This window comes from Streptomyces xingningensis (assembly GCF_054957865.1).
This window is the reverse complement of the sequence record NZ_JBDJPF010000003.1, coordinates 1-55,749: the sequence shown is the minus strand read 5'-3', so window position 1 is coordinate 55,749 and position 55,749 is coordinate 1. Positions and strand designations below refer to the sequence as shown.

Annotated in this window: 52 protein-coding genes and 5 pseudogenes (1 of these 57 only partly in view); 24 read left to right on the top strand and 33 right to left on the bottom strand. The window is 69.2% G+C overall.

Features of this window, described 5'->3' with window-relative positions; genetic code table 11:
- Positions 1 to 381, bottom strand: partial view of a hypothetical protein gene (locus ABCR83_RS02470; RefSeq protein WP_462692820.1) — the 5' portion only. 12 nt of this gene lie to the left of the window's left edge; only the first 381 of its 393 coding nucleotides appear in the window; its start codon is at positions 379 to 381; its stop codon lies off the left edge, out of view.
- Positions 382 to 443: 62 nt separating this feature from the next.
- Between ABCR83_RS02470 and ABCR83_RS02465 the strand changes: the two genes are divergently transcribed.
- Positions 444 to 872, top strand: a complete 429-nt coding sequence (locus ABCR83_RS02465) for a zinc ribbon domain-containing protein (protein ID WP_462692818.1) — start codon at positions 444 to 446, stop codon at positions 870 to 872.
- A 61-nt stretch (positions 873 to 933) separates the two neighbouring features.
- Here the strand turns inward: ABCR83_RS02465 and ABCR83_RS02460 are convergent, their stop codons facing one another.
- Entirely contained in the window at positions 934 to 1,689 is a 756-nt protein-coding gene (locus ABCR83_RS02460; protein WP_462692817.1) for a helix-turn-helix domain-containing protein, read from the bottom strand.
- Positions 1,690 to 1,926: 237 nt separating this feature from the next.
- Here ABCR83_RS02460 and ABCR83_RS02455 point away from each other — a divergent pair, with 237 nt between their 5' ends.
- Entirely contained in the window at positions 1,927 to 2,592 is a 666-nt protein-coding gene (locus ABCR83_RS02455; protein ID WP_462692815.1) for a DUF4097 family beta strand repeat-containing protein, read from the top strand.
- 53 nt (positions 2,593 to 2,645) lie between these two features.
- The gene (locus ABCR83_RS02450) at positions 2,646 to 3,464 is read left to right on the top strand and encodes an alpha/beta fold hydrolase (protein WP_462692813.1); all 819 of its coding nucleotides are present in this window, start codon (positions 2,646 to 2,648) and stop codon (positions 3,462 to 3,464) included.
- 85 nt (positions 3,465 to 3,549) lie between these two features.
- On the opposite strand, the gene ABCR83_RS02445 is transcribed toward ABCR83_RS02450, so the two are convergent.
- Positions 3,550 to 3,945, bottom strand: a complete 396-nt coding sequence (locus tag ABCR83_RS02445) for a hypothetical protein (RefSeq protein ID WP_462692811.1) — start codon at positions 3,943 to 3,945, stop codon at positions 3,550 to 3,552.
- A gap of 53 nt (positions 3,946 to 3,998) precedes the next feature.
- Between ABCR83_RS02445 and ABCR83_RS02440 the strand changes: the two genes are divergently transcribed.
- Positions 3,999 to 4,460 carry an SRPBCC family protein gene (locus ABCR83_RS02440; protein ID WP_462692809.1) on the top strand — a complete coding sequence of 154 codons (462 nt, stop codon included), beginning with the start codon at positions 3,999 to 4,001 and terminating at the stop codon, positions 4,458 to 4,460.
- A 27-nt stretch (positions 4,461 to 4,487) separates the two neighbouring features.
- Here ABCR83_RS02440 and ABCR83_RS02435 read toward each other — a convergent pair whose 3' ends face one another.
- Positions 4,488 to 6,476 (bottom strand): heavy metal translocating P-type ATPase, encoded by a 1,989-nt coding sequence (locus tag ABCR83_RS02435; protein WP_462692807.1) that lies wholly within the window; start codon positions 6,474 to 6,476, stop codon positions 4,488 to 4,490.
- A gap of 101 nt (positions 6,477 to 6,577) precedes the next feature.
- On the opposite strand from ABCR83_RS02435, the gene ABCR83_RS02430 reads away from it, so the two are divergent.
- A complete protein-coding gene (locus tag ABCR83_RS02430; protein WP_462692805.1) occupies positions 6,578 to 6,958 on the top strand; it encodes an ArsR/SmtB family transcription factor in 381 nt (126 codons plus the stop codon).
- Positions 6,959 to 7,000: 42 nt separating this feature from the next.
- Here ABCR83_RS02430 and ABCR83_RS02425 read toward each other — a convergent pair whose 3' ends face one another.
- A complete protein-coding gene (locus ABCR83_RS02425; protein ID WP_462692803.1) occupies positions 7,001 to 8,968 on the bottom strand; it encodes an ABC transporter ATP-binding protein in 1,968 nt (655 codons plus the stop codon).
- Here ABCR83_RS02425 and ABCR83_RS02420 point away from each other — a divergent pair.
- A pseudogene (locus ABCR83_RS02420) lies at positions 8,885 to 9,343 on the top strand (AMP-binding protein); the annotation flags it as partial. The gene ABCR83_RS02425 and the pseudogene ABCR83_RS02420 sit on opposite strands and share 84 nt — an antisense overlap.
- A gap of 147 nt (positions 9,344 to 9,490) precedes the next feature.
- On the opposite strand, the gene ABCR83_RS02415 reads toward ABCR83_RS02420, so the two are convergent.
- Complete coding sequence (locus ABCR83_RS02415; RefSeq protein ID WP_462692801.1) at positions 9,491 to 10,060, bottom strand: rhodanese-like domain-containing protein; 570 nt, start codon at positions 10,058 to 10,060, stop codon at positions 9,491 to 9,493.
- Between the two features lie 75 nt (positions 10,061 to 10,135).
- On the opposite strand from ABCR83_RS02415, the gene ABCR83_RS02410 reads away from it, so the two are divergent.
- Positions 10,136 to 10,417, top strand: a complete 282-nt coding sequence (locus ABCR83_RS02410) for a metal-sensitive transcriptional regulator (RefSeq protein ID WP_462693071.1) — start codon at positions 10,136 to 10,138, stop codon at positions 10,415 to 10,417.
- A 25-nt stretch (positions 10,418 to 10,442) separates the two neighbouring features.
- Here the strand turns inward: ABCR83_RS02410 and ABCR83_RS02405 are convergent, their stop codons facing one another.
- The 7 genes from ABCR83_RS02405 to ABCR83_RS02375 all read right to left on the bottom strand — a co-directional run bounded on the left by ABCR83_RS02405 (position 10,443) and on the right by ABCR83_RS02375 (position 17,494).
- Positions 10,443 to 11,198 carry a sulfite exporter TauE/SafE family protein gene (locus tag ABCR83_RS02405; protein ID WP_462692799.1) on the bottom strand — a complete coding sequence of 252 codons (756 nt, stop codon included), beginning with the start codon at positions 11,196 to 11,198 and terminating at the stop codon, positions 10,443 to 10,445.
- Positions 11,195 to 12,586 carry an MBL fold metallo-hydrolase gene (locus tag ABCR83_RS02400; protein WP_462692797.1) on the bottom strand — a complete coding sequence of 464 codons (1,392 nt, stop codon included), beginning with the start codon at positions 12,584 to 12,586 and terminating at the stop codon, positions 11,195 to 11,197. The genes ABCR83_RS02405 and ABCR83_RS02400 overlap by 4 nt, the downstream gene beginning before the upstream one ends.
- A gap of 77 nt (positions 12,587 to 12,663) precedes the next feature.
- A complete protein-coding gene (locus ABCR83_RS02395) occupies positions 12,664 to 12,882 on the bottom strand; it encodes a hypothetical protein (RefSeq protein ID WP_462692795.1) in 219 nt (72 codons plus the stop codon).
- 72 nt (positions 12,883 to 12,954) lie between these two features.
- The gene (locus ABCR83_RS02390) at positions 12,955 to 13,680 is read right to left on the bottom strand and encodes an SDR family NAD(P)-dependent oxidoreductase (RefSeq protein WP_462692793.1); all 726 of its coding nucleotides are present in this window, start codon (positions 13,678 to 13,680) and stop codon (positions 12,955 to 12,957) included.
- A 20-nt stretch (positions 13,681 to 13,700) separates the two neighbouring features.
- Positions 13,701 to 15,068, bottom strand: coding sequence for an AprD4 family radical SAM diol-dehydratase (locus tag ABCR83_RS02385; protein WP_462692791.1), 1,368 nt, complete (start codon positions 15,066 to 15,068; stop codon positions 13,701 to 13,703).
- Positions 15,050 to 16,306: a glycosyltransferase 87 family protein gene (locus ABCR83_RS02380; protein ID WP_462692789.1), complete on the bottom strand. Its 1,257-nt coding sequence runs from the start codon at positions 16,304 to 16,306 to the stop codon at positions 15,050 to 15,052. Before ABCR83_RS02380 ends, ABCR83_RS02385 begins: the two co-directional genes overlap by 19 nt.
- A 297-nt stretch (positions 16,307 to 16,603) precedes the next feature.
- Positions 16,604 to 17,494 carry an NAD(P)-dependent oxidoreductase gene (locus ABCR83_RS02375; protein WP_462692787.1) on the bottom strand — a complete coding sequence of 297 codons (891 nt, stop codon included), beginning with the start codon at positions 17,492 to 17,494 and terminating at the stop codon, positions 16,604 to 16,606.
- A 401-nt stretch (positions 17,495 to 17,895) separates the two neighbouring features.
- Between ABCR83_RS02375 and ABCR83_RS02370 the strand changes: the two genes are divergently transcribed.
- The 3 genes from ABCR83_RS02370 (at position 17,896) to ABCR83_RS02360 (ending at position 21,446) form a co-directional block, all read left to right on the top strand.
- Entirely contained in the window at positions 17,896 to 19,545 is a 1,650-nt protein-coding gene (locus tag ABCR83_RS02370) for a carboxylesterase/lipase family protein (RefSeq protein WP_462692785.1), read from the top strand.
- Positions 19,546 to 19,782: 237 nt separating this feature from the next.
- Positions 19,783 to 20,319, top strand: a complete 537-nt coding sequence (locus ABCR83_RS02365; protein ID WP_462692783.1) for a hypothetical protein — start codon at positions 19,783 to 19,785, stop codon at positions 20,317 to 20,319.
- A 380-nt stretch (positions 20,320 to 20,699) separates the two neighbouring features.
- Complete coding sequence (locus ABCR83_RS02360; RefSeq protein ID WP_462692781.1) at positions 20,700 to 21,446, top strand: aminoglycoside phosphotransferase family protein; 747 nt, start codon at positions 20,700 to 20,702, stop codon at positions 21,444 to 21,446.
- Positions 21,447 to 21,489: 43 nt separating this feature from the next.
- On the opposite strand, the pseudogene ABCR83_RS02355 reads toward ABCR83_RS02360, so the two are convergent.
- A pseudogene (locus tag ABCR83_RS02355) lies at positions 21,490 to 21,606 on the bottom strand (recombinase family protein); the annotation flags it as partial.
- A gap of 161 nt (positions 21,607 to 21,767) precedes the next feature.
- Here ABCR83_RS02355 and ABCR83_RS02350 point away from each other — a divergent pair.
- The 3 genes and pseudogenes from ABCR83_RS02350 (at position 21,768) to ABCR83_RS02340 (ending at position 24,329) form a co-directional block, all read left to right on the top strand.
- A complete protein-coding gene (locus tag ABCR83_RS02350) occupies positions 21,768 to 22,307 on the top strand; it encodes an ArsR/SmtB family transcription factor (RefSeq protein ID WP_462692779.1) in 540 nt (179 codons plus the stop codon).
- Positions 22,304 to 23,364: pseudogene (locus ABCR83_RS02345) on the top strand (MFS transporter). The gene ABCR83_RS02350 and the pseudogene ABCR83_RS02345 overlap by 4 nt, the downstream one beginning before the upstream one ends.
- Before the next feature lie 149 nt (positions 23,365 to 23,513).
- A complete protein-coding gene (locus ABCR83_RS02340; protein WP_462692777.1) occupies positions 23,514 to 24,329 on the top strand; it encodes a nucleotidyltransferase domain-containing protein in 816 nt (271 codons plus the stop codon).
- Positions 24,330 to 24,405: 76 nt separating this feature from the next.
- Here ABCR83_RS02340 and rbsK read toward each other — a convergent pair whose 3' ends face one another.
- The 6 genes from rbsK to ABCR83_RS02310 form a co-directional block, all read right to left on the bottom strand.
- Positions 24,406 to 25,350 carry a ribokinase gene (gene rbsK, locus ABCR83_RS02335; RefSeq protein ID WP_462692775.1) on the bottom strand — a complete coding sequence of 315 codons (945 nt, stop codon included), beginning with the start codon at positions 25,348 to 25,350 and terminating at the stop codon, positions 24,406 to 24,408.
- Between the two features lie 14 nt (positions 25,351 to 25,364).
- Positions 25,365 to 25,907 carry a GNAT family N-acetyltransferase gene (locus ABCR83_RS02330; RefSeq protein ID WP_462692773.1) on the bottom strand — a complete coding sequence of 181 codons (543 nt, stop codon included), beginning with the start codon at positions 25,905 to 25,907 and terminating at the stop codon, positions 25,365 to 25,367.
- Positions 25,908 to 26,015: 108 nt separating this feature from the next.
- On the bottom strand, positions 26,016 to 26,924 hold the full coding sequence (locus ABCR83_RS02325; protein WP_462692771.1) for an alpha/beta fold hydrolase: 909 nt from the start codon (positions 26,922 to 26,924) through the stop codon (positions 26,016 to 26,018).
- 58 nt (positions 26,925 to 26,982) lie between these two features.
- On the bottom strand, positions 26,983 to 27,354 hold the full coding sequence (locus tag ABCR83_RS02320) for a MerR family transcriptional regulator (RefSeq protein ID WP_462693069.1): 372 nt from the start codon (positions 27,352 to 27,354) through the stop codon (positions 26,983 to 26,985).
- Positions 27,355 to 27,380: 26 nt separating this feature from the next.
- Positions 27,381 to 28,148, bottom strand: a complete 768-nt coding sequence (locus tag ABCR83_RS02315) for an SDR family NAD(P)-dependent oxidoreductase (RefSeq protein WP_462692769.1) — start codon at positions 28,146 to 28,148, stop codon at positions 27,381 to 27,383.
- An 81-nt stretch (positions 28,149 to 28,229) separates the two neighbouring features.
- Positions 28,230 to 29,144, bottom strand: coding sequence for an NmrA/HSCARG family protein (locus tag ABCR83_RS02310; RefSeq protein ID WP_462692767.1), 915 nt, complete (start codon positions 29,142 to 29,144; stop codon positions 28,230 to 28,232).
- Positions 29,145 to 29,321: 177 nt separating this feature from the next.
- Between ABCR83_RS02310 and ABCR83_RS02305 the strand changes: the two genes are divergently transcribed.
- A complete protein-coding gene (locus tag ABCR83_RS02305) occupies positions 29,322 to 29,894 on the top strand; it encodes a TetR/AcrR family transcriptional regulator (protein WP_462692765.1) in 573 nt (190 codons plus the stop codon).
- Positions 29,895 to 29,985: 91 nt separating this feature from the next.
- On the opposite strand, the gene ABCR83_RS02300 is transcribed toward ABCR83_RS02305, so the two are convergent.
- Positions 29,986 to 30,897: an aminoglycoside phosphotransferase family protein gene (locus ABCR83_RS02300; RefSeq protein WP_462692763.1), complete on the bottom strand. Its 912-nt coding sequence runs from the start codon at positions 30,895 to 30,897 to the stop codon at positions 29,986 to 29,988.
- A gap of 292 nt (positions 30,898 to 31,189) precedes the next feature.
- On the opposite strand from ABCR83_RS02300, the gene ABCR83_RS02295 reads away from it, so the two are divergent.
- A complete protein-coding gene (locus tag ABCR83_RS02295; RefSeq protein ID WP_462692761.1) occupies positions 31,190 to 32,236 on the top strand; it encodes an alpha/beta hydrolase in 1,047 nt (348 codons plus the stop codon).
- A 468-nt stretch (positions 32,237 to 32,704) separates the two neighbouring features.
- Positions 32,705 to 34,090, top strand: a complete 1,386-nt coding sequence (locus ABCR83_RS02290) for a cytochrome P450 (protein ID WP_462692759.1) — start codon at positions 32,705 to 32,707, stop codon at positions 34,088 to 34,090.
- A gap of 176 nt (positions 34,091 to 34,266) precedes the next feature.
- On the opposite strand, the gene ABCR83_RS02285 is transcribed toward ABCR83_RS02290, so the two are convergent.
- Positions 34,267 to 35,322 (bottom strand): terpene synthase family protein, encoded by a 1,056-nt coding sequence (locus ABCR83_RS02285; RefSeq protein ID WP_462692757.1) that lies wholly within the window; start codon positions 35,320 to 35,322, stop codon positions 34,267 to 34,269.
- Positions 35,323 to 35,961: 639 nt separating this feature from the next.
- Between ABCR83_RS02285 and ABCR83_RS02280 the strand changes: the two genes are divergently transcribed.
- On the top strand, positions 35,962 to 37,053 hold the full coding sequence (locus ABCR83_RS02280; protein WP_462692755.1) for a polyprenyl synthetase family protein: 1,092 nt from the start codon (positions 35,962 to 35,964) through the stop codon (positions 37,051 to 37,053).
- A 75-nt stretch (positions 37,054 to 37,128) separates the two neighbouring features.
- Here the strand turns inward: ABCR83_RS02280 and ABCR83_RS02275 are convergent, their stop codons facing one another.
- Together ABCR83_RS02275 and ABCR83_RS02270 are read right to left on the bottom strand one after the other, a co-directional pair.
- On the bottom strand, positions 37,129 to 38,229 hold the full coding sequence (locus ABCR83_RS02275; RefSeq protein WP_462692753.1) for a M20 family metallopeptidase: 1,101 nt from the start codon (positions 38,227 to 38,229) through the stop codon (positions 37,129 to 37,131).
- 224 nt (positions 38,230 to 38,453) lie between these two features.
- On the bottom strand, positions 38,454 to 38,591 hold the full coding sequence (locus ABCR83_RS02270; protein ID WP_462692751.1) for a lasso RiPP family leader peptide-containing protein: 138 nt from the start codon (positions 38,589 to 38,591) through the stop codon (positions 38,454 to 38,456).
- A gap of 800 nt (positions 38,592 to 39,391) precedes the next feature.
- Here ABCR83_RS02270 and ABCR83_RS02265 point away from each other — a divergent pair.
- From ABCR83_RS02265 to ABCR83_RS02250, 4 genes are all read left to right on the top strand, one after another.
- Entirely contained in the window at positions 39,392 to 41,278 is a 1,887-nt protein-coding gene (locus tag ABCR83_RS02265; RefSeq protein WP_462692749.1) for an asparagine synthase-related protein, read from the top strand.
- On the top strand, positions 41,275 to 41,712 hold the full coding sequence (locus ABCR83_RS02260) for a lasso peptide biosynthesis B2 protein (protein WP_462692747.1): 438 nt from the start codon (positions 41,275 to 41,277) through the stop codon (positions 41,710 to 41,712). Before ABCR83_RS02265 ends, ABCR83_RS02260 begins: the two co-directional genes overlap by 4 nt.
- A 35-nt stretch (positions 41,713 to 41,747) precedes the next feature.
- Positions 41,748 to 42,008 carry a lasso peptide biosynthesis PqqD family chaperone gene (locus ABCR83_RS02255; RefSeq protein ID WP_462692745.1) on the top strand — a complete coding sequence of 87 codons (261 nt, stop codon included), beginning with the start codon at positions 41,748 to 41,750 and terminating at the stop codon, positions 42,006 to 42,008.
- Positions 42,009 to 42,113: 105 nt separating this feature from the next.
- Positions 42,114 to 43,865 (top strand): ABC transporter ATP-binding protein, encoded by a 1,752-nt coding sequence (locus ABCR83_RS02250; protein WP_462692743.1) that lies wholly within the window; start codon positions 42,114 to 42,116, stop codon positions 43,863 to 43,865.
- Between the two features lie 671 nt (positions 43,866 to 44,536).
- Here ABCR83_RS02250 and ABCR83_RS02245 read toward each other — a convergent pair.
- Positions 44,537 to 45,158 (bottom strand): annotated as a pseudogene (locus ABCR83_RS02245) (nuclease/transposase family protein); the annotation flags it as partial.
- Between the two features lie 123 nt (positions 45,159 to 45,281).
- Entirely contained in the window at positions 45,282 to 45,434 is a 153-nt protein-coding gene (locus ABCR83_RS02240; RefSeq protein ID WP_462692741.1) for an integrase, read from the bottom strand.
- Positions 45,435 to 45,570: 136 nt separating this feature from the next.
- Between ABCR83_RS02240 and ABCR83_RS02235 the strand changes: the two genes are divergently transcribed.
- Positions 45,571 to 46,479, top strand: coding sequence for a helix-turn-helix domain-containing protein (locus ABCR83_RS02235; protein WP_462692739.1), 909 nt, complete (start codon positions 45,571 to 45,573; stop codon positions 46,477 to 46,479).
- A gap of 523 nt (positions 46,480 to 47,002) precedes the next feature.
- On the opposite strand, the pseudogene ABCR83_RS02230 reads toward ABCR83_RS02235, so the two are convergent.
- From ABCR83_RS02230 to ABCR83_RS02220, 3 genes and pseudogenes are all read right to left on the bottom strand, one after another.
- Positions 47,003 to 48,204 (bottom strand): annotated as a pseudogene (locus tag ABCR83_RS02230) (cytochrome P450).
- A gap of 46 nt (positions 48,205 to 48,250) precedes the next feature.
- Positions 48,251 to 49,621 carry an NAD(P)/FAD-dependent oxidoreductase gene (locus ABCR83_RS02225; protein WP_462692737.1) on the bottom strand — a complete coding sequence of 457 codons (1,371 nt, stop codon included), beginning with the start codon at positions 49,619 to 49,621 and terminating at the stop codon, positions 48,251 to 48,253.
- On the bottom strand, positions 49,611 to 49,820 hold the full coding sequence (locus ABCR83_RS02220; RefSeq protein ID WP_462692735.1) for a ferredoxin: 210 nt from the start codon (positions 49,818 to 49,820) through the stop codon (positions 49,611 to 49,613). Before ABCR83_RS02220 ends, ABCR83_RS02225 begins: the two co-directional genes overlap by 11 nt.
- Before the next feature lie 175 nt (positions 49,821 to 49,995).
- Here ABCR83_RS02220 and ABCR83_RS02215 point away from each other — a divergent pair, with 175 nt between their 5' ends.
- Complete coding sequence (locus ABCR83_RS02215; RefSeq protein ID WP_462692733.1) at positions 49,996 to 51,219, top strand: MFS transporter; 1,224 nt, start codon at positions 49,996 to 49,998, stop codon at positions 51,217 to 51,219.
- Positions 51,220 to 51,240: 21 nt separating this feature from the next.
- Here the strand turns inward: ABCR83_RS02215 and ABCR83_RS02210 are convergent, their stop codons facing one another.
- The 4 genes from ABCR83_RS02210 to ABCR83_RS02195 form a co-directional block, all read right to left on the bottom strand.
- Positions 51,241 to 51,468 carry a hypothetical protein gene (locus ABCR83_RS02210; RefSeq protein ID WP_462692731.1) on the bottom strand — a complete coding sequence of 76 codons (228 nt, stop codon included), beginning with the start codon at positions 51,466 to 51,468 and terminating at the stop codon, positions 51,241 to 51,243.
- 211 nt (positions 51,469 to 51,679) lie between these two features.
- Positions 51,680 to 53,143, bottom strand: coding sequence for a hypothetical protein (locus ABCR83_RS02205; protein WP_462692729.1), 1,464 nt, complete (start codon positions 53,141 to 53,143; stop codon positions 51,680 to 51,682).
- Positions 53,140 to 53,466, bottom strand: a complete 327-nt coding sequence (locus tag ABCR83_RS02200; RefSeq protein ID WP_462692727.1) for a helix-turn-helix domain-containing protein — start codon at positions 53,464 to 53,466, stop codon at positions 53,140 to 53,142. Before ABCR83_RS02200 ends, ABCR83_RS02205 begins: the two co-directional genes overlap by 4 nt.
- Positions 53,466 to 54,587, bottom strand: a complete 1,122-nt coding sequence (locus ABCR83_RS02195) for a tyrosine-type recombinase/integrase (RefSeq protein ID WP_462692725.1) — start codon at positions 54,585 to 54,587, stop codon at positions 53,466 to 53,468. Before ABCR83_RS02195 ends, ABCR83_RS02200 begins: the two co-directional genes overlap by 1 nt.
- Before the next feature lie 502 nt (positions 54,588 to 55,089).
- Here ABCR83_RS02195 and ABCR83_RS02190 point away from each other — a divergent pair.
- Positions 55,090 to 55,749: dienelactone hydrolase family protein (locus ABCR83_RS02190; protein WP_462692723.1), on the top strand; the 660-nt coding region annotated here is incomplete at its 3' end.

Sequence of the window (55,749 nt, the reverse complement as noted above, 5' to 3'; positions counted from 1 at the left end):
GCTCTGCTTCCGCCTGTCCCGCGCTCCGGGCGGCACGATCCGTAACGCCACCATCTCCCAGGACGGCAACGGCTGGCATGTGTCCTTCGGTGTCCACACCGCAACCGGGCCCGCCAGGCCGAACGGGAAGCCCGCCTGCGGGGTGGACTTCGGCGTCGCGGCGTCCGCGTACCTCTCCACAGAGACCGCGCCACGCCTGATGCCGCCGTCCCTTACGGACAACGAGAAGGCCCGCCTCAAGTCCTTGGAGCAGAAGAAGGCCCGGCAGGTCACGTACGCGAAGAAGCACCAGGGAGGGAAGTACAGCCACCGGCTGAAGAAGACGATCGGGCAGATCGGCAGGATCAGGACCCGGCAGGCCAACCGCCGCCGGGACTTCACGCAACAAGCTCACCACCACCCTCGCCAAAAACCACGGCATGGTCGGTATCGAGGACTTGCGCGTGAAGAACATGACCGGCTCCGCCAAAGGCACCATCGAGACGCCGGGGAAGAACGTCCGGGCGGAGGCCGGGCTGAACCGGTCGATCCTCGACAACACCCCCGGTGAACGGCGGCGGCAACTGGAGTACAAGACCCGCATGTACGGCTGCGAACTGGTCACGGTGCCGCCGTTCCACACCTCCCGGACCTGCGCCGCCTGTGGCCGGGTCGATCCCGAATCCCGTAAGCGATGCGGCCGGTTGTTCGCCTGTGCGCACTGCGGGCACGAGGACGACGCCGACCACAACGCCTCGATCGAGATCGAGGCCCGAGCCCGCCGGACCGGTGGCTCGGTCATCAACAGCACGCGCAGCACCCCCACGGTGCGAGTCCCGGCCCCGCGCCGGAGGCGGACGCGTGAAGCCCCGAAGCCCGCTCACGCGAACTGAAGGGAATCGCCCTCATATGAGGGCGAGGATGGTCAATCTCTTCGATCGAGACGACGGCTGTCTATCCGTGGTCCGGACTTGGTCGGGCGGTGTCGTTTGAGGTTGTTCCGGGTTTGGTGTGGAGGACTTCACGGGCCTGTTCGGCGGCGCGGGTGATGCTTTCGCTGATGAAGTCGAGGAAGCGGGCGATGTTCTCCAGGCGGTTGGCGGCGAGGGTGTGGGGGCCGAGGATGGCGACGCCCTGGCGTGCGGTTTCGACGAGCTGGTCGTTGGATCGGACGCTGGCGATCGTCGCCTGGTAGAAGAGTTCGTCGTCGACGGCGTAGCGGTCTCGGCGGCGTTCGTCGCGGTCTCGGCGGACGAGGCTCTGGCTCTCCAGGAAGGCGATCGCTTTGGAAATGGACGCCGGGCTGACCTGGAGGTGCCGGGCGAGCTGGGATGCGGTGAGGGTGCCCGCGTCGGTGGTGAACAGGCAGGTCAGTACCCGGGCCGTCATCTTGGGCAGGCCCGAAGCCATCAGGGCAGTGGTCAACGTCTCCTCGTACTCGGCCACGGCCTCGGCGTCGCGTCCGTGCGGCTGGGGGGCTGACTCCGGCCCCCGGGAGGACGCGGGCCTGCGCCGGTGGGCGCGGCGTTCGGTGGCGCGGTGGGCCAGGTCGGCGCGGTAGGCGGTGGGGCCGCCGTTGCGCATCACCTCACGCGTGATCGTCGAGGTCGGACGGCCGAGGCGTCGGGCGATCTCGGCGTAGGGGAGGCTGTCGGCCAGCCCCAGCGCGATCTGCCGGCGATCCTGCTGGGTGAGTCTGCCTCCCGGCATCGCGATCTCCTTGGTGATCCTTCGTGGCGGTCCCTGGTCTCCTCACTGTAGCGTTCACTCCATATACATTGCAACGATCAGGCGGTTGTCGTTGCGTTATCTTCAGGACCGTTGCAACGGTTTACTGGCTTCTACCTGCATAAATGTTGATTTTATGCAACGAATATGTTGCCGGACCATAGAACGCAACGTAGCGTTTCTGGAGTCAGAAACAATGAACGAGCACCGGAGAGCACGATGCAGAATTTCGACACCCCCGCCCCGATCTCCGCCGTCCTGTACATCCCCGCCGGACGTGTCCAGTTCATCGCCGCAGACCGCGCCGACACCACTGTCGAGGTCCTGCCCGCCAACCCCTCCAAGAGCCGTGACACCAAGGCCGCCGAGCAGACCACCGTCGGCTACGCCGACGGCGTCCTGCGGATCACGACCTCGGCTCCCGACAACCAGTTCTTCGGCCCCTCCGGATCCCTGGAGGTCACCGTCCGGCTGCCCGCCGGCTCCCGTATCGAGGCCAAGACCGCCAGCGCCGAGCTCCGCGGTGTCGGACGCCTCGGCGACGTCGCCTTCGAAGGCGCGTACCGCCAGATCAAGATCGACGAGGCCGCGAGCGTCCGCCTCACTGCGGTCGACGGCGATGTCGAGGTCGGCCGGCTCAACGGCCCCGCGGAGATCAGCACCGCAAGGGGCGACATCCGGATCACCGAGGCCGTGCGCGGCACGGTCGTGCTCCGCACCCTGTCCGGCAACATCTCGGTCGCCGCCGCCGTCGGCGTCTCGGCCGTCCTGGATGCCGACACCAACTACGGCCGCGTCAGCAACGCCCTCAAGAACGATGGCGCCGCCGAACTCGACATCCGCGCCACCACCTCCCGCGGTGACATCACCGCCCGCAGCCTCTGAAGAAGCGAAACCGGAACGAACGTGGCCACGCCTCACACGAACAGGTGGAACGCATGACGAAGGACAGCACTTCCTCGGCCGGTTCGCAGTGGACCGGCATGGTGCCGGTCGACGACACGGCCCTGGCCGTCACCGACACCGGCGGTCCCGGCATCCCCGTGGTCTACCTCAATGGCCAGTTCGCCACTCAGGGGTACTGGCGGCGGGCCATCGCCGAACTGGGGACGGGATGGCGGCACATCACCTACGACGAGCGGGCACGCGGCAAGAAATCCAAGCGTTCGGCGGACTATTCCTTCGAGGCCGCCTACCGGGACGTCGATGCCGTTCTCGCGGCCAGGGAGGTGGACCGGGCGCTGCTGGTGGGCTGGTCCTACGGGGCGGTTGTCGGGGCGCACTGGGCCGGCCGGAATCCGGAGCGTGCCCTGGGCGCGGTCCTGGTCGACGGCGCATTCCCGTACGACTGGCTGGACGAGGCCATGGAGCACCGGATCCGGAAGCTGTTCCGGCGGATGAGCTGGCTCCTGCCGCTGCTGCGCCCGACGGGCCTGGTCCCGCGGATGAATGCTGAACAGATGGCGAACAGCAACATCGAGCTCGGCATGCTCTCCCGCGAGAGCGAGCTGGGCCCCGTGCTGGACAACATCACCGTCCCGGTGCGGTACGTGGTCGCTTCGGGGACGTCCTTCGGAAGTCGCGGCGATGAGCAGGAACGGATACGCACCGGCCTCGATGCGGCGACCGCCCGCAACGCGAACATCAAAATCAGTGCGAAGGTCGCCAGCAACCACGGTGCGATCCTCAAGAAGGACTTTCCAGCCATCGCCGAGGCCGTACGCGAGGTCGCCGCCCTCGACTGCGGGGGGCGCTGAAACACGACCGGCGGGCCGGCCACAACTGCCCGTCCTCGCCGTCCTCGCCGTCCGGCTCGGCCGCGTCCGGCTCGTCGGCACCGGATCAGCTTCCGGCCCTCAGGTACCAGCGCAGCCGGTCCGAGGTGTCCCTGCCCAGGGCGGCCGTGGACCGGTCGATCAGCAGGTCCAGGTGGGAACGCTCGATGGGGGAGAGGGCCGCGTAGGCCGAGGCGGCGTCGCCCGGGTTCCATCGCACCACGGCAGAACGGGCGCGGCCACGCAGATCCGGCTCCACGTCGTGCAACAGGGTCAGATGGCAGCGGAGTTGGACCGTGCTGCGGTGGCCGCCATGGCCTGTCGGCCCATGCCGCACCTTCCGGCCCGGGTGAGCGCGGCTCTCGCCGCCCGCCATGTGGCCGTCTATCTGGATGGGTTGCGCCCGGAAGGTGCCCTCCCACTGCCCGGAGCCGCACCGGCGGCCGAGGACCCGGGCCGGCATCTGGCCATGGACCGGTGTGATCCGGAAGAACGGTCCGGCCGTGGAGTTGCCGAATGACCCGCTTCGAAGCGGTCACCCGCATCGCCGCGCCTCCACGGCTCGTCTTCGACATGTCGCTGGACGTGGATGTGCACACCGCGTCGATGGCCGGCTCCGCCGAGCGAGTCGTCGACGGCATCACGGCCGGTCGCATGACGCTCGGGGACACCGTCACCTGGCAGGCCCGGCATTTGGGCCTGCGCCGGCGGATGACTGCACGGATCAGTGCCTACGACCGACCGGGCTTCTTCGTCGACGAGCAGGTGAACGGCCCGTTCAAACTCTGGCGCCACGCCCATCACTTCGAGCCGGACGGGCAGGGCGGCACCCTGATGCGTGACGTGGTCGACTTTGCCGCACCGCTCGGCCTGCTGGGGGCCATCGCGGAGTTCACGGTGCTCGACCGGTATATGCCTCGGCTCATCCGCAGCCGCAACCACCACCTCAAGGCCGCCGCCGAGGCGAGCCCTCACTGACCCACCCGGCCCCTCGGTTGCACCTGCTCACCGGGCACCCTCCGCCCCGGCCCGCCTCCACGCCACATCGCGCAGCAGCCGAAGGCCGTTGAGCCCGACGATGACCGTGGAGCCCTCGTGTCCGAGGACGCCCAGCGGCAGCGGCAGGTTACCGACCAGATCCCAGACGACCAGGCCGGAGATGAACACCGAGGCGATCACCAGGTTCTGCACCACCAGACGCCGGGCCGCGCGGGACAGCGCCACCACCCTGGGGACGGTGGCGAGTTCATCGCGGACGATGACCGCGTCCGCGGTCTCCAGCGCGAGGTCGGAACCGGCCCGGCCCATGGCGATTCCGGTGTGGGCGGCGGCCAGTGCGGGGGCGTCGTTGACACCGTCACCAATGACGAGCACCTTGCGCCCGGCCCTCGCCTGCTCCTGGACAGCCGCGACTTTGTCCTGCGGCAGCAGCCCGGCCCGGACATCCGTGATGCCGGCCTCTGCGGCCAGGCGGGCGGCGGCGCGCGGGTTGTCGCCGGTCACCAGCAGCGGGGTGCAGCCGGTCAGCACCTGGAAGGCGGCGACGGCCGCGGCGGCGTCCGGCCGCAGACGGTCGGCAATACCGAGCACGCCGACCGGGACGCCAGCCCGCTCCACCAGCACTGCGGTACGGCCTCCCTGCTCCAACTCCCCGGCAACGGCCCCGGCCTTGGCGCAGTGCGCGCCCTGGGTGGCATGGAGCAGCCGGGCCGGAGCCCCGACGGCGACCGCGTCACCATGGACCATGGCGGTCACCCCGACGCCCGGGGCGGAGGCGAAGCCCTCGACCAGGGGAACGTCCAGGCCGCGGCCGCGGGCGGCGTCCACGATGGCGCGGGCCAGGGGGTGCTCGCTGGGGTGCTCGGCCGCGGCCGCCAGCGCCAGCAGGGCGTCCTCATCGAGGCCGCTTCCCGCGAGCGGGCGGATGTCGGTGACCCGGGGGGTGCCCTCGGTCAGGGTGCCGGTCTTGTCCAGGGCCACCGCATCGACCTGGCCGAGACGCTCCATGACCACGGCGGACTTCACCAGCACGCCATGGCGCCCGGAGTTGGCGATCGCGGACAGCAGCGGCGGCATGGTGGCCAGCACCACCGCACACGGCGAGGCGACGATCATAAAGGTCATCGCCCGCAGCAGTGAAGGCGTCAGCGCGGCACCGAACCCGAGCGGGACGGCGAACACCGCGAGGGTGGCGAAGACGATGCCGATCGAGTACCGCTGCTCCACCTTCTCGATGAACAACTGGGTCGGCGCCTTGGTCTCGGAAGCCTCCTCGACCATGGCCACGATCCGGGCGATCACGGAGTCGGAGGCGTCTCGCTCGACCTTCACCCGCAGTGCGCCGGAGCCGTTCAGGGTGCCGGCGAACACCTCGTCGCCCGCCTCCTTGGCGACCGGCAGTGGCTCGCCGGTGATGGTGGCCTGGTCGACCTCGCTCGCCCCGCCCAGCACCCGGCCGTCCGCGCCGACCCGGTCGCCGGGCCGGATCAGGATGGTGTCGCCAACCGCGAGATCCCCACTGGCGACCGTCTGTTCGCCACCGTCGTCCAGCAGCCGGGTGGCGGTCGTCGGGGCGAGGTCGAGCAGCCCGCGCACCGAGTCCGCGGTCCGCGCGGTGGCCAGCGCTTCCAGGGCGCCGGACGTGGCGAAGATGACGATCAGCAGGGCGCCGTCCATCAGCTGCCCGATCGAGGCCGCACCGAGTGCGGCGACGATCATCAACAGATCCACGTCCAGGGTCTTCTCGCGCAGCGCCCGCAGCCCGGCCCAGGCCGGCTCCCAGCCGCCGGTGACATAGGCGATCGCGTACAGCGGCACCCACGCCCATGCCGGGGCACCGGTCAGCTGCAAGGGCAGCGCAAGGAGGAACGCGGTGGTGGCGGCAGCAGCCCAGCGGGCCTCGGCCAGCGCGAAGACGCGCGTGCGACGCCGCGGAGCGGCCGCATCACGCGGGGCCGCGACCCGGGCCCGGCGCTCGGTGAGGGTTGAAGACATGGCTGTGGTGTTCCTTCTCGCAGACAGCACGAAGCGACGACCCAACCACCATACAGGAACACATGAACAACTCTTCATCTATTCTCTGTAATATAGAGGCCATGGGTCATGGAGCCGTCACCGCAGCCGAGAAAGCCGTGCCACGCACGCAACTGGACGCGGACAGCGCCGCCAAGGTCGCCGCGACCCTGCAGGCCCTGGCCACCCCCTCCCGGCTGCTGATCCTCGCCCGGCTGCGCGAAGGCCCGCTGCCCGCCACCGAACTGGCCAACGCCGTCGGCATGGAGCAGTCCGCCTGCTCCCACCAGCTCCGGCTGCTGCGCAACCTGGGCCTTGTCGTCGGCGAGCGACATGGCCGGTCCATCGTCTACGCGCTGTACGACAACCACGTCGCCGAACTCCTCGACCAGGCCGTCTACCACGTCGAACACCTCCGGCTCGGCCTGAGCGACGCCACCGAGGGCGCCCGGCCCGGCGAGTGACCGGCAGGCGGTGCCGCAGCGGGCCGGAAACGGCCCCCGCGCTCAGCCGTGTCCCGGCTGGGCGGGCACGCCCGGTCGGCTTGCCGGCGAGGTGTATTGCGCGGCCTGGAGTTCGTACAGCTCGCGATAGTGACCGCCGTCGACGGACATGAGTTCCTGGTGTGTGCCCTGCTCGATGAGCCGGCCGTTGTCGAGCACATAGATGATGTCCGCGGTGGCGGTGGCCGCGAGCCGATGCGTGATGAGCAGCACGGTCGTGCCGTCATCGGTCAAGGACCGCAGCGTCTGGAAGGCTTCGATCTCCGCCTTCGGGTCGAGCGCCGCGGTGGGTTCGTCCACGATCAGCAGCGGTGCGCGCCGGTACCGGGCCCGGGCGGTGGCCAGGCGTTGCCATTGGCCTCCGGAGAGCTGGGTGCTGCGTTCAAAACCCTTGACGACGATGCTGTCCCATTGATGCGGGAGGCCGGTGACCATGTCGAGGGCGTCGGCTTCTGCCGCGGCCTGCTCGATACGGGCCTGGTCGAGATCCTGTGCGGGGCGGCCGATATGGACGTTGGCGCGGGCGGTCATCGACCAGCGGGGGAAGTCCTGGGACAGCAGGGCGACTTGGCCGAAGATGCTGTCCCGGTCGGCTTCGCGCACCTCGACGCCGTTGAAGAGGACCTTGCCGGCGTCCGGCACATAGAGCCCGGCGACGAGCTTCGACAAGGTCGTCTTCCCGGACCCGTTTTCGCCCACCAGGGCGACCACCTTCCCGGCCGGGATGGTCAGGGAGACATCCTCGAGGGCCGTTGTGGCGGCGTCGGGATAGCTGAACGACACATTGTCGAAGCGCACTTCGACGCCGCCGTCGGCGACCGGGGCGCCACCGGCGGGGATGGCGTGCCGGTCCGCGACCACATAGGCGTTCTCCAGGTCGGCGAGGTACATCGACTCCTCGTAGAGGCGGTTGAAGGTCATCACCATGCCCGTCAGGCTCTGGCTCGAGGTCCGCATCGCCAGCACGGCGGTACCGGCGGCCGCGAGCGGCATGCCGCCGGAGACCAGCAGCCACCACAACACCCCGTACGCTCCGATCGACGCCATGCCGGAGAAGGCGGCGGCTGCGAGGTCGGTCGTCGCCTCGGCACGGGCCAGGCGAGCCTTCTCCGCCCCCGCGGTGGCGGCCATGTCCTCGTAGGCGTCCACCAGCAGCTGCCCGGCCCCATGTGCCCTGATCTCCGGGGCGACTTCCGGGCGGGCGAGCGAATACGTGATCATGTCGGTGGCGCGCTGGTGGTCGATCCACACCCGGCGGGAGGCATATGCGCGCCGTACCACCGCCACCGATCCGGCGGCCTTGGGGACGGCGACCAGCAGCAGCACCATGACGAGCACGGGGTGCAGCAGCAGGAGCACTCCGGCCGCGGCGGCGAGAGAGATCACCGTGTCGATCACCTGAACCGACATGCCCAGCATGCGGCGGATCGAGTCGGTTCCATACCGGCCCGAGGACAGCGCCCGTTGGATGTCCTTGTCCTCCAGGGCCGCCAACTCGACCCGGACCATGCCCCGGTAGTAACGGGCCGTACAGGCCCGCTCGATTTTGGGCTCCAGCCGGCCCGAGGCCGCCACCGTCACCGCCGACAACACCGCGGACGCGGAGCTGACGGCCCCGGCGGCCACCAGCGCCGGGAGGGCCTGCCGCAGTCGGCCGGTGGTGGGACCGGAGGCGAACAGGGCGATCAGGACCTGGTTGGTGGCCACCAGCACAAAGGCCCGCATCAGCCCGATCCCCAACTCTGCGCCCAGCAGCGCCACCAGCGCCTTGGGATCCTCCCGCCATGCGACCCGGCCGATCATGCGCATCATGGCGGGGAACTGACGGGCCATCGACCACATGGACAGGCGCAGCAACGGATTCTGATACTGGGCCCAGGGCTTGTCGTGCCGCAACGCACCACTGAACAGCAGTCGTTCGCTGTGGGAGACGGGTGGCTGAGTGGGTGGTTTCCTGCGCCGAACGAACATCACACCTCCGAGGGCCAAAGGGCGTGGGCGTCCGGGTGCCGGACCGGGGGCACCCGATGTTCAACTGGTGCGAACGGGAGAAAGACACGTGCCGGGAGCGAGGGGGCGGGAGATGGGGGAGAACGTCTTCCAGGATGCCAGGCGGGGCGTGACCTACCGGAACCGGAGGAGCGAACCGGACGGCCGACGGGGCATCAGGCATGTCCGGGCGTGCGGTATGGCGACCGGGTGGCGCTCCATCTGGGCAACCGGGCGGAATTGGCGGAGAGTTGCCTCGCGGTTCTCCGGGCGGGAGCCATGGGTGTTCCGCCCGGCCCCGGGGCGGCGGACGCGGAGCCGCCGTATTTCCTCGAGGACAGCGGCGCGGTCGCGATCGTCACCGCGGCGGCGCCGCTGCCTCGGGGTGCTCAACTGGCCGTCGGACGCCCGCGGTCAGGGGGCATGGTGGCACGGATGCCATGCCGGACAGGGCGCCCGCGAGCACGGTGGTGTTCGAGGAACCGGCCGGGACGGGTCGGGGGCTCAGCCGGTCAAGGACGCGAGGGTGGTGGCCAGGTCGGTGGGTCGGGGCCGGTTGTGGGGGAGCTTGGCCAGCACGCGGGCCATGCCGCAGGTGTCGGTGAGGGCGGAGAAGACCAGTCCGCCGGCGATGCCGGCGGACAGCCAGCGGGCGGCGGGCCGGCGCTGTCCGGCCAAGAGCCCGGCCAGCACCAGGGATCCTGCGGCCAGACGGACCTGGCGCTCCATGGCCCAGGTGGTGCGGGCACCGGCGGGGCGGTGGATGTCATGGCCGAGCCGGCTCCAGGCGGTGGTGCCGCCGGTGAGGGCGGCGGCGGCGATGCCGTGTTCGGCGAGCGCGGTGCATGCCTGGGCGGAACGGGCACCGGAGGCGCACACCACGAGGAGGCGGCCGCGGGCGGCGGCCTCCTCCAGGGCGGGCAGGGCCGCATCGAGGTGGTCGAGGGGGATGTTGTGGGCGCCGGGAAGGTGGCCGGAGGCGTATTCGCCGGGGGTGCGCACATCGATGACGGTCAGCTCGTGGAGCCGGGTACGGGCCTGGTCCGGGGTAAGGGCAGGGGCGGTGGCGGTCACGGGGATTCCCTTTCTCTGCGGGGGAGTCTCTCCCTGCGGGTAGGATACCCGCAGGGGTATATCGGAGGAGTGCTTGTGGAACTGGCGATGGCAGCCGAGGAACTGAAGACAGTGGTCAACCGGCTGCGCCGGGCGCAGGGCCAGATCGCCGGAGTGATCAAGATGATCGAGGAGGGGCGGGACTGCGAGGAGGTGGTCACCCAACTCGCGGCAGCCTCCCGGGCGCTGGACAAGGCGGGCTTCGCGATCATTGCCACCGGCCTGCAGCACTGCCTGGCCGACTCGGACCTGGCCGCCAGTGGCGACCGTGAGCAGATGCGGGCCCGTCTGGAGAAGCTGTTCCTGTCCCTGGCCTGAGCCGGTGGCCGCCGGGGCGATGGGGTCATGTCATGGCGTCGATGAGCATAAACGTGGCCACCAGCAGCAGCACCGCCGCGAAGATGCGCTGCAACAGGGGGCCGGAGGCCCTGGCGGCCAGGCGTTTGCCGTCCCAGGCGCCCAGGATCGCAGTCGCCGTGAACGGTGCGATCACCGCCCAGTCGAGGCCCGACGTGGTGGCACCGCGGGTGGCCAGAGCGGTCAGCGAGTTGGCCGCTATGACCAGCAGGCTGGTGCCGATGGCGGCCTCCATCTCAAAGCCCAGGACGGCGACCAGGGTGGGCACGGCGAGGAACCCGCCGCCCACGCCCAGCAGTCCGGTCAGCGCGCCCAGCCCCGCACCGGCCCCGGCGGCCTTGCCCGGCCGTATCGACCTCGCGCCCCGATCGGCTGCCGGAGGCCGGGCGGAGCGCAGCATTCCGGCGGCCGCGAGGGCGGCGACACCGGCGAAGGCGGCGGTCAGTACCGGCTGGGGCAGCCGGGAGGATGCGGCCGCGGCCGCTGCCGCGGGCAGGATGCCGGCGGCAGCGAACAGCGCACCGTCCTTCCACCGCACATGACCGGTGCGGGCATGGCCGTACAGAGCCGTGAGCGAGGTGGCGGCGACGATCAGCAGGCTCGCGGTGGTGGCGGCGGCCGGGGTGAAGCCGAGCAGGTAGATCAGAGCGGGCACCGCCAAGACGCTGCCACCCCCGCCCAGCGCGCCCAGGGCCAGACCGACCACGGCTCCCGCTGCCAGGGCCGCTATCAGGGTGCTCACGCTATGGCGCTGTCGTTTTCGTTGCGGGGCCGGACGAGGACCAGCCCGGCCTCGGTGGCCGCGTCGAAGCCGTCGTCGACGGCGACCACGGTGCGGCCGGCGGCGTCCAGCAGCGAGGCCGCGATCGCGGCGCGCATCCCGCCCGCACAGTGCACCCACACCTCACCGGCGGGCACCTCGCCGATACGGCCGTGCAGTTCGTGGACGGGGATGTGCACCGAGCCGTCGAGGTATCCGCCCGAGCGCTCGGAGTCGCGGCGCACGTCCAGTACCACCACGCCCTCGCCGCGGGTACGGGCGGCGGCCAGGTCGGCGAAGGCCGCCCGCGGGAAGGACCGCAGCTCCTCGCCCGCGCGGACCCAGCCGTTCGGGTCACCGGTGGCGGCGGCAGCCGGGCGGTCGATGCCCACCCGGACCAACTCCCGCTGCGCGTCTGCGACTTGCTCGGGCGTGTCGGCCAGCAGTGTGACGGGCCTGCCCCATGGGATCAGCCAGGCCAGGTAGGTGGCCGGTTTCCCCTCGCCCTCGAAGTTGTAGGACCCGGCCACGTGCCCCCGGGCGAAGGCAACGCGGTTGCGCAGGTCCACCACCCATTCCCCGGCCGCCAGCCGCTGGGCGATCTGCCCGGCGTCGGCCTGACGCGGCGGGGTCAGGTCCACCGGAGCGGGACCGGCGGCGTTGGCCGGGCCCATGTGCGCGTAGTAGGCCGGTACGTCCTCGAGACCGGCGAGCAGCGCGGCGACAAAGGTGTCCACGTCCCGGGTCAGCGCCTCGTTGTTCTTCCGCTCCCGCCCGATGGTGGTGGAGTCCCCCTGGGCCTGGGACGAGGAGCAGAAGCTGCCGAAGCCGTGGGTGGGAAGCACCGGCACCTCGTCGTCGAGCTCATCGGCCAGCCGGTGGGCGGAGGCGTGCTGGGCGCGGGCCAACTGCTCGGTCAGCCGCGGCTCGACCAGATCCGGCCGCCCGACCGTGCCGATCAGCAGTGACCCGCCGGTGAACACCACCACCCCGTGGCCGTCCTGCTCCAGGACATAGGAGGTGTGGTGCGGGGTGTGGCCCGGGGTGGCCAGCGCCCGCAGGGCCAGGCCCTCATCGACCGCGACGGTGTCACCGTCGGCGACCGGGGTGCGGGCGAACGACACCGAAGCGTCGGCCGGCACCAGGTAGCGGGCGCCGCTGACCCGGGCCAGCTCCAGCCCGCCGCTCACGTAATCGTTGTGCAGGTGGGTCTCCGCCACATACGCGATCCGCACTCCGCGCCGGGCCGCGGCGGCAATCACCTGGTCGATGTCACGCGGCGGATCCACCACCACCGCGGCGCCCGGCCCGCCGGCCAGGTAGCTGCGGTTGCCCAGGCCCTCGAATTCCAGAGTGTCGACGAAGAACACGACTGCGGCTCCTTCCAGGACGATGTACCCCCGGGGGTATCTGCTGCGCACTCTATCAGTCATACCCAGGGGGGTATTCATTGAAGCTGGAACGACCCTTGGTCCGGGGCGGCCGTGTGACAGCCCTGCGCGACGCTGCCCTCCTCGCCGGGAACCTCGCCAAAGCCGGCCACCGGGCAATGTCCTTGACCGATGCCGTCCGCGACTACGAAACCAAGATGATCGCCTATGGTTTCAATGCGGTCGCCAAGCCCCGGCAGTACATGAGCGGCGATGCGGCCATACACAAGGGCCATGGCCGAGGCCGCCTTCCGCGGCGCGGGCGGCGATGAGGAGACGCCAACGGCTCGCTGATCCCCTGCAGTTCGTCAGCCACGGTCCATGGCCGCTTGCCCGGCAGGCCGGACCGCGCGAAGAATTTCACCACTTCGACGGCTGCCCGCCAATTCGACGGCGGCGGCCACGGCTTCCGCCGCATCCGCCACATCGTCCGGCGCATCCGGGCCACCCATATCGGTGGGAATCCATCCTGGATCCACCCCGTTGACCACGATCCTGTCGGATCGCAGTGCGACAGCCAGGTTCGTGGTCATGGCGTTCAACGCGACCTTGGACATCCGGTAGCAGGTGAACGTGCCGTCGTAGTGGTGCGGCTCGGCGTCCTGACTGGTCACGTTCACCACGGCCGCGCCGCCGGTGGCTCGTAACAGAGGGAGAAACTCCTGGGTCACCAGCAGCGGACCCCAAGCGTTGGTCAACAGCAGATTGCGGAGCACCGCGGCCGCTGCCCCCGGCAGGTGCTCCTCGGACTGCTCGAATACCCCGGCATTATTGACCAGGGCGTGCAACCGCTCTGTCGCGCCCCGCACCACATTCACGGCGTCGGCCACGCTATGAGGATCTGTCACATCCATACGCACCGCGATGCCGGTCCCGCCGTTTGACCGCAGTTCCTCCAGTGCTGATTCGGCGGCACCCAATTTTCGGCACGCCAGGATGACCGACCAACCCCGGCCGGCCAGCAGCCGCGCACTGTGCAGGCCAAGGCCCCGGTTCGCACCGGTGATCAGTACGTGCCGCCGGTTTCCGCCCATCTGCATCCTCCGCGGGATCTCTAGTCGCGCTGGTCGGACCAGGCGTGCACCCTTGTCCGAAAGTCGGCGCGGTCCTGTGGTGTCGCCGTGGGCTTGCACACGGCGTGCAAGTCGTTCACCAACGTGGTGGCCTGCGCCAAGTCCTCCATGCTCAGCCGATCGGTGTGCATGACCGCGTGGTGACTGGTGAACGCGCTTTGCGCGCCGTCGATCCATCCGTTGCCGATCGCGATCCGGTGCAGCTCGGTGCCTGGATAAGGCGTGATGATGCTGAGGTTGAACTCGGTGTCGGAGAGGCCGAGTTCGAGAATGAAATCGAATGTGCGCCGAATGGATCTCCTTGTTTCGGCGGGCAGTCCGACAAGAAACAGGAAGACCAGTTTCAGGTCCGCCTCGCGGGCCAACGCATGGAACCTGCGGACCGTGTCCAGGTCAAGGCGCTTACGTACGGCCGTTGCCTGCATCTCCGGGTCGCCGCTCTCCACTCCCACCTCGACACCGACACAACCGGCGGCGACGAGCGCCGAAACAACCTCCTCGTCGAGGCGGTCGATACGCGTCTCGCACCACCATGGAAGACCTGTCTCAGCGGCCTCGATGGCCCTGCACATCTCGAGGGTGCGGTCTCGGTGGAAGGAGAAGACGGGATCGCGGAAAACGGCGGCGGTGATGCCCAGTTCAGCACACTGCTTGAACTCTGCAATGATTCGCTCGACAGGGTAGGTGCGGATCCTGCGGCCCTCACTGAGGGGATACGGACAGTAGAAGCGGCATGGATAGGGACACCCAAAGCTGCCGTTGATGCTGGTGATCCCTGTGCGTGCGATCGGAGGGAACATATAGGGCGTGTGGTCGACCAGGTCTCTGGCGGGCAGCGGCTCCATCGCCAGGTCGCCGAACCGGGGCTGGTGGTGCCTCGGATCCAGTACCGTGTTCGGGGTGACAAATCCCGGGACAGTATCGTCGCCGTTCAGTGCGGCCCGCGCGAAGGTAATCGACTCCGGAAGCAGAATCCCTTCGCAGCCACCCTTCTCAAACAAGAGCCGCCACTGAGCAGGAGTGCGGATGCTGGTGTAGGCGTAGCAGCGGGCGCCTTCGATCCGGAAAGAAGCGATGCGTTCGGCATCTTCGATCAGACTGGGCAGGGACACCTGACAGATGACGATGACGCCCGGTGTCGCGGCGACCCTGCTGGTGACCTCCTCGTCCGAGACGGTGATCTCCTCGGCGGCCGCACGTAAGACGCCGGCCAGCCGCATCAGATCCAACGGCGGTAAAAGGAAATCCTCGTCCTGGCATACGGTTCCCAATCCGCCCGCGTAGGTTCTTTGCAGATCCCGCCCGAAGGACGTCTTCGGGCTGACCAGCATTACTTTGCCGAGTTCCATTCGTCGCACCTCGCGAGTGACTGCTCTGTCTGGAGGGGGGTCGGTACTTTCGTATTCTGTCCGGCTCTCGGCACCAACAGCGGCAGAACCGCTATCGTCGCGATGACGACGGCGAGCCAGGAGTTGATGTACAGCAGGTCCCACACATTGTCCTGCCTTGGCACCTGCTCCCACGCCATCGGCCGCAGCATCAGCAGCAGCACCGCCGCACCGGCCCAGCGGGGCAGACCACGGTAGTTCAGGACCAGCCAGGCCCCGGCCAGCACGGGCCAGTACATGTGATGCACCCAGGTGACGGGTTCCAGCAGCAGCCAGGCGCAGCCGGTGATGATCACCGCGAGGACCGGGTCGCGCGTTTGGAGACGGCGGGTCCATAACCCCCACACGGCGAGTGCCGCCACGGCCGACGCCCCGAAAACGACGGCAGTTGTCGGCCCGTCGAGCTTGAACCTCAGAATGAAGGAGTACAGCGATTGGTTGGCGACGTCAGCGATATCCCAGACCCGCTTGCGCACCTGGAAGGTCTCGGAAAACCAGTAGCGCCGGGAGTCGGAGGGAAACACGGCCCATGCCAGCAGAGTCGACCCGGCGAATGTGGCCGAGGCCGTTGCCGCTTCCCGGTACCGCCGGCCGAGCAGAAAGTAGGGGATGAACATCAGGGGCGCGAGTTTGATGGCTCCCAACAGTCCGACAAGCGCGCCGCCGAACCGCCGTGACGGGTGCCCCAGCGCATCGACGAGAGCCAGGACGGTCAGCAGTGCGCCCAGTTGGCCCCAGAGCAGGGTGGACAGGTTGGCCGAGCTGACCAGGACCAGTGCCAGTACCACCGCGAACAAGGGAAAGTGGCGGCGTTGCCGACGCCCCTGTGCGCTGCGGTGCAGCACGACCACCATCAGCGTGGCCGACACCAGGGTGAGTGCCGTCCACACGACCGCACTGGCCTGTTTGCCGATCCAGTACAGCGGCCACAGAACCAGTGCGGCGAACGGCGGGTAATTGAAAACGTCACCCACGTCGGTGGCGTAGTCATAGAGCGAGTGTCCCGCGGCACGCTCGGCGATGGCCGCGCGATAGATGTCCAGGTCGTACTGCAGCGGATCATCGGTGCCGATTCCCTGGACGAATGCCCAGCCCAGCGCGTAACCGTAGGCGATGACCAGTACTACGCCCGATGCGATGGGCAACAGCCAGGTCCGCAGTGCCCCATGGAGGTTGATGGCGGATCGTGGGGGTAACACCCGTCCTCCCTGTGCTTGTCACGGTGGAGTGGTGAAACGGCCGGTTGCTGAGGGCGTTTGAACGCCGGGGCCGAGGCGAACTCATGGGTGCGCACCCCTCCGCAAGTCCGTCCATGAGCCGGTGTTCTCACCCATCCCGGCAATCGACTGGCGACCGGACGGAGCCTTGCATAAACTCCCCAACCTGGCGAGGGTGCCCTCCGCCACCCCGGGAGTCGTCAACTCCCTTGTCTGTACGCACTGGTGCGGAATCGCAGCATGCTGCAGTAGTATGACGTGCCGTCAACTAAGAAGGCGTTACGCACCCCGGCCGTCCTGCCGCATGAACTCGACCAGGCGCGCATAGCTGTCGTTGCCGTAGCCGGCCGTGCTCGCCTGCTCGACCAGTGCCTTGAACAGCTCCGGCAAACCGGCGTCGACGCCGCGGAGTTGGCTGGCGTGCACAAGGATGTCCATCGTCGTGCGGTGGAGATCCAGGGGGAAGTCACCACTGGGGTAATGACCGGACTCGATCTGCGGCGCGTATGTGCTCATGAAGAACCGCACGGTGTCCATCCACCGGTTGGCCACCTCCGTGTACCGCGTCGCCGTCACCTTGCCGCCGGGGCCATCGGCACCGATGAGGGCCACACTGTGCAGCCAGCCGGTCAGCGTCGCCCACATCTGGCCCAGCAGCGCAGTGTCGTACACGGAGGACAGGGCCGCGTCGGCGCCCACGTACACGGGATCACCCAAGGCGGCGAGCGTCTCGCGATGGCTCTCGAAAGCCGCCGACGAGCCGCTGTAGAGCTGCAGGAAGCTCCGGTTGCCGATGCCGGACGGGGGCGTCAGGATCACGCCGTCGAGGTAGGCCGTGCCGCCGCGTTCGGCCCAGGCGGCTGTCCGTGTCGCGCACACCGGCGACCCCGAGGTGAGGTTGACCAGCGTCCGGCCCTCGAGCGCGTCCCCCACGGACCGAAGTACCTCGTGAACAGCCTCGTACGTCGAGAGGCTGACCAGAGTCAGCGGGCTGGCGGCCACGGCCTCGGCGGCCGATGCCGCCTCCACGGCGCCCGCCCTGGCAAGGGCGTCCCCCTTGCCGGGCGTACGGTTCCAGACGGTCGTCCGGTGACCCGCGGCCACCAGCGCACCGGCCAATGCCGCGCCGACCGCTCCGAGACCGACGATCGTCACGTTGGCACACACCATGCCCCCCGGAGGTTGATGGAAAGCGGCCGCCTGCCGGCTGGCCGCACACCCTTGCGGCTCTTCCCCCAAGAGAACTTCCCCCTCATTCCGGAGGCAAGTGCGCCGCGTCGGCGCTCTTCCCCGACGGAGATGCCCGAAGGTTTCCCAAAGGGCGACGCCGGCACCTCGGATGTTGTTCTTGCTTATTCCAGGGGCGACGGTGGCAACGGCCTGCCCGGTGCAGCCTGTCTCCGGCGGTACGGCATATCACCGGAGTGCGCCGTCGTGCCACTTTGCACCACTGAACCGATCCCGGGGGCAGGGGAATCCGCTCACTCGGACGGGTGATGGCCCGCCGAGGAGGCGTTCCCCGCGCCGGGCTGGGTAGTCCGTGGATCCGGCGTGGGTGAAGGAGGCCAACTATGCTCTCTCGGCCTGGACATGGGCGGCCCCGGCTGGGCTGGTCGCAACGGGGCCGCCGCCGTGCGGCGTTTGTGGCGGTCTCGGCTCTCCTGCTCGGCGGGGCGGCGGGCGTGCCCGGGGCGGCGGGCGCCGAAGGCGGCGCCCGCGAAGCCGCGGGCTGCCGGGCGGTGACCTCGCTGGGAGCGGTGCAGGGTGCCGCGCAAGGCGATACGTGCGCCTACCTCGGGGTTCCGTACGCCGCTCCGCCCACCGGCGAACGCCGCTTCCGGCCGCCCGCACCACCCGCTTCCTGGGAAGGTACGCTGCGGGCCGACACGGCGAAGCCGCCGTGCCCGCAAGACCTCTCCGACGGCGACGGCAGCGGCGTCGAGGACTGCCTGCATGTGAATGTGTGGTCTGCGCGGTCGCTCGTGCCGCACAAGCCCGTCATGGTCTTCCTGCACGGAGGGGAGGACGTCTACGGCTCGGCGAGCGCCCCGCTCAACAACGGCTCCGCCCTGGCCGCCCGAGGCGATGCGGTGGTGGTCTCGGTGGACTACCGGCTCGGCATCCTGGGCTGGACGGAACTCGGCAGGCTCGACCGTTCGTACACGGGATCGGGCAACAACGGCCTGCGCGACGAGGTCGCCGCCCTCACCTGGGTGCGCGAGCACATCGGCGGCTTCGGCGGGGACCCCCGCAACATCACGGTCTTCGGGCAGTCGGCGGGAGCGGTCGCGATCGACGCGCTGCTGGCTGGCAACCGCCCGGAACGGCTCTTCCGCCACGCCATCGCGGAGAGCGGGCCCGCGCTCGCCGTGCACAGCGCCGACCTGACGCGGTCGAACGCCGCCCGCGTGTTCGACCTCGGGGGTATCCACGGCATCCGCGACCTGAACGCGCTCTCCACCCGGCAGATCCTCGAACTCCAGAAGAGGGTGCGCACGGGCCTGCCGGGGCTCTCCGGCACCGTGTTCTTCTCGCCCTACGTCGACGGCTCGCTGGTTCCCGGCCCGGTGATCGGCCGCATCGCCTCCGGAAGCGCGCGGAATGTCGACGTCATGACCGGCTCCAACACCAACGAGACCGATTTCTGGGCCATGTTCACCCCGGCCCTCCTCGAACTCCCGCTCAGCGCCTATCCGTCCTTCCCGCCCGCACTGGCGGGCCGCAAGCAGCACATGTACGACGTCTACGCCGGGGACCGCCCCGGGCTGAGCGAGGGGCGCGTGGTGAACGCGATGCTCACCGACCAGATCGAACGTGTCCCCGCCACCCGGCTCGCCCAGGAGCAGGCCCGCTGGCGACCCTCGTACGTCTACCAGTTCGACTGGCATGTCCCGTACGACAAGAGCGAGCCCGCCGCCCGGAACCTCGGTGCCATGCACCAGCTGGAGGTGCCGTTCGTCTTCGGCAACCTCGACCTCGGGTGGGTGCCGCGCGGCGCGGAGACCGTACGCGCCGACCGGCCCGCTCTCACCGGGCTCTCGCACCGGATGATGGATGCCTGGACGACCTTCGCCCGCACCGGAACTCCGGGGTGGCGCCCCTACCGGGCTCCGGACCGGGCCACCCTGCTGTGGGACGTACGCCCCCACCTGGAGCGCGCACCACGGGACAATGAGCGCGCCTTGTGGGACGACTATGTCTTCGGCACCGGAGGCTCCTGAAGGGGATCGCCGAGGTAAGCCCGGCCTTTTGACCGCTGCCATGGCCGTTCCCGCCATGGCCTGGTCGGTGGCGAGTCCGGCGTCTGCCGGCAACACCGTCCGGTGGAAGCGTTTCGCAACCGGACAGTGCCTTTCCTGTGAGGGCCGGTGGGTCATGATCGAATACGCCGCGGCCAGCAGGCTGCATACTGGGCGGGAGAACAGAGAACAACGCACGTGTGACAGGAGTCTGAGCAGGTGTTCGTTGCCACTGCCGATGTCGTTGCGATCGGGGACACCGGGGGCGAGCCCTACGCGCTGCGCAGTCTCCTCACCGAGTACGGTGCTGACGTCCGGCTGCTGCCTGTCGGATCTCCCAGCCATCTTGCCGACGTGCTGAACGGCACCCTGAGCCGAGCCGATCATCTCGTTCTGAGCTGCCATGGCGACGAGCGAGGTGTCCTGCTCGACACGCTTGCCCCCGAGATCGCGCAACACCAGCCTTTCAACGAGGTACTCACTCCTCGGATCGCAGCCGAGCTGGGGCGTCTGGCCAAGCCGGTGGTGCTCTCTACCGGCTGCATGACCGGAAGTGATGCCATGGCCCGCGGCTTCCTCGAAGGAGGATGCTCCGCATACATTGCGCCTCGGGGGTACCCGGACGGCACGGCAGCCTTTGCCTTCGCCGCCGCCTTCTACTATCAGACGCTGGCCCTTCGTACGCCTCCACCCGACGCAGTTGCTACCGCCAGGAAACTGGGCGGGGACACGAGTCTGTTTCACCTGTGGCACTGACACACCCGCAGAACGCTCATCTCCTCGGGACCGAGGTCATGGGCGGAAGCGGATACGCACGCGCCGGTACATCCGATGTATGGCGAGCTCGGCGGCGCGTGCGCATCTGGGAATTGGTGATTTGGTGAGGGAAACAACTCTGCTTCGCTTCGCTGTTGCTGCTGTGGCAACTCTGCGGGCTGGACTGGGGGAACGAGGTGCCGCCTGGTTGGCATTGACACTTTGAGTTGGTTGAGGACTCCTGACAAAAGTGGTGGGCTTGACCTGGTCAGCGGTCGGTGTCGGGCACGAGGCTGCCGGGTGGCGGGACGAGGTCAGCCGCGCAGTCGCACGCGATAAATCCGGCGACATCGACGATCATTCCCGGGACACTGGCCGCCATGGATGAAGTCAAAGTCGTCGTCGCCCATTCCGAGCGCGCGACCCTGCGCGTCGGCGATGTGTTCCTGAAGGTGGATACCGATCAGGCGCGCATCGACGCCGAGGTCGAGGCGATGGCCCTGGCGCCGGTCCCGACCCCGGAGGTCCTGTGGCGCAAGCCGCCCGTGCTCGCGATCGCCGCGATCCCGGGGACGGCGCTCGGCCGCCTCGGCGAGCCGTCCGCTGCGTCGCCGGCGGCGTGGGCCATGGCGGGTGCCGCCATCCGGAAGTTGCACGACGCACCGTTGCCACCACGGCCCGGTCGGGGCGGCCGGGGCCTCGACGAGCTGGCGGCGGATCTCGACGGCGAGTGCGAGTGGCTCGTGACGAACGGCGTCCTTCCTCCCGACCTGGTCACCCGCAACCGCCAGGTCGCCGAGGCGGCGTTCCGGCCGTGGACTCCGGCGTTCACGCACGGCGACCTGCAGATCGCTCACGTGTTCGTCGACGGCGACGAGATCACCGGCATCATCGACTGGTCCGAGGCGGGCCAGGGTGATGCCCTGTTCGACCTCGCCGCCTTGACGCTCGGACACGAGGAGCACCTCGGCGACGTCGTCGCCGGTTATGGCACCGACGTCGACCTCGACGTGATCCGCGCGTGGTGGTCGTTGCGAAGCCTGCTGGGGGTTCGCTGGCTGGTCGAACGCGGCTTCGACCCGTTCGCGCCGGGCTGTGAGGTCGACGTGCTGAGATCCCGGCTGTGAGGCTGCGCGGGCCCGACTGCAGCAAGGTGCGGCCAATACCGCGCTCGCGCAGCTCGGCGACCATGTTGATGAGGTCCTGAAGGCTGCGGCCGTAGCGGTCGGGCGAGGGGACCACGAGCGTGTCGCCCGCGTCGTCTGCCGGCACCTGAGTGATCGTCATGGCTCGGGAAAAGAAGGTTACTTGACGGCTCAAGGACTTGGGCGGCGCGGCTGAGCCTCCACGAGGGGCGGAGCGAAGGCCTCACGTGCTGGACAGCCGATTCCGGAAGCCCGGGCAAAACTCCCTTGCCCAATGGCCAAGAAATGTTGGCCATTGGGTGCATGCCTACCGACGATCTTCCCGAGACGCTCCACGTCACCACTGACGAGCAGCTGCGCGCCGTTTCCAATCTCACGCGTCACCGGATCATGGCCGTGCTCCGCTTTGAGCCCGCGACGATTACGCAGATCGCCGAGCGAGTGGGCCTTGCGAAGGGGAGTTCCAGCTACCACATACGGCTGCTGGAGCGGGCCGGCCTGGTGAAGGTGGTGCGAACACGGAAGGTCCGGGGGGTCACCGAGCGGTACTACGCCATGGCCGCGCAGGCGATCGTGCTGCCGGATCCGGGCGAGGGAGGGCCGGATGTGCTGATGCGGCATGCGGTGGCGGACCTGGAGGCAGTGCCGGTGGATGGCGCACGGCATGTGCGGATGGCGCATCTGCGGCTCACCCAGGCGCAGTTCGCGGAGCTGGGGGCGCGGCTGCAGGCACTGGCGGACGAGTACCGGGAGCTGTCCGATCCTTCGCTGCCGGACGCGTCACTCGTCTTCGCACTGGTCCACCCGGCGCCGCGCGAGCAGGCCGAAGGGGACGCCAAGTGACGTCAGACGTTCGGAAGTTGCCGACCGGGTTCGGACGGCTGTGGACCGCACAGACGGTGTCCTCGCTCGGTGACGGGGTGACGCATGCCGCACTGCCGCTGCTCGCGCTGACGTTGACGCGGGATCCGATGGCGCTCGCCATTGTCACGGCCGCCGGAACGCTGCCGTGGCTGCTCTTCGGGGTGCTCGGCGGTGCGCTGGTGGACCGCTGGGACCGCCGGCGCACGATGTGGGTCGGTGGACGCGGCGCGTGCGGTGCTGCTCGCAATACCGGCGGCAGCGGCCGCGCTCGACGTGCTGAGCATCCCACTGCTCGCGGCCGTCGCCTTCCTCCTCGGCCTCGGCGGACTCTTCTTCGCCACGGCCGCCACGGCCTATCTGCCGGATCTGCTCGGCCGCGACCCCATACTCCTGGAGCGCGCCAACTCCCGCCTGCGCGGCGCCCAGACCGCCATGTCGGGCTTCGCGGGGCCGCCCGCGGGCAGTGCGCTGCTCGCGCTCGGGCGGGCGGTTCCGCTGCTCGCCGACGCGGTCTCGTTCGCGCTCTCCGCACTGCTCGTACGGTCGCTGCCTGCCGCACCCCGGCCCGTACTGCAGGCCCATGTCGTTGCTGCGGCAGGAGCGGGCCGGCGCCTCCTACGTATTCCGGGATCAGTTGCTGCTCGGACTCGCGCTGCGTCCGGCGGCCGGGAACATCGCCTTCCTCGCCGTGGAGACCGTACTCGCCCTCTTCGCGCACGATCGTCTCGGCACCGACACCTTCGGCTTCGGCCTGCTCCTCACGGCGGAGGCCACCGGCGGTCTGCTCGGCGCGGGCATCGCCTCCTTCCTCGGCGGCTGGCTGGCCACCACCTACGACGTACGCACCCCGCTCTACACCGCCGTCGGCCTCCTCCTCACCATGACCACCGTCACCGCGACCATGACCAGCAACCGCCGGGTCGAGGCGGCACTGCGAGCCGCCGCCCCCGCCGATGATCCAGATCACCCGGAATCCTCGGATCCCGTTCAGGAGGGTGCCATTCAGGGCTCCGCGAGGCCGTTGAGCCGGTGCTGAGCCCAGCTCGGCGTTGCGTCCAGGGCTTCAAGATCATCCCGTGGCCCCTTTGGGCTTACCTCGGTGATCCCCTGAACGGCCGTGGCCGAGGACCGCGAGCGTGCGAAAACCGGTCGCCGAAGCCGGTCCGAACTTACAGGCTTCAGGCCATGGATCGCCTGACGGAGATTGCGCATCGGCTGACCGAAGTCAACGGCGTCGTCGGAGTGTGCCTGGGAGGCAGCCGGGCGAGGGGAACTCATCGTCCCGACTCCGACTTCGATCTGGGCCTGTACTACCGGCCGCCGCTGGACACCGATGCCCTGCGTCTGCTCGCAGCCGAGCTGACCGGTGGTTCGGCCGAGGTGACCGAGCCGGGCGGCTGGGGACCATGGGTGGACGGCGGGAGCTGGCTGACCGTTGACGGCCACCGTGTCGACTGGATCTACCGTGACCTGGGCCGAGTGCACCGCATCTGGCGGGAGTGCCTGGCGGGGCACTTCGAGGTGGGCACCCAGGCCGGCCATCCGCTGGGTGTGTACTCCCACGCCTATGTCGGCGAGTTGGCCGTCGGACGTATTCTCGCCGATCCCGGCGGTGAGCTGCAGGGCTTGCAGCGGGAGACTCGCAGCTATCCGAAGGCGCTGCGCGAGGCACTCATCACCGCCGCGCAGTGGGAGGTCCCGTTCACCTTGTCCATCGCCCGCAAGGGCGTGGCTCGCGGTGACGCCTTCTATGTCGCAGGCTGTCTCTTCCGCGCGGTCGGGCTTCTCGTGCAGGCCCTTCACGCCCACGCCGAATGCTGGGTCCTGAACGAAAAGGGAGCGGTTCAGGCTGCCGGAGAACTTCCGGCCGCCCCGCTGGATTTCGCCGTTCGGGCCCATGCGTTGTTCTCCGCGCTCGGTACCGCCCAGGAGGAACTCGCCACTGCGCTCGATGCCGCCGACAGGCTGGCCGCCGAGGTATGCGGGCGGCTCGCGTCCTGAGGGGTGGCGGTCGGTTCCGGATCGCCTGTTCGCTGCAGCGGGTCGCCCTCGGTCCGCGGGCCCGGCCATGCTCAGGTCAGCTGTCCTGCAGCTCCGCCACCGTCGGATACGACGGCTGTGCTCCGGCCCGGGTCACGGACGCCGCCCCGACGCGCACCGCGAAGCGGACCGCCTCCGCCAGCGGTTCCCCGTCCGCGAGCCGTGCGGCCAGCGCGCCGGTGAAGGCATCGCCCGCCCCCGTCGTGTCCACGGCAGTCACCGCGATGCCCGGCACGGCCGTGGTGTCGGCCGCCGTGGCGTCCAGGGCCAGGGCGCCCTCGCTGCCCAGGGTGACCACGACCGAGCGGGCCCCAGCCGTGCGCAGGGCTCGCGCCCACTGGGCGGGAGTGCCGTCCGGGAGGCCCGACAACTGCCGGGCCTCGTGCTCGTTGACGACCAACGGGTTGGCCGCGGCGAGGAGTTCGGGGTCGAGCGACCGTGGTGCCGGCGACGGGTTGAGGACCACCCGGGTACCGGTCTCCCGGGCAGCGGCAACTGCCGCGCGTACCGTCCGCAGGGGAATCTCCAGCTGGAGCGAGATGACGGCCGAGGAGGCGAGGAGCGACCGGGCCGTCGTCACATCATCCGGGCCCAGGCGGGCATTCGCGCCGGGGGAGACCACGATCGAGTTGTCCCCGTCCGGGCCGACGATGATCATCGCGGTGCCGGTCCGGGCCCCCTTGCCGACCAGCACATGCCGTACGTCCGTACCGGCCGCACGCTGGGCCTCCAGCAGCAGCTCGCCGAACGCGTCGTCACCGACCCGGGCCAGCAGGGCGGTTCGGGAACCGAGGCGGGCCGCCGCCGCGGCCTGGTTGGCGCCTTTGCCTCCCGCGGACTCGGCGAGGTCCGAACCGAGGACCGTCTCACCGGGCCCCGGCCGCACGTTCACCCGGACCGTCAGATCCGCGTTGGCCGAACCGATCACCAGCACGTCGTACGCGTTGGTGCTGTCGTTGTTCATGTCGTTCATGTCGTTCATGTCCCGGAGCTTGGTCAGAGAGCCGGGCACTCCGTCCCGGTGGCCACGATGGTGGCATGGGCGGGCTCGGTGGCGGCGGCTGCCAGCGGCTTGGCGTAGCAGCGGCTGAGCTCATGGAAGCGGTAGGGGCCGAACATGGTGCAGGGCTCGTAACCGCTGGATGTGTAGAGGGAGATGGCCTCCGGCAGTTTGATGCCGGTCTCCAGGACCATCCGGGTGCGGCCCATGGCACGGGCATTGTCCTCCAGGGCGGTCAGCACCAGCCGGGACAGGCCGCGGCCGCGTGCCTCCGGGACCACATACATGCGCTTGATCTCCGCATCACCGTCTGAGTACCCGTCAGCGCCCTTGTCCTGGCTGCGCCAGCCACCGGAGGCGACCGGGATGCCCCGGTCGTCGTACACGATCAGGTACAGGCCCTGCGGTGGCTCGAACATGGCCGGGGCAAGGGGTGTGACGTCGCCCTCGTCCCCGAATCGCTCGGCGTATTCGAGCTGCACCTGACGGTTGAGCTCGATGGCGTCGGGGTGATCGAAGGGCACGGTACGGATATTCATGCAATGAATGGTACTTCTATGCAGAGGGGCCTGTCACCGGCCGGGACGGCTGAAGTGCCGGTCGCCCGGAGCCGAACCTCCGGGCGGTGTCGTGGGCAATCCGTGCCATCAGTTGCCGGGCGAGGCCGTCTCGGCACGTTGGACGAGGTCCGCGATCAGCGAGGTGATCCTGGACCACAGCTCACGGGGGAAGTTGTGGCCCATGCCGTCGATGGTCACCAGTTCTGCGCCGGGGATGGCCGCAGCGGTGGCCCGCCCGCCGCTGACGTCGCACATGACGTCGTCGGCACCGTGGATGACGAGAGCGGGAACCCTCAGGGACCGCAGCCGCGCAGTGCGGTCTCCGGTGGCCAGGGCCGCGACGGACTGGCGTAGCATGCCCAGGGGGTCGTGGCCCCGGTCGTAGGCGCGCCCGGCCCGGTCGGCCACCCCGGCCTCGTCGAACTCGAACCCGGGGGACCCGATCGCCCGGAGAGCCCGGACCTGCCAGTCGATGTAGCCCTGGCGGTCCTCCGGTGGCGCTCCCAAGCCGCCCAGCGCGGTGAAGTCGGGCCGGCCCACACCGAGGTCCCCGGTGGTGGACATCATCGACGTCAGCGAACGGACCCGGCCGGGATACTCGATCGCGACCAGCTGGGCGACCATCCCGCCCAGGGAGGCGCCGACGAGGTGGACACCGCCGAACCCGAGCACGTCGAGCAGGCCGACGGTGTCGGCAGCCATGTCCGACAGCGTGTAGGACGCCGACGAATAGTCACCGGCCAGCGCCCCCTGCACATCGGGCACCGGCGCGTCATGGAAATGCGACGACCGGCCGGAGTCACGATTGTCGAACCGGATCACCTGCACACCGCGGTCGGCCAGTTCGGTACAGAACCCGTCCGGCCAGTTGATCATCTGCGCCCCGCCGCCCATCACCAGCAGCACGGGCGGTGCCCCGGGGTCACCGAATCGCTCGTAGGCCACCTCGATGCCCGAGGGGCCGACGTTCAAGGCCTGCTCTTCGCTCACCGTCACACCATCTCCCCGCCGAACGGATACGTGGAACACCGCGTCCGCCAAATGAGACAGCCGGTCAGGTCGCCGGGCGGATGCGATCGCCGGTTTTCTCCCGGAGTGCGGCTTCCAGTCGGTCACGGGTCTCGGTCTGGGCGGCGATCCGTTCGTTGAGGACCGCCAGCCGTTCCCACGCGACCCGCAGGCCCTGGTCCGAGGGCCGTGCGGCAGTCACATCGCCTTCCAGGCACGGCAGGAACACTCGCACGTCGTCCAGGGTGAGCCCAGCGGTGAGCAGGTAGCGGATGTTGCGGACCCGCACCGCCGCCTGCTCGTCGTAGCTGCGGTAGCCGTTGGCGGCCCGCTCGGAGGAGATCAGCCCTGCCTGCTCGTAGTGCCGCAGAGCTCGGGCCGTCGCCCCCGTTGCCTTGGCCAGCTCGCCGATCCGCACCCGTTCCACCTCCTGGGCCATCCCTATCACGCCACGACCGCTCCTCCGTCGACCGGGAGTACCACTCCGGTGACGAACGATGCGCCCGGTGCGGCAAGTTGGGTGATCGCCCAGGCCACCTCCTCGGGGCGACCGATCCGGCTCAGCGGAGTGTGCGCCAACTGCCACTCCCGCACCACGGCCATTCGCTCCGGCGTCAGGCCCTGATGCTTGCCAATGGGGGTGTCGATGGCGCCGGGGGCGACCGCCGCCACCCGGATCCCGCGGGGTGCCAGCTCGACGGCCCAGCTGCGGGTCAGCGATTCCAGGGCGGTCTTGGTCGCGGCATAGACCGAGTTGCCCGGCCAGGCCCGTTGCCCTATCGACGTGCTGACATTGACGATCACCCCGCCCGACGCCTCCAGAAGCGGCAGCGCGGTGTGGGCCAGCAGGATCGGGGCGACGAGGTTGGTGGCGAGCTGAGCCGCGATCACCTCCGGCGTCAGCGTGCCGAGGGCGCCGCTGCGCACGATGCCGGCGTTGTTGACCAGGACATCCAGCCGGTCATGTGATTCCAGTACGGCCTGGAGGATCCGTTGGGGCTCGCCCTCGGCGGTGATGTCGGCGATCAGCGGCGTGATCCTGTCGTGCCCGGCAGCAGTCTCCAGGAGCGGTCCCTCCCGCCGCCCGATCGCGTAGATGTGCGCGCCTTCGGCGGCGAACGCGCGGGCCGTGGCCCGGCCGATCCCGGTGCCGGCCCCGGTGACAACGACGATCCTGCTGGCTTGTGGTGCAACGTTGTTCATGCCGGTCATCGTTCAACCCTGCCGCCAGTGACAAGGTCAAGCAGCTGGGTATGAGACCGATGGCCGTGACCGGCGCGCTTACGCGGCCCCTCACCTGATGCCGTTGCGGTTCGACTCCGAGGCCTGGCGGAAGAGAGCCTCGAACCTCGCCGTGCCCTGCTTGGTCAGCCAGGCATCGAAGTCCATCAGGTCCGGGTACAGCCTGCGGAGCATGGGGATGTCGGCCCGCCAGCCGCCGTGGTCGTTGCCGAAGTCATAGCCGGCGATGCCGTCGGGGTCACCGCCGGCGAGGGCCTCGCGGGGGATCGGCCGGTAGCTGACGTCCCGGCCGGTCGCACGGCTGATGCCGGCGGCGATCTGCGGCATGGTCAGCTCGTCCCCGGCCAGTTCGACGGCCCGTCCGACATAGTGGTCGGGGTCCGCGAAGGCCAGCGCGGTGAACGCGCCGATATCGTCAGTGGCGATGAGCTGCACCGGCGTCTCCGGCCGGAACACGTCGGCCAGTATGCCGCCGCGCACGCCGAGGCGCGGGTCCGACTGGTTTTCCATGAACCGGACCGGCCGCAGGACCGTGGCCGGCAGGGCGAGGGCACTGATGCGGCGCTCGATCCGCCACTTGCTCTCCCAGCGGCGGATGCCGGAGGAACGCTCCGCGCCGCCGACCGAGGTGTACACGAAGTGCCGCACGTCGGCGTCCTTCGCGGCCTCGGCCACGTTCACGCCCAGACGGAGCTCATCGTCGGTGGTGAAGCCGGGCGGCGTGCCGGGGTAGCCCGCGGTGGGCTGGACGCTGAAGACGCCGTGCGCGCCTCGCATCGCCCGGTCGAGCGAAGGGCGGTCGTCCATGTCGCCGGGCACGAGCTCCGCACCGGCCCGGGCGAGCGTCTGCGCCGCCGGGGCGGCCGGGTCCCGCACGAGCGCCCGGACATGTTGCCCCGCAGCGAGGAGGTGCCGGGCGGCGGCGCCGCCCTGAAGGCCGGTCGCGCCGGTCACGAGCACGGTCATGGTGGACTCCTTGTCGGAGGTGATGGGGGGTAGGGGCATGCACAGTGGGGCTGATGGGAGCGGCTGGGCACGGGTTCCGGTGCCAGGTACCGCTTCCGGGGCACAAGTGGGGAAGCTCCCCGTTTGATGCGCGATAATATATGGGGAGACTCCCCAGTTGGCAATCGAGGATGGCCGATGACAACAGCACCGCAGAACGGGCCGCTCCGCGCCGATGCCCGCCGCAATGTCGAACTGCTGCTCGCCGCAGCCCGAGAGGTCTTCACCGAGCAGGGCGTCAACGCGCCCCTGGACGACGTCGCCCGGCGGGCCGGAGTCGGGAACGCGACGCTCTACCGCCGGTTCCCGACCAGGCAAGCGCTGCTGGAGGCCGTTCATCGGGACCAGATCGAGGCCTTGCACTCCCGGGCGCAGATACTCCTGAGCGACCCATCCCCGTACGAGGGGCTGAACGTGTGGCTGCGAGAGCTGGTGCAGCACGGGAGTACCTCCCGCGGGTTGACCGCAGCCCTCACGGCAGCCCTGAACGGCGAAAACGCCGGGAAATCCGAGTGCGGAAGGCTGGTCATGGATGCCGGCGCGGCGCTCCTGGAACGGGCCTGGCAAGCCCGGGTCATCCGTTCCGACGTCACCGTGGCCCAGGTGCTCAAGTTGGTCAACGCGGTCGCGTTCGCCACCGAGTGCGAACCCGACGCGCAACAGCAGGCCGAGCACCTCCTCTCCCTGGTAATGGACGGCCTGCGACGCTGAGATCACAGACCGCGGCGCACCGCCGCAGCCAGGCACTCACCCTACGAGCAGCCGCGGTCACGCCAACCACAGCTCACACACGCAAGATTGCTCAGGAGGTCCGACCCTCTGCCAGCACCTCCCGGACCACGTGCCGGGCGTTGTCGGCCATCGCCGGGTTGGTCTTCCGGTAGTACGGCAGCGCGATCAGTGCCTGTGAGAGCGTCCGGCCCCGGCCGCGGCTCCAGGTCGCGTCGTCCACGTCGAGCGCTTCGCGGAAGACTTCCCGGGCGTCCGACGGCAGCAGGTTCCATGCCGGGAACAAGTCGCAGGCCGGATCGCCCGTCCCCATGCACCCGAAGTCGATGACCGAAGTCAGCCTGCCGCCGTCCACCAGCAGATTGCCCGGCATCAGGTCGGAGTGCAGCCACACCGGCGGCCCGTCCCAGCCAGGGGTTCGCAGTGCGTCCTCCCATACGGCGGCCGCGGCATCGCAGTTGACGCCCTCCTGATGAGGGATCCGACGCAGCTCCCCGATCGCCGCCCGGGTCGACGCGTCGAGCGAGGCAAGCGGCCCCCCTCGGTATGCTTGCGGCGCGCCCGGCAGGGCGATGCTCCGCATCGCCGCCACGAACCGGGCCAGGTCCCTGGCCAGCAGCAGGGGCTCGCTCAGCGCCCCCGCCTCGGGGTTCTCCCCGGCCAGCCATCGGTACACCGACCAGGGCCACGGATACCCCTCGGCGGGCCGACCGGCCCCGAGGACCTCGGGGACGGCGATGGGCAGCCGCGATGCGAGGCGGGGCAGCCACTCCTGCTCCATCGCCACGTCCGTGGCCCCGCCCTCCACCAGCGGCAGCCGTACGACCATGGCGTCACCGAGGCGGTACATGGCGTTGACCGTGCCACCGGACGGAAACCGCTCCACCGCCAGCCCGGCCCACTGCGGGAACTGCCGGGCGATCAGCCGTGAAACGAGGGCGTCGTCGATGGCGTGCTGGCCGGGATGCATCTGACCTGTGCTCATGGGGCGCCATCCGATCGCCGGGCTGCAACAGGTGTCAAATGGCTTTCGGCCGGGCCGACATCCGCACCCGAGTGGACGTGGCCTGGTCCAGCATCACCGCTGCACCCTCGCTGACCTCCGGGGGCAGAGCCCCTGGTCTCGGATGTCCGTCAAAGTGGAGCAAGCTCAGGGGTATCCACGAAAGGAATCCGATGAACCAGACGCGAGCGTGCCCTATGTGTACAGACACGCTGACGAACTGTTCCGGCCGGGATGCCGGCCGGTCTTCTCTCGCCCGGCGGGGTGGTCTGTCATGAGTGTCGGTGGCATACCGTCGGAGCCCGGCCCGGTTGCGACGGCTTGGGATGCGCCCCCTTTCGACCCCGAACTGAGTGTGGCGCTGGCGGCTTTGGGGGACGGGGCGAGGGAGCCGTTCACCGTGGAGAACCTCGCGGCCCGGCAGGAGCGGGATGCTGCGGCCCGGCCCAGGCCGACGGTCCGGGATCTCCAGGCCGATGGCCGCTTCGAGGTGGATGAGCTGCGTGTGCCGGGAGTGTCGGGCGGGCAGGACATCACGCTCGTGAGCGCACGGCCCGCCGGGATCGCCGGGCCGCTGCCGCTGCTGTACTACATGCACGGTGGCGGAATGATCATGGGCAATGCGTGGTCCGTACTTCCGCGGCTGCTTCGGGAATGGGCTCTCGCACTGGAGTTGGCCGTCATCTCTGTCGAGTACCGGTTGGCACCCCATGCGCGGCACCCCGGACCGGTGGAGGACTGTTACGCCGGATTCGTCTGGGCGGCTGGGCACGCGGCCCAACTGGGCATCGACGCGGACCGCATCATTATCGGAGGAAAGAGCGCCGGCGGCGGACTCGCCGCGGCACTCGCCCTGCTCGCCCGTGACCGAGGCGGGCCCACACCGATCGGGCAACTGCTCCTGTGCCCGATGCTCGACGACCGCAACAACACCTTCTCCAGCCACCAGATGGCCGGCATCGACACCTGGGACCGAACCTCCAACGCAACCGCGTGGCAGGCGTTGCTGGGCGACCAGTACGGCGCTGCGGACCTGCCGCCCTACGCAGCTCCCGCCCGCGCCACGGATCTGTCCGGGCTGCCCCCGGCCTATGTCGAGGTCGGGTCGGCCGAGACCTTCAGGGACGAGGATGTGGCCTATGCCAATGCGATCTGGCAGGCCGGTGGCCAAGCCGAACTGCACGTATGGCCCGGGGCCTTCCACGGTTTCGACACCTTCGCACCACGGGCAGCTCTCAGCCAGGACGCCCGCAACGCCCGTTCCCGCTGGCTGCGGCGCATCCTCACACAGTCCGATACGGGCAGCGGACCTGCCTGCTGAGCACGTCACGGCGGCCGGGCGATTGAGCGGTCGGTGTGACGGATCACGCCATGGATCCGTCGGGCGGAGGTCGTAGAGGTAGGACCGGCCGTTCTTAAAGCTGCGCCAGACGGCGGCAGGCGGTCCAGGAACGTCACCGCTGCGCGGGCCTCGAAGCGGGTGGTGATGCAGTGCAGGTGGACGTACTCGACCCTGACCAGTGAGTCGAAGCTCTCCGCCGCGGTGTTGACGAGGGGCGAACCCACACGCCCTGTCGACCGCACCACACCCAGCCGTTCGCACCGGCTGTTGTACGCCTCGCCCGGTGAAGACCAGCGCGTTCGCCGCACACGCGTGCCTCTCCGCACGCTTGGGTGCGCTTCAATGCGCGGCGGGCCGCAGACATGGGCGCCGGGCGGGAGGGAAATCGGAGTGGTGTCGGTGGCCCGCCCCTGGGACGGAACCGGGCGGCGCCCACAGGGAGGTGGCATGAAGACCGCTGGGGCGATTCCGTCTGCGCCCGGAGCCGTGCCGTTCATGGGGCATGCGCTGCTCATGGTCCGTGACCCCTTGGGGTTCGTGTCGTCCCTGCCGGCCCACGGGGATCTGGTGCGGATACGTCTGGGGCCGCAGTCAGCGGTCATGGTGTGCGATCCGGTGCTCACTCGCCAGGTCCTGCTGGAGGACTGCACCTTCGACAAGGGCGGGCCCCTGTTCGTCCGGCTCCGTGAGGTGCTCGGTGACGGTGTGGGCACCTGCCCCCACGGCCGGCACCGGCGTCAGCGGCGTCTGGTCCAGCCCGCCTTCCGTCTTGAACGGTTTCCCGGCTACGCGGCGGTGATCGGGGCCTTGGCCGAGGCCGCTGCCTGCTCCTGGCACGACGGCCAGGTCATTGATGTGATCCGCGAGATGACGACGCTGACGGCACGGACGACGGCGGAGACGATGTTCACCGCGGCACTGCCACCGGAAGCCGTCCAGTTGGTGGTCGACGACACCTCCACCCTGGTCGAGGGCATTTTCCGGCGGATGATCACTCCGCCCCTCCTCGATCGGGTACCGACCAGGGGCAATAGGCGGTACCACCAAGCGCTCGCCCGCCTCCGGCGCATGATCGGCGCCATCATCGCCGTTCGCCGGACTGACGGCGGTGACCACGGCGACCTGTTGTCGTCCCTGCTGAGCGCCAGCGATCCCGAGAGCCGGAACGGGCACCAGGCCCTGACCGACGAGGAACTGACCGATCAGGCCATCACCTTTCTCTTCGCCGGGACGGAGACGACCGCCAGCACGCTGGCGTGGGCACTCCATCTGCTTGCCGGGCATCCGGAGGTCGAGGAGTGCCTTCACTCCGAGGCCGAGAGCGTGCTGGCCGGGGCGCCCCCGGCGTTCACGCATCTGCCCGCCCTCAAGGTGGCCGGTTGCGTGGTCACCGAGACGCTGCGGTTGTACCCGCCTGCATGGCTGATGACGCGGACGGCGATGAAGGACACCGAACTCGGCGGAGTCACGCTTCCTGCCGGGTCCACGATTGCCTACAGCCCCTACCTCATCCACCGCCGCCCCGACCTGTACGAGAACCCTGACCACTTCGACCCCGGCCGATGGCTGGCGGCGCAGCCCGACCGTACTGCCTACCTTCCCTTCAGCGCCGGAGCCCGCCAGTGCATCGGAGACCGCTTTGCGGTGACCGAAGCCACCCTGGCCTTGACCGCCATTGCCCGTCGCTGGCGCCTGGTACCGCTGACGGACCGACCCATTCGCCCGTACGTAAAGACCACTTTGAGTCCCCGCGGGCTGCGGATGTGCGTCGTGGCCCGTTCCTCAGCCCCCGGTGGCGTTGCGAACGGGCACGAGGAGGGGGCTGCCCCGTAGCCGGTGACGGCATGGATGGCGCGGCTGGGGCAGGGGGCCCGATGTGTTTCAGGGCTCGGGATGAAGGCGGGGGGCGATCCCCATCGCGGCAAACTCAAAATCCCGTGCCCCGGCATCCGGGCTCCACCAAGAACGGGGACCCGCTCAATGCCCGGGTCGCCCAAAGGCGGTGAACCCTACCGGGCGGGAAGCGGAGGGGCGCCGGGATCACCGGCCTCGGCATCGTCCCGCGGCGGTTGATTTTCGGCTGTCAGCGGCAGCGGAGCGGCGTCCATGGACATGCCCAGTCCATACCTGCCAGTGCGGTAGCACCAGTTGGTCCAGCCGCTGATGAAGGGGCGCAATGCCTCTTCAATGTACCGGCGCAGTTCCGGGTCGGCGAAGGTGAGCACTTCGGCTTCCTGGCACTGGTAGTCCCTGATGCTCTGATAGAAGACCTCCGCGGCAGCATCCAGGGCCTGTTGGGGCGTATAGCCATGTTGCCCGCGAAGAATCTCGGGGATACTGAACGCATTCGACTGCTCGGTGCATGTCTCCTTGGGGTATGACACAACATCGTTGAGCCAGCAGGTGATTGCTGCGGACAACCAGACAAGCCGTTTCACCCGGGGATCGTGGATCTGGGGGAGGGGGATGGCGTAATCACCGAGAATTTCCTCCACCTGCAGGGTGGAAATTGCTGCCGCGCCGGCGACTCGCATGGAGCGGTACTGCACCAGGTTGATCGGGTGGCGGTCCCTGGCAACCTGCCCCTCCCAGAAGATGCTCAGGTGCGTTTGATAGAAGCTTTCGCGCAGCCGTCCCGCTTGGTCGGGTGAGGCCAGGGCGGTGGTGCGGTTCCACAGGTCTGCGAAGGACGCGGCCAAGCCGTGTTCATGTGCCGACGGGCGAGGGTCCGTCCCCGCCATGGTGGTGACGAGTTCGGGGAGCAGGTCCAGTGCTGATGCGGCTCCTTCCTCGCTGTCGGGATAGCAGCCCCAGAAGTCGTCCTGGAGGAACAGCCACATGATCCAGTCGTTCATAAGACACAGTTCGGCACGGCCCAGGGTGGGGTTGGTGACTGCTGTGGCAACGTGGCACATCAGGTGGTCGAAGTAACGGACGGTCTGTCCGGGTTTGGTGAGCAGGTCCCATTTTTGGACCCATTCCCGCGTATGGTCACTGATGGTGTCGATGTGCTGGTTGGCGGTGACAGGAAACGGCGTGGCCAATTTCGGCATACGCAGATCCATGGGCGATCACCTTCTTTGAGCGCCGAACCCTGAGGGTTTCCCGTCCTGGTCCACTCCTGCAGACCGCCCCGGTGAATCCGAGCGACCGGGGGAGTCCTCGCAGGCCATCCAACTCACCCCGCTCCGGGAGGGACAGGTCCGGGCCCGGCGGCGCGCGGAGTGCAGTGAGGCAGTCGGGCGCAGTGCACATGCCACTGGCAGGTTCTCTTCGGAAGCGCGCCTTCCGGGCTTCGTGCCGTCCCGTGCACGCCTTTCTGCAGCGTGCGGGCCGCGGTCCGGCGTATATGCTCGTCGTGAGCGTGCTCGTTTCACCGGAACGGCCTGCGACGTTCTGGCTCCTGGCACCTGCGGAGCAGTCTTGGCACACGATCTGACATGGGTGTCGCACACGCAGACCGGGCTACGGCACGGTTCCGGCGTATTCCGGTTGGTTGGCCTCCGTGTTTGGGTATTCGTGCCGGGTAGGCATCAGGCAGGAGGCCGTGCGCTGTTGCAGCCAATGCTGGTTCCCGGCCGGCCCGCAGCGGAAGGCCGGTGATCGCCGTTGGATATGCCGGACGCAGGGCTCGGTGTCCGCCAGCCGGGGGGAGCAACGGTCATGAACGGGCTTGTCCGCGCGCACGGAAGGCCCCTCCGGCCATGACGGTTCGTCCCCCGGTGCCAGTCGCCGACCTGTTGGATCTGCCCGGCATCCGCCACGCGGTCGATACCGTGCTGTTCGACTTCCTCGAGGGCAAATCCCGCGCCGCCGCCGCCAGCCACCTGCCCACCGAGGTCCCGCAACTCCTGCACGACTTCCTGGCCGCCGGAGGCAAACGCCTGCGTCCGCTGCTCTGCGTGGTCGGCTGGCATGCCGCCGGAGGCCACGGCGACAGGACCCCGGTCATACGTGTGGCGGCTTCGCTGGAGATGTTCCATGCCTTTGCCCTCATCCACGACGACATCATGGACAACAGCACCACCCGGCGCGGGGCACCCACCCTCCACTGCCGGTTTGCCGCCTGCTACACCGCCGAGCGCGGCGCCGGCGCTGCCGGCCGCCTGGGCACCTCGGTCGCCATCCTCGTCGGCGACCTGGCCCTGGCCTGGTCCGATGAGCTCCTGCACACCGCCGGCCTGGCCACCGGCCAGCTCACCGCCGTGCTGCCGGTGCTCGACGCCATGCGCACCGAGGTGATGTACGGGCAGTACCTCGACGTCATCGCGGCCGGTCGCCCCACGGCCGACCTGGACCGCTCCCTGTCATTCGCCTGCTACAAGACCGCCAAGTACACCGTCGAGCGCCCCCTCCACATCGGCGCCGCTCTCGCCGGAGCCGACACCGAGTTGCTCGGCGCGCTCAGCGCCTACGCTCTGCCTCTCGGTGAGGCATTCCAGCTTCGCGACGACCTTCTCGGCGTCTTCGGCGACCCCTGCACCACCGGCAAGCCCAACCTCGACGACCTGCGCGAGGGCAAGCACACCGCCCTCATCGCCCTCGCCCTCCAACGCGCCGGCCCCGCCCAGCAGTACACGCTGCGCAGCCTCCTGGGCAACCCGGCACTCGACGAGGACGATGCCGAGCGCATTCGCCGGATCCTCACCGTCACGCGCGCGAAGGCCGCCGTGGAACAGCTCATCCGCACCGGCTTCCACCGCGCCCGGCATGCCCTCGATACGAGTCCGTTTCCGCCCGCCGCGACGCATGCCCTGCTCCACATAGCCGATGCCGCGACACAGAGGACCGTTTGAGCGCCCCCGCTTCTCGCGGATCGTCATCCGCATGATCGCTCGCAGGTTGCGCATGCTCTGCGCATCCTCGTGCTCCTATGTGTGGTGGATCGCGTTCACCAGTCCGGCAACAAGGTTCGCCCGCTCGGCCATGAATGCGATCACCAGGTACTCGTGGTCGGCGTGGGCACCGCCCCCGACTGCTCCAAGGCCGTCAAGTGTCGGCACCCCCAGCGCGGCCGTGAAGTTGCCGTCGCTTCCGCCGCCGACTGCTTTGCCTTCGAGATCAGGAAGCAGTTGCTTTGCCACCGCAAAGAGCTCGGCCGACGCTGACTCGGGCATCGGGGGTCGGTCGATGGCACCCTGAACCGCGATCTCCGCCTCATCGAGATACGGCGCCAGCGCTGCGAACGCGGATTCGATTCGTTCTTTCTCGTCGGCCGACTCGACCCGGACGTCGACGATGACGGTCGCCGCTGCGGGAACGACGTTGTCCAGGGTTCCTGCGGACGCGACGGTCGGGGTAACGGTCGTGCCGATATCGGATCGGCCAAGCGCTGCGATATCCAGTACCTGGTGTGCTGCTTCGACCAGGGCGTTGACCCCGGCTCCGGGCTCGAGGCCTGCGTGCGAAGCCCGGCCCGCGATGGAGACTTGGAACGTACCGCAGCCTTTGCGGCCGGTCTTGAGGGCTCCGCCGTCAGCGGCGCCCTCGAGCACAAGCACAGCGCCGCAAGCGAGGGCTCGTTCTTCGATGAGAGCTCGAGAGGAGCGGGAGCCGACCTCTTCGTCGGCGGTCACCAGGATCTCGACGCCTGACCGGTCATCGAGCGTCGCCAGGCCATGAACGGCCTGTACCAGACCGCCAAGCATGTCAAAGACACCGGGACCGGTTGCCCGCCCGTTTTCGACCATGAACGGGCGGCGTTCAAGGGTGCCGAGCGGAAACACCGTGTCATGGTGACCGAGGATCAGTACTCGGGGATCGCCACCAGCTGACCAGTGGACATGCGGTCCGGCTTCGCTGTCAACGAGGATGGCCTGCCCGCCAAGGCGGCTCTCGATGATAGCGGCGACGGCTTTGGCCGATGCCATCAAGGCGTCGAGATCACGCGATGGAGACTCGATTTCGACGAGTGTCCTGAGGTCCTCAATCATCGCGTCCACACTCACCTGGACGGTATTGCGCATTGTCATATTGCCAGGCTACTGAAGTGTGAAAAGTGATGCCGGTCAGCTGTCATGATGAGGACGGTGCCGGCGAGATTGCCGATGTCGTGCTTGACCAAGTCGGCCAGTCTGCTGGACTCCGCCGAAGGCGGCCTGCCGACGGTGAAGCCAATGCGGGCCCCGCGGAGGAGCGGGGCCCACATCACAGGGTAGGCCTTTCCAACAGACTGTCGGTCAGTACCCCGTCCGTGCTAGCGGGGCTTCTTGAATCCGAAGGTCGTGGCGTCCTTCTTCGTGTAGACGGTCCCGTCCGTGTCCTTGGTGAAGTGGCCGACCTTGGCGACGGTGGGCGGCGTGTAGCGCTCGGGCAGCTGCTTGTTCCTGGTCATGGACTTCTCCCATGCATCGGTTGAAGCTGAAATGACATCAAAACATGTAACCGGCTTCCCTCCGGGGTGTCCATGTGGCCATTCCAACTTGCGCCATCCTCAACCCGACTTCACGCCCCAGTGTGTGGATCACCAAGGAAGCAGGTTCTACCAGTTGGTGCGGCCATCGAACACGGCAGAGCACGGCACCGGGCCGGGCTCCTCAGGGTGAAGCGTGGCATGTAGCGAGACGTCGGCGTAATGACCATGGGGCTCGTGTGTCACGTCCCCCTTTGACCTGCTGCTTCGTCCAGCAGGGACAGGGCGGGGAAGGTTCGGCGACGTCTGGATGATGCACCGTGTGGAACTTGACTGGTATGTACGCGTGCCGCCGCCACGAACTTGATCTGCTCGGTCGACAAGAGGGAAGCCGCTGGGCTCTCATTTTTTCCGCCACAGTAATGGCGCGATGTTGGCCGTGCCCAGTTGCGCGATCTTCCTCCGGTGGTGCACGGTTCTGCGGCGGCCGTGGTGTTCTGGCCGAAACGGCGATCGACCGAGGTCGCCGCGCCGATCGGTTGTCTCGGCGGCCGGACTGTCGCAGGGGGGCAAGTTCTGTGCGTAGTCAGCGCAGTTGTGGCGGTTTGTGGTGCGGCGCAGGACAGTGCGGGGCACGGCCCTCGCCCGCGCACAGCGTGGTCTTGCCGCTACGGGGGAGGCGCTGACGGGGCAACCGTGTGGCCGGCCGGGACCGGTGCATGGACGAGGTGGACGCGATGCCAGCGGCATGGATGCCGCCTTGATACCTGGTGGTGAGGCATGTGCAAGCGCTGAACGACAACCTTGTGGTCTTTCCGGACTCCCCAGGCGGCGCCTGGGCTCACCGCCGGCTCGGCGCCGAAGCGCTGCAGCTGGTGCCCCATGCCTCCGGGCGGCCGTGGCTGGCCGGCTCATGGGCACCGGAAGACCTGGTGGTGGCCGACGCGGGCCCGGTGCGGGTGGCGGTGTTCGGTTCGGACTCGATCACACCGGATCGCCTGACCGCGCTGATCTCCTCGGTGCGCGACCTGCCGGACCTGGACCGGCTGGCCCGCCGGCTTCCCGGCAGCGCTCACCTGGTGGCCTCGGTCCACGGCCGGGTGCGGTTCCAAGGCACCGTCATCGGGACCCGCTGCGTGTTCACCGCCCGTCTGGACGATGTGCCGGTCGCCGGCGACCGGGCCGACGTGCTGGCCCGGATGATCGGTGCGGAGCCGGACGAGAACCTGCTCGCGGCGGGCGTGACCTACGGGATGCTCCTCGCGCCGCTGAGCGAGCGCAGCTGGTGGCGCGGCGTGCACCAAGTGGCCGCGGACTCCTACCTGGTGATCCCCGGCGACGGCGCGGCCCGCACCGTGCGCTGGTGGAATCCGCCGGAGCCGAACCGCCCGCTGGCCCGGGGAGCGGCCCAGGTGCGCGAGAGGCTGCGGGATGCCGTGGCCCAACGGCAACCCCACCGGGGCAGGCTGTCGGCTGACCTGTCGGGAGGCATGGATTCCACCTCGCTGTGCTTTCTCGCCGCCGAGCACCACCCCGACCTGCTGACCTTTCGTTGGACCGGCGGCAGCGCGATCAACGACGACCCGCTGTACGCCGCCCAGGCCGAGCGCTCACTGGAGCACGCCCAGCATCTGACCGTGCCGGAATCCGACGCTCCACCCGTGTTCGCCCCGCCGTACTCGCTGCCGGACACGGAAGCCCCGCGGGCCGCCACCCGGGGGATGAACGCCATCCGCAGCGGGATCCGACTGCTCGTCGAACACGGCGCCACCCGGCACCTGGCCGGGCACGGGGCCGATGAGCTGTTCACCGGCAGTGCCGCCTACCTGCACACGCTCTTGCGCCGCCGCCCGGTGACCGCCCTGCGGCAATTGCGCGCCCACCGGGCGCTGTACCGCTGGCCGTTGGCGTCCAGCCTGTCCGGGCTGCTGCGCGGGGAAGACCTCGGTGCGTGGTGGCGCCGGTGCGCCGATGACCTCGGCCGTCCCGCGCCGTCGGGCCCGGCACCCGCCCTGGGCTGGGGGGCGCAGGTCCCGGCGACGCCGTGGGCCACCCGGGACGCGGTGCGGACCACGCAGACGATCTTCTACGGCGTGGCGGATCAGGCCGCCCCCCTGGCACCGGACCGGGGGCAGCACGAAGCCCTCACCATGCTGCGCAGCGCAGGGCCCGTACTCCGGCTGCTCTGTCGCGAATACACCGCCGAGGGGCTGCGCCTGGAGCTGCCCTACCTGGACGACCGGGTGGTCGAGGCGGTGCTGTCGATCCTTCCCCACGAGCGCTACACCCCCTGGCGGTACAAGCCGGTGCTGGCCGCGGCAATGCGCGGTCTCGTGCCCGATGTGATCCTGGACCGGTCCACCAAGGGCGACTGCGAGGAGTCCGTCGACCGCGCCTTGCAGGAGCACGTTCCCGACCTGCTGGAGCTGTTCGCGGACTCGCTGCTGGCCCGCCGCGGCCTGATCGACGTGGCCCGTCTGCGGACCACCTTGCTCACGCCGCCGCAAACCGGAGACGTCTGGTCCGCCCAACTGGAAGCGACGCTCGGCGCCGAGCTGTGGCTGCGGGAGATCGCGGCCCGCCCCACCGGCACCCCAGCACCCACCAACCCTGCCCGTGACGGCGCCCGCCACCTGCACCGCGTGCCCAACCCCGAGGAGTCTCCGTGACCAGTCCGCCCTGCGCGCTGCCGCCTCGCATCCGGTTGCCCCTGCACCGGCGCATGCTGCCGCTGGCCGCCGTGGCCATCGCCTGGCCGCTGGCCAAACTGCCGCCCAGATATGTGCGCGCAACACTCGAGGCGCTGCGCACCGGCGCCCGTCCGAGCACCGCCGCGCAGGCGTCCGCGGCCCGCACCGCAGTCGTCGCGGTCAGCCTGCACTGCGCCGTCCACAACTGCCTGCAGCGGTCGATCGCAGCAGCCGTGCTGTGCCGCTTCAAGGGAGTGTGGCCCACCTGGCAGACCGGCGTGCGCACGACGCCGTTCGCCGCCCACGCCTGGATCGAAGCCGACGGCCAGGTGATCGGCGAACCGTACCCCGACGGCTACTACCGGCCGTTGCTCACCGTCGCCCCCAACCCGCCCAAGCGAGCGGCCCGATAGCCGCTCCCACGCCGAGACCACGCCCGGAGGAGCACATGACGCTACGCCTGACCGCCCACACGGTCGCCACCGACACCGACGACGGCGCGGTGCTGTTGTGCCAGCGCACCGGGCACTACTGGCAGCTCAACGAGACCGGCGCCTACGCGCTGCAGCGCCTGCTGGCCGGATGTGCCATGGATCGACTTGCCGAGGAGTTCGCGGCCCGGTTCGACATCGCACCGGCCCAGGCGCACGAGGACCTCACGGCGATGACCGAACAGCTCCAGGCGTCCGGACTGATGGAGGTCGGCTGACACCAGGACCGGCCCACGGCGCCCCGCGCCGTGCCGGCCATCCTGCCCCAAGCTTGCTCGTCGTGACGGCCCGGGCGACGGGCTGGAAAGGGAGCCGCGCACGCGATGCTTCGACAGCTGTGGACCCTGACCCGGGGGCAGCGGCGCCCCCTGGGGGCCGCCCTGCTCCTCACCTTGATCGCGGCCGCCGTGGGCGTCGCACAGCCCTTGGCGGCCAAGGGGGTGGTCGACGCACTCACCGCACACCGACCGCTCCTCCTCCCCGTCGCCGTCCTCGTCCTGCTGCTGCTGGCCCAGGCACTGATCGGGGCCTTGGCCGCCTTCCTGCTGGAGCGCACCGGCGAGCGGTTCGTGCTGGGCATGCGCACCAGATTGGTCTCGCACCTGCTGCGGGTCCAGATGCAGTCGTTCGACCGCCTGCGTGTGGGAGACCTCATGGCGCGCGCCTCGACGGACGTGGCCGTACTGCGCGAGGCGCTGACGCACATCTCCGTCCAGATCGCCACCAACCTGTGTGTCGCCCTGGGCAGCGTCGTCGCCATGCTGGTGATGGATCCGGTCCTGATGCTGCTCATCCTGGGCGTGCTGCTCGTCGGCAGCATCGTGATCAACGGGCTGTCGGCGAGGATCGGCCGCGCGTCGGTGACCCTGCAGACCGCCGTCGGAGCGATCTCGGCCGGACTGGAACGAGCCCTGTCGGCCCTGCGCACCGTCCGGGCCAACCGCGCCGAACAACGGGAGATCGACCACCTCACCACACTGGCCCACCGCGCCTACGATGCCGCGGTACACAGCGCCCGGCTCACGGCAACGATCGCCCCCACTGCCCAGATGGCCATCAACACCGCCTTCGTTCTGATCCTGCTGGTCGGTGCGGCCCGTGTCGACCAAGGGGCTCTCTCCCTCGGCGCTCTCGTGGCGATGCTGCTGTACGCCACCCAGCTCACGGGGCCCATCACCGAACTGATGGAGGGCATCGCCTCCGTGAACAGGGCCAAGGGCGCCACCGAGCGCATCCAAGAGGTCTACGCGCTCCCCACCGAGGACAGCACCACCCCCACGATCAGCCGCGGCACACTGTGGCGGCAACCGTCCCCGCACTCACCCTCGACCGCGTCGCTGGAGGTTCGCGATCTGCGGTTCGGGTACAGCCGCGATACTCCGGTGCTCCGGGGACTGTCGCTGACCGTTCCTCCCCACGCGCTGGTCGCCCTGGTCGGCCCGTCCGGGGCCGGTAAGTCGACCACCTTCGCACTGATCAACCGGTTCTACGAACCATGGAGCGGCGGCATCCGCATCGACGGGCAACCGGCCACGGACCTCAGCCTCAAAGAGTGGCGCGCGCACATCGGCTGGGTCGAACAGGACTGCCCGATCCTGTACGGCACCCTGCGGGACAACCTCTGCTACGCAGCCCCGGACGCCACCGACGACAGGCTGTGGGAGGCCCTCGGCCTCGTCAACCTCACCCACAAGATCCACCGCCTGCCGGCCGGGCTCGACACCGAGGTCGGTGAGCGCGGAGTGCGCCTGTCCAGTGGCGAACGCCAAAGAATTGCCATCGCCCGAGCGGTCCTGGCCCGTCCCCGGCTGCTGCTGATGGACGAACCCACCGCCCACCTCGATCCCGCCAACGAGGCCGCTTTGACGGTCAACTTGCACGACCTGCGGCAGGAGTGCGCCCTCCTCGTCATCGCCCACCGGATGTCCACCATCGAAGCGGCGGACACCGTCGTCATGCTCTCGAACGGCACGGCACAAGCCACCGGAACGTATGCCGAACTCCTCCGCACCCACCCGGGATTTCAGCAACTCGTCGGTCGCTCCGCCGACATCAACGGAGCACGTCGCTCCTGACCGCCAGGGGTTGGCAACTGCTCGTCGAGGAGCGCATATGAGGTCGTCTTAGCTCGATGGTGTGATGGCCGGCTTCCGGGCTTGCGGTGCCCTGGGTCATCCGGGTTAGCGTGGCGGCGCGATCTGGGACGCCGGGTGCGGTGTCGGCGTGCGGGGCCCCTGCTCCACCGGAGCGATGGTTCAGGGCCTCCCCGTCGCCTCTGGCCGTATCCATATGGCCAGGTCGCGTAGGGAACCGGCCTCCCGGGACCGGACCACGCACAGGATGCGTGTCGCCGCCTCGGGGTCGAGTACGCCGGGGAACCAGTGCGCCCAAGACCGTTCGGGGCGTGCGGCTGACCGGGCTCACTCCTGCTCAGTCCGTAGGAACGGTACACCGATGGGCGTGGTGGAGACCAGCTCTCCTGCTCAGGCTCGCCTGGCCTGTGAAAATCAGGGATTCGCGAAGTATATGTGCTTATTTCGATATGCGGGTTTCGCGTTTTGTGTCCGCCGAAGGGGCGGCCGAGGAACGATAGGAATGGCCGAGTCCCGAACCGAGCCCGAAGCAACGTCAGGGTTTCAAGAGCCCACCCACCAGTCGTTCGGTTGGCCGTCGTTGGCGATGCTGCGGTTGCGGAGGGTTCCCTCAAGGACGAAGCCGAGCCTCTTGGCAAGTGCACGCAAGGCCGTCGGAGCCGGGCGATCTGGTCATGGATGTGGTGCAGGCGGCGGCTGGTGCGCTCGCCGGGCCTGCGGTGTGCCCTGCGCCGGGCGGCGCGCTGTTCCAGGCGCAGGAGCCTGGCTTTCTCCTTCTCGGTCGGCCACTGGCCGTGGCAGTAGGTCTTCCCGTCGGACAGGGCCAGGGGGACGGTCACGCCCATGTCGATGCCGACCTCGGGACCGGGGTGGGTCTGGGGCCTGGGTTCATGGGTCATGATGCGGAGGCGATGTGCCAGCCGAGTGCGTCCTTGACGAGTCTGGCGCCGGTGATCCGGTTCTCGGTGCCGGCGTGCTTGCCTGCGGGGAGGTCTTTGGCCCAGCGGAACCGGATGCGGCCGATCTTGGGGATGTTGACCATGCCCAGCGGCGGTGCACGCGCTTGATGTTCAGGTCCCGGCCCTGCGGGATGCCCACCGGCATCACGGACCGGAACCGGCCCTTGAAGTCCGGGGAGCCTGCCCGGCCCTCCCAGCAGTTCCTCCACGCCTGGAAGTACGTCTTGAGAACCGCCTGCGCGGCCTGCGCGGGAAGGACTGCGAGGAAGTCGAGGTCCTTGCGGGCCTGGCGTATCGCGGCGTCCGCGTTCGCCGGCGACTTGAGTGGCTTGACGCCGGATCATGCGAAGGGGCACCGCTCACCGTCGTATGTCAGTACATCGAGTCCGTAAGCGGGGGAACACTGCGCAAGATCAGCGGTAGAACATGGCCGCCCGGGTCACGTCCTCGACTCGGCGCGTTCGCGGCGCCGGACGGCCAGGACATCGGGGTGGCGGGTGTTGGCGTTGCGCCACCGTAGGTACTCCTGGAGCTTCCGTGAGAGCACGGTGTAGTTGGGATGGTCGGAGCCGCCCATGACGAAGTTACGCAAGGGCCCGACGCCGTAAAGATCAAGGCCCGTCGAACCCGCACGGGCTCTTCGGCCGTCGGCTGAAGCGGGCAGCACGGCCGGGGGCCGTAAAAAGAAGCTTGATTCTCCAGCAGCTGGAGGGATGAGAGTTGTCCTCGTGAGCGACCCCACCGAGATGCTGACCATCGGCGAACTCGCCCGGCGCACCCGCGTTTCGGTGCGCACGATCCGCTTTTGGTCCGACAGCGGCCTCGTTGCGCCGACCGGCCGCACAACAGGCGGCTTCCGGCTCTACGACGCCGGTGCCGCCGCCCGCATCGACCTCGTACACACCCTGCGTGAGCTGGGACTGGACCTGGACACGGTACGGCGGGTGTTGGACAGGCAGGTGACAGTGCGCGACGTGGCCAGGGCACACGTGCGGGCCCTGGATGCGGAGATCCGCATGCTGCAGGTGCGGCGCGCGGTGCTGGATCGGGTCGCTCGAAAGGGCAGTACGACCGAGGAGATGAGAGTGATGCACGAACTGGCCCGGATGTCCGCCGACGAGCGGCAGCGGATTATCGACGACTTCGTCCGCGAGACGTTCGACGGTGTCGACCCCCATGCGCCCGGTGCCCATATCGCACAGGCCATGCGCAGCATGCCGGCAGGCCTGCCCGCCGACCCGACTCCCGAGCAGGTGGACGCCTGGGTGGAGCTGGCCGAGCTGGTCAGCGACGAGCAATTCCGGCAACGGGCACGCGAGATGGCCGTGGCCGGAGCGCAGGGGGAGCAGCAGCCGGAAAGCCTCGACCCGGCGAAGGTCGCAGACCACGCCGGCCAGGCGGTGCGCGAGCACATCGCCCCCGAATCGGCCGCGGGCACGGAGATCCTTCACCGGATTGTCGATCCCCACCTGCCCGCAGCCGAACGCAACCAGCTGGCCGATCGGTTGGCCACCTTCACCGACCGCAGGGTGGAGCGGTACTGGCAGCTGCTGGGCGTGCTCAACGAGTGGCCGTCGGTCCCCTCGCAGGTCCCGGCGTTCGAGTGGTTGATCGCTGCACTGCGGGCACCCGTCTAGCGGAACGGTCCCGGTGCCGACGTGGCGAAAGCGTGGTAACGGTGGTTGCCAGGCGCCCAGCCCCTCCTTGCGCACCTCGGCCGATGCCAGCCTGCCGTCGGCCGATTTGGGAGAGCAGGAGCTTGGGGCCACATCGACGGGGCGACCTCCCGCGCCCTGGGACAAGTCAAACGTCCTGACGGCACAGGGAAGATCAGGAAAGTGTTTGTCCCAGCCGTTCGGATCACCGTCCAAACGACGGAGATCCGAACGGCAACCGGACGATATCGCCTTCGGCGGCCGACTCTGCGTCGGCCGTCGGTGGTATAGGTCAAGCTGAGTTGCACCGTTGGCTGGACACGGCATGTTCGCGGGTTTCGACCCTACTGCCGGGGGGTGCAGCAGAACGAGTGTGCTCCACAGCTGAGGTCATCCGGCCGTCGGTATGGCGCTCTGGCCTGGGGGTCGTCGGCCGTTCCTACGGACGTTCGGGGGTGAGCCGCCCCTCCTGGGCCGGCATCCGGCAGCCGGGCTGACACCTCGTTCAGAGTTCGACGGGAAGGTGCCGCGGTCCGCGGAGCATGGCGTTGTGCCGGTAGGGGGGAGGGTCCTGGACGAGGCGTGCGGTGCCGAGGTGAGGGATCAGCGCGTCGAGTGCGATCTGCGCTTCGATGCGGGCAAGCGGTGCGCCGAAGCAGAGATGGACGCCGCTGCCGAAGCCGAGGTGCTGGTTGTCCGGGCGGGCGGGGTCGAACCGGTCGGGGTCGTGGAACCGCTTGGGGTCGCGATTGCCCGAGGCCAGCACGAGCAGCAGTGACGTGCCCTTGGGGATGGTGGTGCCGTTGACGTCGATGTCGGTGAGAGGGGTGCGCTGCCGCATCTGGACAGGGGGTTCGAACCGCAGTACCTCCTCCACCGCGTTGGGCAGCAGCTCGGGTTCGCGGCGCAGCCGGTCCAGTTCGCCGGGGTTGCGCAGCAGGGTGAGGACTGCGTTGGCGAGCAGGTTGACCGTGGTCTCGTGTCCGGCGGTGAGCAACAGCACGCCAGTGGCGGCCAGTTCTTCGCGGGTGAAGGGTCGGTCGGCGGAGGTGTCGTTGACGAAGGCGGAGAGCATGTCGTCGCTCGGGTGGCCGCGCCGCTGCTCGGCAAGGTCCACCAGGTAGCGGCCCATCTCCGTGCGGGCCTGGACGCCGGCCCGGTCGCGCTCGGCGAGGTCGTCACCGGGCCTGAAGTCGACGGATTCGACCGCTGCCGCCGACCACTTGTGGAACACCGGCTCGTCCTCGCGGGGGACGCCGAGCAGGCGGCAGATGACGGTGACGGGCAGCGGGTAGGCGAAGTCGTCGACCACGTCGAACTGCGTACGGTCCTGGAGGCCCTGGATCAGCTCTCCGGCGACCCGGGAGATCTCACCGCGCATCGCATCGATCCGGCCCGGACTGTGCGGGGGGCCGAATGGCCGCATGGCCAGGCTGCGCAGCCTGTGGTGCGCGGGGTCGTCGAGCCGGAGGAAGGGGATCTGCTCTGCCTCCTCGGCCAGGGCGCTGACGGGAACGGTCAGATTGCGCGGGTCCACGCTCAGGCGCGGTCATGGAGCAGGGCGGCGATCTCGTCGTAGGTGCCGATCAGAAAGCTGCCGTCGGACTGGCGCGCCACCCCCGTCTCGCGGAGTTCCGCGTACAGCGGGTAGGGGTCGGGGCGGCTGGGGTAGTCGGTGATCCGTTCCGGCAGTGTGTCGACGGCCATGCGGGAGGCTCCTCGTGGGCGGGGGGAGACAGGGGGGAGGCAAGGGTCAGCCGGCGGGCCGTACCACAGTGAGCCTGTAGTCCGGCTGGTGTCCGGTGAGCGCGACGGTGGGGCTGTGAGAAAGCCGCATGGGATCCGGCACGTTGGAGGGGAACGGGAACCCGGCCACCAAGGGGCGGCTGTCGGCCCCGCCGGGCCGGGGCGGGAACGGCGCTGCGCTCTCGATCAAGTGGCGGTAGTAATCCAGCCACTTGCCCATGTTGACGGTGACCGCGGCGGTGACGCGGCCCTGGTAGCCGTAGACCGCGACCAGACGGCCCTCGGCGGCCGATCCCTGGGCGATGACCACCTGATCGGAAAAGGTGGGCACGCCGACGGACTTGATGTTAAGCCCGAACTGGCTCGACCAGAAGACCGGAACCGCCAGGTGCGGGCGCCGCCGCGGTCCCGGATTGACCATGTTGTAGGCGGCCACCTCGGCCTGCACGACCGCGTTGCCCCAGTGTTCCAGGGAGAGCATCTGGTACTCGTAGAGAGGATGCGGGAAGCGTGCGACATCGCCGACCACGAGGACGCTGTCGGTGACGATCCCGTACATGGTGAAGGCGCGGCATCCCGCGTCGCAGGCGATGCCACGCGGTCCTGCGGCCAGCCCGCTGCCGGCCAGCCAGTCGGTGTTGCGGATCGCTCCCATGGCGACGACGCACGCATCCGCGTCGACGCGGCTGCCGTCGGAGAGTTCCGCACCGGTGAACCGGCCGTTCCCGCGCAGCGCGGTGACCGTCACCCCGCACCGCAGGTCCACCCCGTGGGCCCGCTGCACGCCGGCCGCGAACTGCGACAGCGTCTCGCCGAGCGCGCCCACCAGCGGCGCGGGGCCCTGTTCCGCGACCGTGACCTCGATGCCGAGCTCTCGGCAGACCGATGCGATCTCCGAACCCATGAACCCCGCACCGATCACCAGCACCCGGCGCGGTCCCGCGGCCAGCCGCTCGGCCAGGCCCGCCGCGTCGTCACGGGTGCGCAGGGTGAACACCCCGTCCAGAGCCGCCTCTTGCGGGTTGGGCCACGGCCGCGCCCGGGCCCCGGTGGTGATCAGCAGCTGGTCGTAGGGCAGCGATTCGCCATCGGCCAGCAGCACCCGCTTCCTGCTCCCGTCCAGACCGGTGGCGCGTACCCCGAGCCGCCACCGGGCGCCCGGATCCCGGCGCATCGGCAGGCCGGTGCCGTTCGCCGCCACCCGGCCGAGCAGCACCTGCTTGGACAGCGGCACTCTGTCGTACCGCGGACAGGGCTCGTCCCCGACCACGGTCAGCGAGCCGGTGAATCCCTCCTCCCGCAATGTCTCGGCGGCCCGCAGCCCGGCCAGCGGGGCGCCGACGATGACGATGCGGCCCTCCGTGAGGTCAGCGGGCATCGACGCCCGCCTCTTCACCCACGAGGATGGCCTGGACCGGGCACGCAGTAGCGGCCTGGCGCACGTGTGCGGCCTGGTCATCGGGGACCTCGGGGTTGTAGCGCAGCGCCTCCTCGCCGTACAACTGGAACACCTTCGGCGCCAGGAACACGCACTGCGCATACCCCTGGCAGCGGGTGAGGTCCACGACGATCCGCATCCCAACCCACTCCCTTTGCCACCGGCCTCTGCTCCTTTTCTACGTCCGAAAGGGGCCGGGTGCTCGCCCGGCTACTCCGCCGGGGGTTGGACCTTTCCCCAGCGAGCGGGGTTACGGTGAATAGATGACGCAAACTGGCCGAAACCGGGTTACGTCTCATGAGCAGCGTGAACGAATGCCGTTCCCTCTCGTGGTGGCCGGCTTCTGGTCCGCCTTCGACAGGTTCGTCATCACCCCCATGCTCTTCGCCATCGCCGCGAGCTTCCATGCGCGGCTGTCCGCAGCCGTCGTTGTGGCGAGCGGCTACTTCCTGGCCTACGGCTGTCTGCAACCCGTCTGGGGAATGCTGTCGGACCGGTTCGGCCGGGTATGCGTCCTGCAGGCCGCGCTGGCAGGCGCGGCCATCGGTGGAGCCGTATCCATCACAGCCCCTTCGCTGACCATCCTGCTGGTGGCGCGCTGCATCACCGGGGCCTGCTACGGGGGCGTGAACCCCACCGCGATCACCTACGCCGGCGACACCGTGGCCCCCGACACCGTCAAGCAGGTGCTGTCACCCTTCTACGCAGCGGGCGGAGCCGGCACCGCCGCCGGTATCGCACTGGGCGGCGTGCTCGCGGCCCTGGCCGACTGGCGGATCGCCTTCGCCCTGCCCATGGCCGCCGCAGTCCTGCTGTTCCTCGTGCTGCTCCGGCTGCCCGAACCCGACCACGCCCCGTCCGCGAACCCCATGCGCCAGGTCATGACCGTACTGCGCTCCCGCTGGGCCCTGTTGGTGATCGCCGCAGGCTTCCTCATGGGGTGCGTGGTGGTCGGCTGTGTGACCTTCCTGCCCTCCATGCTCCAGCACCACGGCAGTTCAGCGTCTGTGGCCGGCCTGCTGACCGCCGTCTTTGGTCTCGCGGGCCTGGCCGGGGCGCCCGTGTACAACAGGCTCGCCCGCCGCCAAGTGCCCCGCTGGGCCCTGATCGCTCTCGGCGGCCTCTTCGTCACCGGATCCATGCTGGTCGCCGCGGCCGGGCCTCATCTGTCCACCGTCATGATCGCCGCCATCCTGCTCGGCGGCGGCTGGATCTTCAACAACGTCTCCCTCGCCTCCTGGGCGACGGCGGTCGTGCCGCACGCCCGGGGAACGACAGTGTCGTTGTTCGCCACCGGCATGTTCGTCGGCGGGGGCGTGACACCCATCCTTGCCGCCGGCCTGGCTGAGCGCGGCGACTACCCGGTGATCTTCCTGACCGGTGCGTGCGTCGCAGCATTGACCGCCACCGTGGCCAGCGCAAGCGAGAAGCGATTCAGCACCCCCCATGCAGGCAGCGGTAGCAGCACAGGACGGTTCGGCGCCGAACAAGAGCCGACCCGGAGCCCTGCGAGAAGTGACCCACCAGACAGCCCCTGAGCTCGAGGGCTACACCGCCCATCAGATCTTTGTGCGTTGAAACGAGACGCCCTCCTCGTGGAGCAGGATGTGCAGACCCTCGTGGCTGATGTCGTCGACCACCCCCTCGGCAACCAGGAAGTCGGCCAGTTTGGTCAGGCTCCAGGTTGAGAACGGCAGTCCGTGTTCGGCCGGCTTGGACTTGGTGATCTTCACCAAGGGCATGCCCTGCGCGGATATCAGCACCATCTGGGCCCGCCGCCAGGTCACACCGAACCGGTGCCGCGGCGGATGATCCGCAGCGACCGCCTGCCCTTGTCGTCACCAATCTCCCGGACCTGACGCGTTCAGCCACGTGATCATCCTGGTCGTCCTTTTCCGGACCAAGGAATCGATCACGAGGCGGCCGTCTTGGGGCGTGAAACTGGCGACCTCGCGTAATCGGAAGTCGCGTATTCCTCAACTGCTGTGGGGCTCGTGGTCACCGTGAGTGGTCGCCGGGGGCATAGTGGCGCCAGGTCCCGCCGGCCTCTTCGGCGAGGCGGGCTGTGGTGTCGTCGTTGTAGCCGAGCATCCGGGCAAGCACCGGGGCGGGGGCCTGGAGGACGAGGTGGCGGATGGCCGCTGTGCGTCCTTGTTGCGTCGGGAAGCCCAGGTGGCGGAGCCGGAGTTCCAGAGTTTCCGGGGTCATGGGCTGTCCGGCTCGGCGGCCGGGGAAGAGCCATCGGGCGTCGGGGTTGGTCGCAGTCATGGTGTTCGGCCGTTGCTTCAGGTAGTCCAGCAGCATCCCGGCGAAGGGGGCCGGGACGGGCGACGGCGGGTCGCCGAGTCGGACGAGGACTTCGCCGTCCTTGTGCTGGACGTCGTCGGTGCCGAGCCGGGCGATCCGTGTCAACGGCTGCGCGTAGAGAAGGACAAGCGCGGCGGCCACGCGGTCCTGGAGCGGGATGTCGTCGCGGTTCACGAGCTGTCGCAGTAGCGCGAGCCGTTGGTGCTGGGCGATCGGCGCGGGGTTGCTCGTCGAGCGGTGGGGAACGGTGACGACGGGCATGTGCTTGGACTTCATTGCCCAGCGGAGGAAGGCGTGGGTGAGGCGCCGGGCGGTGTAGCCGCCTGCGTACCAGGTGTCGACATCGGCCTGGGTGCAGCCGGCGAGGGCCCGCCCGCGCTGGGCGAGGTGGCCGAGGAAGGCGATCGCGAGGTGGAGCTCGTTGCGGGCCTGCTGGATCTGCTTGCCGGAGAGCGGGCCGCGGCCGGCCAGGGTGCGGAGACGGCGTTGGATGTGCCAGGCGGCGAAGAGCTCCAGGAGCTTGCGGTGCTCGGGTTCGCTGACGGTCGGCAGTTTCTCGGCGAGCCACCGCTGGAACAGCAGCAACTGCCGGTCGGCCGGTGGCAGGACGCCGCTTTGCATGAGTAGATCGCGCAGGTAGGCGACCGATCGCCAAGGCGTGAGCTTGCTCAGCCCCTCATGGGTGAGCGGGACTTGGCCGCAGGCGAGAGCTCGCAGGTTCCGTTGGACGTGGGGCTGGCTGGTCCAGGTCAGCCCGCCCCAGGGGCGTTTCATCTGCCGGAGCATGTCGAACAGTGGGAGGAGTTCGGGCCGGATGCTGCCGGTGCCGTCGTCGAGGAGGTCGTCGAGGCGCTCGGTGAGGACGCATTGGCCGCAGACTCCGCGGCGGTAGCGCCGGGCTTCCTGGCCGCACTGTTCGCAGGTGAAGTCGCCGAGGCCGCCGGCGCAGTCGGTGCAGAGCTTGCCGCCGTCCGGTGCGAGGCCCGGGGTGAGCCGTTCGACGCCGCAGCCGGTGCAGGTTCCGTAGGTCTCCAGGGCCCGGGTGAAGCAGCCCGCGCAGAGATAACCTTCGGGCCAGTGGTGGGTCCCCAGCCGCACCGCCCGATGGCATCGCGCGCAGAAGAGGTCCTCGGTGCGGACGCGGGTGCGGCTCATCCTTCGGGCCGGATACGGGCGCGCTTGGGCCGGATCGCTGACAGGTCGACGACCGCGTCGCCGGTGGCGACCTTGCGGATGGCGGCGTTCTCGGCCTTGGTGGCGATCAGGTCGGCTGGGGTGCAGTCGAAGATGTCGCAGAGTGCGGCCAGCACTGGCAGGGACAGCCGCTCGGGGGTGCCGGTGACCAGGCGGTGGACCTGGGAGAGGGAGAGGTTGATGCCGCGCTCGGCGAGTGGCGGGGCGAGCTCGCTGGTCGTGAACATCCCAGCGGCGGCCATCCGCTCGCGTAGCCGCCACTGGTAGCTGACCTGGCGTTTCATCAGGCCCTCCTTGCGGGCTTGAGCGCGGCCTCGATGGTGGCGTCCAGGGCCCGCCGCAGGGTGCGGGTGCGGAAGTCGGAGGACACGCAGGTGTAAATGGAGGTGGTGGACGCGTGGTCGTGCCCGGCCTGCTGCTGGACGAACAGCGGGTCCCAGCCGTCCTCGATCAGGTGAGTGACGTATGACCTTCGCAGCGAGTGGAAGTCCAGTACCGAGTCCAGGCCGAGGTCGTCGCGGTAGGCGGCGAAGCGGGAGTCCAGCCGTTGCAGGCCGACCCGCCGGCCGCGTTCGGACGGCCACAGGGCGGGCCCGTCCGCATGCCGCATGGCGGGCCTGACCTCGCAGACCCACTGGTCAAGGATCTCAGCCGACCAGTCCCAGACGGTCAGCACGCTGCGGCGCTTCGGGGGCGAGCCCTTCTTCGCCTTGCCGTGGCGGACGTAGCAGACGCCGTACTCGCCGAACTCCGCCCCTTCGGGGTTGCGGCCGAAGTCGGCCGTGTCCAGCATCCGCGTCTCGTTGCGCCGCAGCCCGTAGGCGTACGCGGTCTTGAACAGCATCGCGTCGCGGAAGGCGGGCAGCCAGCCCTTACGGCCGCGTCCGCGGACCCGGCTCACCTCGTCATCGGAGTGGTCGAAGAACGCCTGCAACTCGTCCCGGGTGAAGGCTCGTTTCGGTGACTCGGCGTCACACTCCTGCATGTGCACGGCGGTGTTCCACTCGTGGCACACCTGGATCGGATGAGTGCCGAAGCGCCGTTCGCACTCGTGGGCCCAGCCGTAGGCCGGGTCGGTGGCGTAGTCGCAGAACAGCCGCACCGCCTCCTGGTATCCACGCAGCGTCGAGCGGACGCAGCCGCGGACCGCCCGCAGGTCGCCGAACCATTCGTCCGCCAGTGGCGAGGACCAGGTCCATGGGAAGGCGTCCGCATGCGTGACGAATGCCCGCACCTTCCGCTCGCGGCCGTTGATGGTCGACAGCGCGAGGTTCCGGGCCAGTTGCTGGTTGCGCCAGCCATCCAGCATTGCCTCGAAGACCTGCTCTTCCGGCCTCAGCAGCGGCACCCCGTCGGCCAGGTGCAGCCGTACGGCCCCCGGTGCCGTCCCATCCTTGCCTGCCAAATTCGTCACGCTCCGTAGGTCGCATCTGGCGCGAGAATCTCGCATCAGATGCGAAGCCCGGAGAGGAACGGCAGGTCAGCCATCCGATCGAGTGAAGCGGAACGACACGAGCCGGGCCTGTCCGCTACCGTCTCGACAGGCACGCGTTGAGCCCTCTATCCGCTGATCAGCGGCTTCCTGACAGCGGCCCGGTCAACGCAGTGCAGGATGCGGCCAGTTCGCATCAGATGCGATTCGCGGCGGTTCCGCGATACGCGCCAAAGGGGCAACGGGATGATCTTGAAGCCCTGAGCACCCGTCGGCCGTCACCCATTCGGCCCTGCTGCGAGGGTCAGCCTCCAACACCGTGGCCTGGGCAGGTGATCCGATAGCGCTGCCGTGGGGACGGGGTTTGTGACGGTTCTTGTGAGCCCTCGCCGTATTTCAGAGGGATACCCGCGCTGTTCTGCCAGCGGCAGAATACCGGCCGGACCGGGCTCGACGATCACTACAGTCCAGTCTCATGACGACGATTACGACGCGTACAGTCGAGTATCCGGCCGACGGTTTGACGATGATCGGGCACCTCGCGCTCCCGGCCGGTGTCGACCGCCGGCCCGCGGTGCTGCTCGGACCAGAGGGCATGGGGCTCAGCGACGTCGAGCGCCGCCGGGCCGATGCTCTCGCCGAACTGGGATATATAGCGCTGGCCTTCGACCTTCACGGCGGGCGCTATTTGGGCGACCCCGAGGAGATGCTGGCCCGCTGCCTGCCGCTGCTCGCTGATCCCGACCGGATGCGGGGCATCGGCCATGCGGCGCTCGACGTGTTGCGCACCGAACCGCGGACCGACCCCGACCGGATCGCCGCCGTCGGCTACGGCACCGGGGGCGCCGTCGGGCTGGAACTCGGGCGCGGCGGCGTCAGCCTGCGTGCGATCGGGACAGTCAACGCACTGACCACGGGCCGACCGGGCGAGGCGGCGCGCATCCGCTGCCCGGTGTGGGCCGGGGTCGGGTCGGAAGACCCGATCATGCCGCCCGCGCAACGGAACGCGTTCACCGCTGAGATGCAGGCCGCGGGCGTCGACTGGCGCCTCACGGTCTACGGCGGAGCCTTGCACGCCTTGAGTAATTGTCAAATCCTGTGGATCGGCGGTGTGTTCATGCCGCGTGTGACTGCG

Excerpts from the sequence above, each read along its gene's own strand:
- ABCR83_RS02460 (WP_462692817.1), bottom strand. The coding sequence starts at position 1,689 with ATGCCGGGAGGCAGACTCACCCAGCAGGATCGCCGGCAGATCGCGCTG.
- ABCR83_RS02455 (WP_462692815.1), top strand. The coding sequence starts at position 1,927 with ATGCAGAATTTCGACACCCCCGCCCCGATCTCCGCCGTCCTGTACATC.
- ABCR83_RS02450 (WP_462692813.1), top strand. The coding sequence starts at position 2,646 with ATGACGAAGGACAGCACTTCCTCGGCCGGTTCGCAGTGGACCGGCATG.
- ABCR83_RS02445 (WP_462692811.1), bottom strand. The coding sequence starts at position 3,945 with ATGCCGGCCCGGGTCCTCGGCCGCCGGTGCGGCTCCGGGCAGTGGGAG.
- ABCR83_RS02440 (WP_462692809.1), top strand. The coding sequence starts at position 3,999 with ATGACCCGCTTCGAAGCGGTCACCCGCATCGCCGCGCCTCCACGGCTC.
- ABCR83_RS02435 (WP_462692807.1), bottom strand. The coding sequence starts at position 6,476 with ATGTCTTCAACCCTCACCGAGCGCCGGGCCCGGGTCGCGGCCCCGCGT.
- ABCR83_RS02430 (WP_462692805.1), top strand. The coding sequence starts at position 6,578 with ATGGGTCATGGAGCCGTCACCGCAGCCGAGAAAGCCGTGCCACGCACG.
- ABCR83_RS02425 (WP_462692803.1), bottom strand. The coding sequence starts at position 8,968 with ATGTTCGTTCGGCGCAGGAAACCACCCACTCAGCCACCCGTCTCCCAC.
- ABCR83_RS02395 (WP_462692795.1), bottom strand. The coding sequence starts at position 12,882 with ATGGCCCTTGTGTATGGCCGCATCGCCGCTCATGTACTGCCGGGGCTT.
- ABCR83_RS02390 (WP_462692793.1), bottom strand. The coding sequence starts at position 13,680 with ATGGGCGGAAACCGGCGGCACGTACTGATCACCGGTGCGAACCGGGGC.
- ABCR83_RS02385 (WP_462692791.1), bottom strand. The coding sequence starts at position 15,068 with ATGGAACTCGGCAAAGTAATGCTGGTCAGCCCGAAGACGTCCTTCGGG.
- ABCR83_RS02375 (WP_462692787.1), bottom strand. The coding sequence starts at position 17,494 with ATGGTGTGTGCCAACGTGACGATCGTCGGTCTCGGAGCGGTCGGCGCG.
- ABCR83_RS02370 (WP_462692785.1), top strand. The coding sequence starts at position 17,896 with ATGCTCTCTCGGCCTGGACATGGGCGGCCCCGGCTGGGCTGGTCGCAA.
- ABCR83_RS02360 (WP_462692781.1), top strand. The coding sequence starts at position 20,700 with ATGGATGAAGTCAAAGTCGTCGTCGCCCATTCCGAGCGCGCGACCCTG.
- ABCR83_RS02350 (WP_462692779.1), top strand. The coding sequence starts at position 21,768 with ATGCCTACCGACGATCTTCCCGAGACGCTCCACGTCACCACTGACGAG.
- ABCR83_RS02340 (WP_462692777.1), top strand. The coding sequence starts at position 23,514 with ATGGATCGCCTGACGGAGATTGCGCATCGGCTGACCGAAGTCAACGGC.
- rbsK (WP_462692775.1), bottom strand. The coding sequence starts at position 25,350 with ATGAACGACATGAACGACATGAACAACGACAGCACCAACGCGTACGAC.
- ABCR83_RS02330 (WP_462692773.1), bottom strand. The coding sequence starts at position 25,907 with ATGAATATCCGTACCGTGCCCTTCGATCACCCCGACGCCATCGAGCTC.
- ABCR83_RS02315 (WP_462692769.1), bottom strand. The coding sequence starts at position 28,148 with ATGACCGGCATGAACAACGTTGCACCACAAGCCAGCAGGATCGTCGTT.
- ABCR83_RS02310 (WP_462692767.1), bottom strand. The coding sequence starts at position 29,144 with ATGACCGTGCTCGTGACCGGCGCGACCGGCCTTCAGGGCGGCGCCGCC.
- ABCR83_RS02305 (WP_462692765.1), top strand. The coding sequence starts at position 29,322 with ATGACAACAGCACCGCAGAACGGGCCGCTCCGCGCCGATGCCCGCCGC.
- ABCR83_RS02300 (WP_462692763.1), bottom strand. The coding sequence starts at position 30,897 with ATGAGCACAGGTCAGATGCATCCCGGCCAGCACGCCATCGACGACGCC.
- ABCR83_RS02295 (WP_462692761.1), top strand. The coding sequence starts at position 31,190 with ATGAGTGTCGGTGGCATACCGTCGGAGCCCGGCCCGGTTGCGACGGCT.
- ABCR83_RS02290 (WP_462692759.1), top strand. The coding sequence starts at position 32,705 with ATGAAGACCGCTGGGGCGATTCCGTCTGCGCCCGGAGCCGTGCCGTTC.
- ABCR83_RS02285 (WP_462692757.1), bottom strand. The coding sequence starts at position 35,322 with ATGGATCTGCGTATGCCGAAATTGGCCACGCCGTTTCCTGTCACCGCC.
- ABCR83_RS02280 (WP_462692755.1), top strand. The coding sequence starts at position 35,962 with ATGACGGTTCGTCCCCCGGTGCCAGTCGCCGACCTGTTGGATCTGCCC.
- ABCR83_RS02275 (WP_462692753.1), bottom strand. The coding sequence starts at position 38,229 with ATGACAATGCGCAATACCGTCCAGGTGAGTGTGGACGCGATGATTGAG.
- ABCR83_RS02270 (WP_462692751.1), bottom strand. The coding sequence starts at position 38,591 with ATGACCAGGAACAAGCAGCTGCCCGAGCGCTACACGCCGCCCACCGTC.
- ABCR83_RS02255 (WP_462692745.1), top strand. The coding sequence starts at position 41,748 with ATGACGCTACGCCTGACCGCCCACACGGTCGCCACCGACACCGACGAC.
- ABCR83_RS02250 (WP_462692743.1), top strand. The coding sequence starts at position 42,114 with ATGCTTCGACAGCTGTGGACCCTGACCCGGGGGCAGCGGCGCCCCCTG.
- ABCR83_RS02225 (WP_462692737.1), bottom strand. The coding sequence starts at position 49,621 with ATGCCCGCTGACCTCACGGAGGGCCGCATCGTCATCGTCGGCGCCCCG.
- ABCR83_RS02220 (WP_462692735.1), bottom strand. The coding sequence starts at position 49,820 with ATGCGGATCGTCGTGGACCTCACCCGCTGCCAGGGGTATGCGCAGTGC.
- ABCR83_RS02215 (WP_462692733.1), top strand. The coding sequence starts at position 49,996 with ATGCCGTTCCCTCTCGTGGTGGCCGGCTTCTGGTCCGCCTTCGACAGG.
- ABCR83_RS02205 (WP_462692729.1), bottom strand. The coding sequence starts at position 53,143 with ATGAGCCGCACCCGCGTCCGCACCGAGGACCTCTTCTGCGCGCGATGC.
- ABCR83_RS02200 (WP_462692727.1), bottom strand. The coding sequence starts at position 53,466 with ATGAAACGCCAGGTCAGCTACCAGTGGCGGCTACGCGAGCGGATGGCC.